At 73.8% G+C, this 55,379-nt stretch carries 54 protein-coding genes; 14 read left to right on the forward strand and 40 right to left on the reverse strand.

Translation table 11 applies throughout. The features are described 5' to 3' along the window. Window positions 1-152: 152 nt before the first annotated feature. The gene (gene dctP, locus Q7T67_RS04700; protein ID WP_304786507.1) at window positions 153-1,277 is read right to left on the reverse strand and encodes a TRAP transporter substrate-binding protein DctP; all 1,125 of its coding nucleotides are present in this window, start codon (window positions 1,275-1,277) and stop codon (window positions 153-155) included. Window positions 1,278-1,469: 192 nt separating this feature from the next. On the opposite strand from dctP (Q7T67_RS04700), the gene Q7T67_RS04705 reads away from it, so the two are divergent. Beyond that, entirely contained in the window at window positions 1,470-2,348 is an 879-nt protein-coding gene (locus Q7T67_RS04705) for an alpha/beta fold hydrolase (protein WP_304786509.1), read from the forward strand. Between the two features lie 6 nt (window positions 2,349-2,354). Here the strand turns inward: Q7T67_RS04705 and Q7T67_RS04710 are convergent, their stop codons facing one another. The 6 genes from Q7T67_RS04710 to dctP (Q7T67_RS04735) all read right to left on the reverse strand — a co-directional run bounded on the left by Q7T67_RS04710 (window position 2,355) and on the right by dctP (Q7T67_RS04735) (window position 8,520). Further along, a complete protein-coding gene (locus tag Q7T67_RS04710; protein ID WP_304786511.1) occupies window positions 2,355-3,143 on the reverse strand; it encodes an SDR family NAD(P)-dependent oxidoreductase in 789 nt (262 codons plus the stop codon). Further along, window positions 3,140-3,853, reverse strand: coding sequence for a class II aldolase/adducin family protein (locus Q7T67_RS04715; RefSeq protein ID WP_304786513.1), 714 nt, complete (start codon window positions 3,851-3,853; stop codon window positions 3,140-3,142). Before Q7T67_RS04715 ends, Q7T67_RS04710 begins: the two co-directional genes overlap by 4 nt. A 96-nt stretch (window positions 3,854-3,949) precedes the next feature. Next, a complete protein-coding gene (locus tag Q7T67_RS04720; protein WP_304786515.1) occupies window positions 3,950-5,413 on the reverse strand; it encodes a TRAP transporter large permease in 1,464 nt (487 codons plus the stop codon). Further along, window positions 5,410-5,967: a TRAP transporter small permease gene (locus tag Q7T67_RS04725; protein WP_304786517.1), complete on the reverse strand. Its 558-nt coding sequence runs from the start codon at window positions 5,965-5,967 to the stop codon at window positions 5,410-5,412. The genes Q7T67_RS04720 and Q7T67_RS04725 overlap by 4 nt, the downstream gene beginning before the upstream one ends. Before the next feature lie 152 nt (window positions 5,968-6,119). Further along, window positions 6,120-7,340 (reverse strand): alpha-hydroxy acid oxidase, encoded by a 1,221-nt coding sequence (locus Q7T67_RS04730; protein ID WP_304786519.1) that lies wholly within the window; start codon window positions 7,338-7,340, stop codon window positions 6,120-6,122. 40 nt (window positions 7,341-7,380) lie between these two features. Then, window positions 7,381-8,520 (reverse strand): TRAP transporter substrate-binding protein DctP, encoded by a 1,140-nt coding sequence (gene dctP, locus Q7T67_RS04735; RefSeq protein ID WP_304786521.1) that lies wholly within the window; start codon window positions 8,518-8,520, stop codon window positions 7,381-7,383. Between the two features lie 192 nt (window positions 8,521-8,712). Between dctP (Q7T67_RS04735) and Q7T67_RS04740 the strand changes: the two genes are divergently transcribed. After that, window positions 8,713-10,338, forward strand: coding sequence for a thiamine pyrophosphate-binding protein (locus tag Q7T67_RS04740; RefSeq protein WP_304786523.1), 1,626 nt, complete (start codon window positions 8,713-8,715; stop codon window positions 10,336-10,338). A gap of 116 nt (window positions 10,339-10,454) precedes the next feature. Here the strand turns inward: Q7T67_RS04740 and Q7T67_RS04745 are convergent, their stop codons facing one another. From Q7T67_RS04745 to Q7T67_RS04845, 21 genes are all read right to left on the reverse strand, one after another. After that, window positions 10,455-10,901, reverse strand: a complete 447-nt coding sequence (locus Q7T67_RS04745) for a Rieske (2Fe-2S) protein (protein WP_304786526.1) — start codon at window positions 10,899-10,901, stop codon at window positions 10,455-10,457. A gap of 8 nt (window positions 10,902-10,909) precedes the next feature. Then, the gene (locus Q7T67_RS04750; RefSeq protein ID WP_304786528.1) at window positions 10,910-12,052 is read right to left on the reverse strand and encodes an amidohydrolase family protein; all 1,143 of its coding nucleotides are present in this window, start codon (window positions 12,050-12,052) and stop codon (window positions 10,910-10,912) included. An 88-nt stretch (window positions 12,053-12,140) separates the two neighbouring features. Then, on the reverse strand, window positions 12,141-13,010 hold the full coding sequence (locus Q7T67_RS04755) for a 3-hydroxyacyl-CoA dehydrogenase family protein (protein ID WP_304786531.1): 870 nt from the start codon (window positions 13,008-13,010) through the stop codon (window positions 12,141-12,143). Next, window positions 13,007-14,212 (reverse strand): acyl-CoA dehydrogenase family protein, encoded by a 1,206-nt coding sequence (locus Q7T67_RS04760; RefSeq protein ID WP_304786533.1) that lies wholly within the window; start codon window positions 14,210-14,212, stop codon window positions 13,007-13,009. The genes Q7T67_RS04755 and Q7T67_RS04760 overlap by 4 nt, the downstream gene beginning before the upstream one ends. A gap of 208 nt (window positions 14,213-14,420) precedes the next feature. Continuing rightward, window positions 14,421-15,242 (reverse strand): SDR family NAD(P)-dependent oxidoreductase, encoded by an 822-nt coding sequence (locus tag Q7T67_RS04765; protein WP_304786535.1) that lies wholly within the window; start codon window positions 15,240-15,242, stop codon window positions 14,421-14,423. 5 nt (window positions 15,243-15,247) lie between these two features. Next, entirely contained in the window at window positions 15,248-16,003 is a 756-nt protein-coding gene (locus Q7T67_RS04770) for an EthD domain-containing protein (protein WP_304786537.1), read from the reverse strand. Next, complete coding sequence (locus Q7T67_RS04775) at window positions 16,000-16,500, reverse strand: nuclear transport factor 2 family protein (protein ID WP_304786539.1); 501 nt, start codon at window positions 16,498-16,500, stop codon at window positions 16,000-16,002. Before Q7T67_RS04775 ends, Q7T67_RS04770 begins: the two co-directional genes overlap by 4 nt. Next, window positions 16,497-17,603, reverse strand: a complete 1,107-nt coding sequence (locus Q7T67_RS04780) for an ABC transporter permease (RefSeq protein WP_304786541.1) — start codon at window positions 17,601-17,603, stop codon at window positions 16,497-16,499. Before Q7T67_RS04780 ends, Q7T67_RS04775 begins: the two co-directional genes overlap by 4 nt. Continuing rightward, complete coding sequence (locus Q7T67_RS04785) at window positions 17,603-19,138, reverse strand: sugar ABC transporter ATP-binding protein (RefSeq protein WP_304786542.1); 1,536 nt, start codon at window positions 19,136-19,138, stop codon at window positions 17,603-17,605. The genes Q7T67_RS04780 and Q7T67_RS04785 overlap by 1 nt, the downstream gene beginning before the upstream one ends. A gap of 82 nt (window positions 19,139-19,220) precedes the next feature. After that, window positions 19,221-20,426 carry a substrate-binding domain-containing protein gene (locus tag Q7T67_RS04790; protein ID WP_304786543.1) on the reverse strand — a complete coding sequence of 402 codons (1,206 nt, stop codon included), beginning with the start codon at window positions 20,424-20,426 and terminating at the stop codon, window positions 19,221-19,223. 339 nt (window positions 20,427-20,765) lie between these two features. Then, window positions 20,766-22,250: an aldehyde dehydrogenase gene (locus Q7T67_RS04795; protein WP_304786544.1), complete on the reverse strand. Its 1,485-nt coding sequence runs from the start codon at window positions 22,248-22,250 to the stop codon at window positions 20,766-20,768. A 259-nt stretch (window positions 22,251-22,509) separates the two neighbouring features. Continuing rightward, window positions 22,510-23,712 carry a substrate-binding domain-containing protein gene (locus tag Q7T67_RS04800; RefSeq protein ID WP_304786546.1) on the reverse strand — a complete coding sequence of 401 codons (1,203 nt, stop codon included), beginning with the start codon at window positions 23,710-23,712 and terminating at the stop codon, window positions 22,510-22,512. Between the two features lie 241 nt (window positions 23,713-23,953). After that, window positions 23,954-25,129 carry a thiolase family protein gene (locus Q7T67_RS04805; protein WP_304786548.1) on the reverse strand — a complete coding sequence of 392 codons (1,176 nt, stop codon included), beginning with the start codon at window positions 25,127-25,129 and terminating at the stop codon, window positions 23,954-23,956. Continuing rightward, on the reverse strand, window positions 25,126-26,670 hold the full coding sequence (locus Q7T67_RS04810) for a class I adenylate-forming enzyme family protein (RefSeq protein WP_304786550.1): 1,545 nt from the start codon (window positions 26,668-26,670) through the stop codon (window positions 25,126-25,128). Before Q7T67_RS04810 ends, Q7T67_RS04805 begins: the two co-directional genes overlap by 4 nt. Then, a complete protein-coding gene (locus tag Q7T67_RS04815; RefSeq protein WP_304786552.1) occupies window positions 26,667-27,095 on the reverse strand; it encodes a Zn-ribbon domain-containing OB-fold protein in 429 nt (142 codons plus the stop codon). Before Q7T67_RS04815 ends, Q7T67_RS04810 begins: the two co-directional genes overlap by 4 nt. Further along, complete coding sequence (locus tag Q7T67_RS04820; RefSeq protein ID WP_304786555.1) at window positions 27,092-27,961, reverse strand: hypothetical protein; 870 nt, start codon at window positions 27,959-27,961, stop codon at window positions 27,092-27,094. The genes Q7T67_RS04815 and Q7T67_RS04820 overlap by 4 nt, the downstream gene beginning before the upstream one ends. Next, entirely contained in the window at window positions 27,961-28,818 is an 858-nt protein-coding gene (locus Q7T67_RS04825; RefSeq protein ID WP_304786557.1) for a hypothetical protein, read from the reverse strand. Before Q7T67_RS04825 ends, Q7T67_RS04820 begins: the two co-directional genes overlap by 1 nt. Next, a complete protein-coding gene (locus Q7T67_RS04830) occupies window positions 28,815-29,585 on the reverse strand; it encodes a FadR/GntR family transcriptional regulator (RefSeq protein WP_304786559.1) in 771 nt (256 codons plus the stop codon). The genes Q7T67_RS04825 and Q7T67_RS04830 overlap by 4 nt, the downstream gene beginning before the upstream one ends. Then, window positions 29,582-31,222, reverse strand: a complete 1,641-nt coding sequence (locus Q7T67_RS04835; RefSeq protein ID WP_304786561.1) for an AMP-binding protein — start codon at window positions 31,220-31,222, stop codon at window positions 29,582-29,584. Before Q7T67_RS04835 ends, Q7T67_RS04830 begins: the two co-directional genes overlap by 4 nt. Continuing rightward, window positions 31,219-32,031 (reverse strand): enoyl-CoA hydratase/isomerase family protein, encoded by an 813-nt coding sequence (locus tag Q7T67_RS04840; RefSeq protein ID WP_304786563.1) that lies wholly within the window; start codon window positions 32,029-32,031, stop codon window positions 31,219-31,221. The genes Q7T67_RS04835 and Q7T67_RS04840 overlap by 4 nt, the downstream gene beginning before the upstream one ends. A 79-nt stretch (window positions 32,032-32,110) precedes the next feature. Beyond that, window positions 32,111-34,258: a hypothetical protein gene (locus tag Q7T67_RS04845; RefSeq protein WP_304786565.1), complete on the reverse strand. Its 2,148-nt coding sequence runs from the start codon at window positions 34,256-34,258 to the stop codon at window positions 32,111-32,113. A 110-nt stretch (window positions 34,259-34,368) separates the two neighbouring features. On the opposite strand from Q7T67_RS04845, the gene Q7T67_RS04850 reads away from it, so the two are divergent. Beyond that, entirely contained in the window at window positions 34,369-34,719 is a 351-nt protein-coding gene (locus Q7T67_RS04850) for a Na-translocating system protein MpsC family protein (protein WP_304786567.1), read from the forward strand. 246 nt (window positions 34,720-34,965) lie between these two features. On the opposite strand, the gene Q7T67_RS04855 is transcribed toward Q7T67_RS04850, so the two are convergent. From Q7T67_RS04855 to Q7T67_RS04875, 5 genes are all read right to left on the reverse strand, one after another. Beyond that, a complete protein-coding gene (locus tag Q7T67_RS04855) occupies window positions 34,966-35,937 on the reverse strand; it encodes a patatin family protein (RefSeq protein ID WP_304786569.1) in 972 nt (323 codons plus the stop codon). A 111-nt stretch (window positions 35,938-36,048) separates the two neighbouring features. After that, window positions 36,049-36,570: a PAS domain-containing protein gene (locus tag Q7T67_RS04860; RefSeq protein WP_304786570.1), complete on the reverse strand. Its 522-nt coding sequence runs from the start codon at window positions 36,568-36,570 to the stop codon at window positions 36,049-36,051. A 65-nt stretch (window positions 36,571-36,635) separates the two neighbouring features. Then, entirely contained in the window at window positions 36,636-37,199 is a 564-nt protein-coding gene (locus tag Q7T67_RS04865) for a CinA family protein (protein ID WP_304786572.1), read from the reverse strand. Between the two features lie 32 nt (window positions 37,200-37,231). Beyond that, on the reverse strand, window positions 37,232-38,806 hold the full coding sequence (locus Q7T67_RS04870; protein ID WP_304786575.1) for an MFS transporter: 1,575 nt from the start codon (window positions 38,804-38,806) through the stop codon (window positions 37,232-37,234). Between the two features lie 217 nt (window positions 38,807-39,023). Next, on the reverse strand, window positions 39,024-40,487 hold the full coding sequence (locus tag Q7T67_RS04875) for a glutamate decarboxylase (protein ID WP_304786577.1): 1,464 nt from the start codon (window positions 40,485-40,487) through the stop codon (window positions 39,024-39,026). A gap of 161 nt (window positions 40,488-40,648) precedes the next feature. On the opposite strand from Q7T67_RS04875, the gene crcB (Q7T67_RS04880) reads away from it, so the two are divergent. Both crcB (Q7T67_RS04880) and crcB (Q7T67_RS04885) read left to right on the forward strand, forming a co-directional pair. Continuing rightward, window positions 40,649-41,113 carry a fluoride efflux transporter CrcB gene (gene crcB / locus Q7T67_RS04880; protein WP_304786579.1) on the forward strand — a complete coding sequence of 155 codons (465 nt, stop codon included), beginning with the start codon at window positions 40,649-40,651 and terminating at the stop codon, window positions 41,111-41,113. Beyond that, entirely contained in the window at window positions 41,110-41,475 is a 366-nt protein-coding gene (gene crcB, locus Q7T67_RS04885) for a fluoride efflux transporter CrcB (protein WP_304786581.1), read from the forward strand. The genes crcB (Q7T67_RS04880) and crcB (Q7T67_RS04885) overlap by 4 nt, the downstream gene beginning before the upstream one ends. 151 nt (window positions 41,476-41,626) lie before the next feature. Here the strand turns inward: crcB (Q7T67_RS04885) and Q7T67_RS04890 are convergent, their stop codons facing one another. Next, complete coding sequence (locus tag Q7T67_RS04890) at window positions 41,627-42,136, reverse strand: MarR family winged helix-turn-helix transcriptional regulator (RefSeq protein ID WP_304786583.1); 510 nt, start codon at window positions 42,134-42,136, stop codon at window positions 41,627-41,629. Window positions 42,137-42,204: 68 nt separating this feature from the next. Here Q7T67_RS04890 and Q7T67_RS04895 point away from each other — a divergent pair, with 68 nt between their 5' ends. Continuing rightward, window positions 42,205-42,507, forward strand: coding sequence for a GNAT family N-acetyltransferase (locus Q7T67_RS04895; RefSeq protein WP_304786585.1), 303 nt, complete (start codon window positions 42,205-42,207; stop codon window positions 42,505-42,507). Continuing rightward, complete coding sequence (locus tag Q7T67_RS04900; RefSeq protein WP_304786587.1) at window positions 42,504-42,782, forward strand: (4Fe-4S)-binding protein; 279 nt, start codon at window positions 42,504-42,506, stop codon at window positions 42,780-42,782. Before Q7T67_RS04895 ends, Q7T67_RS04900 begins: the two co-directional genes overlap by 4 nt. Before the next feature lie 272 nt (window positions 42,783-43,054). On the opposite strand, the gene Q7T67_RS04905 is transcribed toward Q7T67_RS04900, so the two are convergent. Next, a complete protein-coding gene (locus tag Q7T67_RS04905; protein WP_304786589.1) occupies window positions 43,055-43,486 on the reverse strand; it encodes an SRPBCC family protein in 432 nt (143 codons plus the stop codon). A 169-nt stretch (window positions 43,487-43,655) separates the two neighbouring features. Here Q7T67_RS04905 and Q7T67_RS04910 point away from each other — a divergent pair, with 169 nt between their 5' ends. From Q7T67_RS04910 to Q7T67_RS04920, 3 genes are all read left to right on the forward strand, one after another. Beyond that, window positions 43,656-44,498 carry an alpha/beta fold hydrolase gene (locus Q7T67_RS04910; RefSeq protein ID WP_304786591.1) on the forward strand — a complete coding sequence of 281 codons (843 nt, stop codon included), beginning with the start codon at window positions 43,656-43,658 and terminating at the stop codon, window positions 44,496-44,498. Window positions 44,499-44,696: 198 nt separating this feature from the next. Continuing rightward, window positions 44,697-46,199, forward strand: coding sequence for an MFS transporter (locus tag Q7T67_RS04915; protein WP_304786593.1), 1,503 nt, complete (start codon window positions 44,697-44,699; stop codon window positions 46,197-46,199). 168 nt (window positions 46,200-46,367) lie between these two features. Then, window positions 46,368-47,072, forward strand: a complete 705-nt coding sequence (locus tag Q7T67_RS04920) for a TetR/AcrR family transcriptional regulator (protein ID WP_304786595.1) — start codon at window positions 46,368-46,370, stop codon at window positions 47,070-47,072. A 73-nt stretch (window positions 47,073-47,145) separates the two neighbouring features. On the opposite strand, the gene Q7T67_RS04925 is transcribed toward Q7T67_RS04920, so the two are convergent. Continuing rightward, window positions 47,146-47,988, reverse strand: a complete 843-nt coding sequence (locus Q7T67_RS04925) for a helix-turn-helix transcriptional regulator (protein ID WP_370695361.1) — start codon at window positions 47,986-47,988, stop codon at window positions 47,146-47,148. Window positions 47,989-48,091: 103 nt separating this feature from the next. Here Q7T67_RS04925 and Q7T67_RS04930 point away from each other — a divergent pair, with 103 nt between their 5' ends. Next, entirely contained in the window at window positions 48,092-48,850 is a 759-nt protein-coding gene (locus tag Q7T67_RS04930; RefSeq protein WP_304786597.1) for an SDR family NAD(P)-dependent oxidoreductase, read from the forward strand. Window positions 48,851-48,877: 27 nt separating this feature from the next. Here the strand turns inward: Q7T67_RS04930 and Q7T67_RS04935 are convergent, their stop codons facing one another. Beyond that, window positions 48,878-49,462 carry a TetR/AcrR family transcriptional regulator gene (locus Q7T67_RS04935; protein WP_304786598.1) on the reverse strand — a complete coding sequence of 195 codons (585 nt, stop codon included), beginning with the start codon at window positions 49,460-49,462 and terminating at the stop codon, window positions 48,878-48,880. A gap of 77 nt (window positions 49,463-49,539) precedes the next feature. On the opposite strand from Q7T67_RS04935, the gene Q7T67_RS04940 reads away from it, so the two are divergent. Beyond that, on the forward strand, window positions 49,540-50,307 hold the full coding sequence (locus Q7T67_RS04940; RefSeq protein ID WP_304786601.1) for an alpha/beta fold hydrolase: 768 nt from the start codon (window positions 49,540-49,542) through the stop codon (window positions 50,305-50,307). A 161-nt stretch (window positions 50,308-50,468) separates the two neighbouring features. Continuing rightward, window positions 50,469-51,473: a peptidoglycan DD-metalloendopeptidase family protein gene (locus Q7T67_RS04945; RefSeq protein ID WP_304786603.1), complete on the forward strand. Its 1,005-nt coding sequence runs from the start codon at window positions 50,469-50,471 to the stop codon at window positions 51,471-51,473. Window positions 51,474-51,627: 154 nt separating this feature from the next. Here the strand turns inward: Q7T67_RS04945 and Q7T67_RS04950 are convergent, their stop codons facing one another. Continuing rightward, a complete protein-coding gene (locus Q7T67_RS04950; RefSeq protein WP_304786605.1) occupies window positions 51,628-52,548 on the reverse strand; it encodes an NADP-dependent oxidoreductase in 921 nt (306 codons plus the stop codon). A 575-nt stretch (window positions 52,549-53,123) separates the two neighbouring features. Here Q7T67_RS04950 and Q7T67_RS04955 point away from each other — a divergent pair. After that, window positions 53,124-53,579, forward strand: a complete 456-nt coding sequence (locus tag Q7T67_RS04955; protein ID WP_304786607.1) for a RidA family protein — start codon at window positions 53,124-53,126, stop codon at window positions 53,577-53,579. A 4-nt stretch (window positions 53,580-53,583) separates the two neighbouring features. Here Q7T67_RS04955 and Q7T67_RS04960 read toward each other — a convergent pair whose 3' ends face one another. Together Q7T67_RS04960 and Q7T67_RS04965 are read right to left on the reverse strand one after the other, a co-directional pair. Further along, complete coding sequence (locus Q7T67_RS04960) at window positions 53,584-54,612, reverse strand: LLM class flavin-dependent oxidoreductase (protein ID WP_304786609.1); 1,029 nt, start codon at window positions 54,610-54,612, stop codon at window positions 53,584-53,586. Next, window positions 54,609-55,373, reverse strand: a complete 765-nt coding sequence (locus Q7T67_RS04965; protein WP_304786611.1) for an SDR family NAD(P)-dependent oxidoreductase — start codon at window positions 55,371-55,373, stop codon at window positions 54,609-54,611. Before Q7T67_RS04965 ends, Q7T67_RS04960 begins: the two co-directional genes overlap by 4 nt. Window positions 55,374-55,379: the final 6 nt, after the last annotated feature.

Consider the following 55,379-nt stretch of genomic DNA (forward strand, 5'->3'; position numbering starts at 1 on the left):
ACCGCGGGCGTCGACGTCGACCTGCGCCGCTGAGCGCCACGGCCGGGCGGTCCGTCGGCGCTGCGGCCGTCGGACCGCCGGAGCGGGTGGCCGCCGGGGCGGCCGGGGTCCGCGGACACCGGCCGCGGGCCGTGTTCGGCCCCGGTCGCTCCTCAGCGCGAGGAGGAGCCCGACGCCGCGCAGCGCTTCACGCCGGTCTGGTAGTCGGAGTACTTCTTCTCGGCGGCCGCGACCTTGGCCTTGTACTCGGTGTAGAACGCGTCGGCGTCGGTCCCCTTCACGTCCTTCTTCCACGCGGCGTCGACCCCGGCCTTGCCCGCGGCGGAGATCTTCTGGACCTCGGCGTCGGGGAGGACCGTCAGCTCGCCGCCGGCCGCCTTGACCGCCTTGCAGGAGACGTCGTCGAACTGCGCCTCGATCTCGGCGATCTTCTTCGGGGTCTCCGCGTTGACCTCCTGGATGACCTTCTGCTGCTCGGGCGTCAGGCCGTCCCAGCGCTTCTTGCTGATCGCCAGGGAGTTGACCGTCGAGACGCCGATGCCGAGGTCCGTGAAGTGCTTGGCGACCTCGGGGAACTTCAGCGGCCCCACGAAGCTGAACGGGATGCCGTAGACGCCGTTGACCAGCCCACGCTCGACGGAGCCGTAGATCTCGGCGAGCTCGATGTTGACGAGGTTGGCGCCGGCGGACTGCATGACGCGGCTGCCGCGGTCGTTGGCGCGGATGCGCTTGCCGCGCAGATCCGCGGCGGAGCGCACGGGGTCCTTCGTCGACAGCGCGGAGCTCGCGCCGATGCTGAACGAGAGCGGGACGAGGCCCTGCTGCTCCCACTCCTTGCGCACCGGGTGCGCCTCGTCGGCTCCGAAGGTCGCCAGGGCCTCGGAGACGGCCGGGGCGTTCGAGCTCTCGAACGGCAGCTCGCCGACGCTGGTCAGCGGGAACCGGCCGGCGTAGACGGTGGGCAGCACCTGGGAGACGTCGGCCCGGCCGTCCTTGAGGCCCTCGATGGTCTCCGTGGCCTTCAGCAGCGTCGCGTCCCAGTAGCGGTCGAACTTCAGCGAGCCGGCGGAGCGCTTCTCCACCTCGTCGAGCCACCAGGTCCAGAGCTGGCCGATCGAGGTCTGCTCGCCCGCCATGTAGGAGAACTTCAGCGTCGCCTGGCCGTCGCCACCCCCGGAGGAGCTGCTCGAGCCGCCGCAGCCGGCGACGGCGGCGCTCATGGCGAGGGCGGAGGCGACGGCGAGCCAGCGTCGGCGGAGGGGATGGGATCGGGGCACGGGGTGGTCCTTCGGTCGGGTCTGGGGGATGAGCGGCCTGGGCCTATTCCTGATAACTATTTCCTGCGGTAGGGCGCAGTTCACCGGTTCCGCCCGGCGAGACCTCCGGAGAGGCATCCTGCGCTGCTACTGTGATCATTGTTACACGAAACGTGGTGCCCGACGCAAGGGCGGATCGAGGAACGAGGAGCGATGTTCAAAGGCTTCACCCGGCGCAGGATCGACGTGGGCGATGTCGAGATCGAGTGCGTGGTCGGCGGTGCGGGACCGGCGGTGCTCCTCCTCCACGGCTACCCGCAGCGACTGGAGCAGTGGGCGGACCTCGCCCCGCTGCTGACCGGGAGCTTCACCGTGGTCTGCGCGGACCTGCGCGGCTACGGTGCGTCGTCGAAGCCCGCCGACACCGGGGGGACGTACAGCTTCCGCGCGATGGCGGCCGACCTGCTCGCCGTCATGACCGAGCTGGGCCTCGACCGCTTCGCCGTCGTCGGCCACGACCGCGGGGGCCGCGTCGCCCACCGGCTCGCGCTCGACGCCCCCGGACGGGTGACCGCCCTGGTGCCGTGCGACGTCGTCCCCACCCTGGCGATGTACACCGACGTCGACCGCGAGCGCGCCGCCCGCTACTGGCAGTGGTACTTCCTGCCCCTGCCCGCGCCGTTCCCGGAGCGCCTGATCGGCGCCGACCCGGACTACTACTTCGAGAACTGCCTCGTCAGCAACGGCGGAGTCGGGCTCGAAGAGGGGTACGGCGCGCCGCAGCTGGCGGCCTACCGCGAGGCCTGGCGCGACCCCGCGATGATCCACGCGTCCTGCGCCGACTACCGCGCCGGGGCCACCGTCGACCTCGAGCACGACCGCGCCGACCTGGACGCTCCGGTCGCCTGTCCGACCCTGGCGGTCTGGGGCGGCGAGGGCCTCCTGAAGGACCTCTTCGACGTCGAGGCGCAGTGGCGCGCGCGGTGCACCGACGTGCGCGGCGTCGCCGCACCGGGCGGGCACTTCTTCCCGGAGCAGGCGCCGGCGTTCCTCGCGGAGACCCTGACCGCGTTCCTCACGCCGGACGCCTGAGCGCGGTCAGTGCGGCGCGGTCGCGGTGATCCCGCCGTCGATCGCCTGCACCGTGCCGGTGATCCAGCGCGCCTCGTCCGAGGCCAGGAAGACCGCGTAGGCCGCGACGTCCCCGGGGTCGCCCATCCGGCCGAGCGGGATCGTCGCCTCGCGGCGGCGCAGCGCGTCCTGCGCCCCGTCGCCGTGCCGGGCGAGGAACGCCTGCTCGACCAGCGGCGTGCGGATCGGGCCCGGGGCGATCGCGTTGACGCGCACCCCCGCCGACGCGTACTCCACGGCGAGCTGGCGGGTCAGGGCCACGACGCCGCCCTTGGCCGCGGCGTAGGCCGGGATGTTGGGCAGGCCGACGAGCCCGGCGATGCTCGCCTGCAGCACGACGCGGCCGTCGCCCCGCTCGATCATGTGCGGGAGGACGGCGCGGGCCGAGAGGAAGACGCCCGTCAGGTTGACCGCGAGCACCCGGTCCCACGCCGCCGGGTCGAGCTCGTGCGCCGCCCCCTCCCCCGGGATCCCCGCGTTGGCGACCAGGACGTCGACGTGCCCGAAGGCGGAGATCGCGGTGGCCACGGCGTCGGCGAGCTGCCCCTCGTCGGTGACGTCGGCGGAGAGGCCCCGAGCCCGTCCGCCCGCCTCGGCGATGGCCACCGCGGCGGCGGCTGCCGCGACCCCGTCGCGGTCCAGGCACGTGACGGCCGCCCCGGCCGCTGCCAGGGCCTCGGCCGTCGCGCGCCCGAGCCCCGAGCCTGCGCCGGTGACGACCGCCGAGCGGCCGTGGAGCCGGGCCTCCGGGGTCACGCCGCCGGGGCCGGCACGACGACCTGGCCGTCGTAGCAGCGCTCGCCCTTGCGGACCATCAGGTCCCACGCCAGCTGCAGGTAGTTCGCCTTCGTCAGCAGCTTCTGCACCGCCTCGGCGTGGTCGTCGGGCATGGTCGGGACCTCCTTGTCGCCCGACAGGGACACGTCCAGCCGGCAGGCGTAGTCGAACGTGACGTGCAGCCCGGCGGCCTCGGCGATCGTCGCCCCGAGGGTGATCGCCCCGTGCCACGGGATGATGATCGCGACGTCGCCGTCCTTCATCGCCGGGGCGATCGCGTCGATCTCGTCGTCCGGGGCGATCGCCGTGCGCCCGTGGAAGTACGTCGACATGTTGTGGAGCATCCGCGGCTCGCGGCCGAACGCCGACTGCGCCGTGACCCAGTAGCCGTGGGTGTGGACGATCGCGCCGACGTCGGGCCGCAGGCCGTAGATGCCGTGGTGGAAGCCGATCCCGGGGCTGACGACCACGTCGGGGTCGACCGAGCGGCCCTCGAAGTCCAGCAGGACGATGTCGTCGAGCTGCATCTCCTCGAAGGTGCGGCTCAGCCTGTTGGTCCAGTACCGCTCCTCCCCGGGCACGCGGACGCTGACGTGCCCGCCGATCGACGGCCCGAGGCCGTTGGCGGCGAGCCCTCGGCACGCCTGGAGGACGAGCTGCTGTTCCTGGGACGGGGTGGTGACGGTCATGGATTCCTCTGCGGTGGGCACGACCACGGGGCCGCGCGTCGGGGGGGACGGTGCTGCGGGGGCGGGCCGGCGCCGGAGCGCGCGGCCCGCCGGGGGTCACTTCGTGTCGGACGCCAGCTCGGGGAGCCAGGTGACGAGCTCGGGGAAGACCACGATGAGCGCGACGACGCAGAGCTCCGCGACGATGAACGGGAAGACCCCGCGGAAGACGTCCTCGATCTTCGCTTCCTTGACGACCCCTGAGACGAGGTAGACGTTCAGCCCGAACGGCGGCGTCAGCAGGCCGACCTCGACCATCTTCACGGCGAGGATCCCGTACCAGAGGCCGCTGAACCCGAGGTCGGTGACCACGGGGTAGGTCAGCGGCATCGTCAGCAGCAGGATCGACATGCCGTCGAGCAGCGCGCCGAGGACGAGCAGCACCAGCAGGATGATCAGGATCACGACGTACTTGTTGACGTCGAGGCCGACGATCCACTCCGTCAGCTCGTTCGGCACCCGGGCCGTGACGAGGAACAGCGTGAAGATCGAGCCGCCGATCAGGAGCGCGAACAGCATGCTCGTGTTCGCCGAGGTCTCCCGCAGCGCCGAGGTCAGCGACCGGCGGAGCCCCAGCGGGGTGCGGCCGCTGCGCAGCAGCAGGACGATGAACGCCACGAGCGCGCCGACCGCACCGGCCTCGGTCTCCGTGAAGACGCCGCCGTAGATGCCGCCGAGGACGACGACGAAGATGATCGCGATGTAGCCGACGGACTCGAGCTCCTGCAGGCGCTGGGCGCGCGTGGGACGCAGGGCGGCGACGCCGCCACCGGGGCCCAGCTCGACCGCGGGCTCGTCGCGGGGGGCGACCGGGTCCGGGTCGGCCTCCATGGCCGCCACGGCCGCCCCCGCGGGGGTCGGCGTCGCCTCGGGCGGCGCCGTGGCGTGGTCCTTGTCGATGTGCTTCGCGCCGCCGCCGACGGTGGCCATGATCACGATCGTCACGATGTAGGCGATCGCGGTGATGATCCCCGGGATGATCGCGGCGAGCAGGAGCTGGCCCACGGACTCGTTGGTGATCACGCCGTAGATGACGAGCACGATGCTCGGCGGGATCAGGACGCCGAGGGTGCCCGACGCGGCGACGATCGACGCCGCGAACTTCAGGGCGTAGCCGTGCCGGCGCATCTCGCCGACGCAGAGCTTGCCGAGGGTCGCGACGGCCGCGGCGCTGGAACCCGTCACGGCGGAGAAGCCGGCGGCGGAGAGGACGGTGGCGATGCCCAGGCCGCCCGGCAGCTTCCGGGTGGCCCGGGCGGCGAGGTCGAAGACGTTCCCCAGCACCCCCGCGTTGGCGACGAGCACCCCCATCAGGATGAACATCGGGATCACGACCAGGGTGTAGGTCGAGGTCGCCTGGTAGGCGGCCGAGGAGAGCGTCGCGGCGGTCTGCTCGAGGCCGTTGTCGAGGAACAGGCCGGTCACGCCGCCGCCCGCGAGGGCGACGGCGACCGGCATCTCGGCGGCGAGGAGGAAGACGAACACCCCGAGCGCCATCAGGACCATCAGGGTGGTGTTCACGAGACGAGCACCTCCGGTGCGTCGGCGGGGTTGGCGTCGGGGTCGGTGTCCCGGGGATCCGGACCGCCCGCGCGCAGGGCCTTGAGGTCGTCCACGAGGCGGAAGGCGACGTGCAGGGCGAAGAGCAGGAAGCCGAGCGGCACGAGGATGCGCGCCGGCCACGTGTGGATGGCGACGAACCCGGGGGTCACGTCGTTCTCGTCGATCGCGACGAGCGCGCGGTCGGCCGACTCCCAGGTGATCCAGAGCAGCAGGGCCGTCACGACGACGCCGCCCAGCGCACGGACGGCGAGCCGGGGCCGCAGCGGCAGGCGGCTGGTGACCAGCGACGTGCGGACGTGCGTCAGGGTCTGCTCCGCGTAGCCGAGCCCGAGGACGACGGCGCCAAGGAGCAGCAGCGGCGCGACCTCGACCGCGCCCTCGATCGACTTGTCGGTGATCGCCCGGCGGACGACGTCCGCCACGGTGATGGCCATGAGGATGATCAGTGCGCAGGCCGCGAGAGCCGCGAGGGCCCCGGAGAGGCCGCGCACGAGCGTTCGTACTCGTTCCACGTGCTCGTTCCTTCGTTGGGGGACGCCGGCCGGGACCGTCGGGACGGTCGCCGCGGGCGCTTGCGCGCCCTTCCGGGTATTCATGATGATTAATAGCCGGGTGACGGCCGACGTGTCAAGTGATCGCCGTCACGCCACGCCTTGAGCGCCCCTCAGGGCGCGGCGACGACGTGCCCGGGGCCCAGCGCCTCGACGTCCGGGGCCCCGAGCAGCATCAGCGCCGTGCGGACCTCCGCCGCGAACAGCGTCATCGCCCGTGCCGCACCGGCCTCGCCGCCCGCGCCCAGTCCGTGCACGATCGGCCGGCCGACCAGGCACGCGCGGGCACCGAGCGCCAGCGCCTTGACGACGTCGCTCCCGCGGCGGACGCCGCCGTCGAGGTAGACCTCCAGCGCGTCACCGACCTCGTCGACGACCGCCGGGAGCCGACTGATCGAGGACGCGGCGTGGTCGAGCTGCCGACCGCCGTGGTTGGACACCACGACGGCGTCGGCCCCGAGCTGGACCGCGCGCCGGGCGTCGAGCGGGTGGAGGATGCCCTTGACCACGAGCGGCCCCGTCCAGGCCGCGCGCAGCTCTGCGAGGTCCTCCCACGTCGCCGACGGGTCGAACTGCGCGTCGACGTAGCCCGCGACGCTGACCGCGTCGCCGCCCGCGGGCCCCTCGGCGACGTTGGCGGCGGTGATCCGCGGGCGGCGCAGCAGGTCGGCGGTCCACCGCGGATGACGCACGCCCTCGAGGACCGTCCGCGGGGTCAGCCGGGGCGGCAGGCCGAAGCCGTTGCGACGGTCCCGGTGCCGCTCAGCCGAGCGGGGCACGTCGACGGTGACGACCAGGGCCTCGGCGCCGGCCGCCGCGGCGCGGTCCAGCAGCGCCCGCACCACCCCGCGGTCGCGCCAGAGGTAGGTCTGGAACCACAGGGGCCCCGGAGTGGCCGCGGCGACCTCCTCGATCGCGTACGAGGACATCGCCGCGAGGACGTAGACCGAGTCCGCGCCGTGCAGCGCGCGGGCCAGCGCGATCTCGCCGTCGTGGTGGACGAGCCCGCAGAGCCCGGTGGGCGCCCCCAGGACGGGAAGTCCGACGCGCCGCCCCAGCACGGTGGTCCCGTGATCGACGCCCGAGACGTCGACCAGCGTGCGCGGGAGGAGGGCCAGCGCGTCGAGGTCCTCGACGTTGCGTCGCACGGTGCGCTCGTCGTTGGCGCCGCCCTCGACGAACTCGTAGATCACCTTCGGCAGGGCCCGCCGCGACGCCTCGCGCAGCTCGTCGACGCTGCCCGCCCGGGCGACGCGGCGGCCGGCCGCGTCGCCCGACCGGGTGCGGAGGTCGCGTCCCGCCTGCCGGATCAGAGGACCCAGGACGCCGCTCACGCGGCACGCCCCGGGGCCGGCCCGCCGCGCCCGGTGCGACTCACCGCGCCGAGCCTCCGGAGCGCACGCAGCGCGCGACCCCGGGGACGTAGTCGGGGTAGGTCTTCGCGGCCGTCCCGACGGCGCGCTCGTAGCGGTCGGCGAACGCCGCGGCGGGGAGGCCCTTGCCACCGATCTCGCGCTCCCACTCGCCGTGGACGCGGTCGCGGATGGCGCCCTTCAGCCGCTGGACCTCGGCGGCGGGCAGCTCCCGGACGTCCGTGCCGCTCTCGCGCAGGGCCTTGCAGGAGGCGTCCTCGGCCTCGGCGTCGAAGGTCGCGAGCTTGGCCGGCGCCTCGGCGCTGACCTCCACCATCACGCGGCGCTGCTCCGGGGTGAGCTTGTTCCACCCCTGGTCGCTCATCGACAGCGCGCTGGCGGTGGAGATCCCCATGCCGAGGTCCGTCAGGTGGTCGCTGACCTCGTTGAGCTTCAACGGCCCGACGAAGCCGAGCGGGATGCCGAAGTACGCGTTGATGAGCGACCGCTCCATCGACCCGTACATCTCGGGCACGCCGACCGTGACGATGTTGGCGCCGACGGCGGCTAGGGCCTTCGCACTGCGGTCGATGCCGCGGACCTTCTTGCCGCGGAGGTCCGCGACGGACACGACCGGGTCCTTGGACCCGAAGGCGCTGCTCGGCGCCACGTTCCACACGACCGGCTTCAGGCCCTGCTTGCGCCACTCGTCCTGCAGCTCCCGGTCCTCGCCGGCCAGCGCGGTCATGGCGGCGGCGCCGGCCGGGACGTTCGCCGTGACGAACGGGAGCTCGGCCACCGACGTCAGCGGGAACTTGCCGAGGTAGTAGGACGGGGTGACCTGCGAGATGTCGACGCGGCCGTCCTTCAGCCCGTCGGCGACCTCCTCGGCCTTCAGCAGCGTGCCGTCCCAGAAGGGCTCGAACTCGACGGTGCCGCCCGAGCGCTTCTCCACCTCGGCCATCCACCACGTCCAGAGCTTCCCGAACGACGTGGTCTCCCCCGAGAAGTACGAGAAGCGCAGCTTGGCGGTCGCACCACCGCCGTCTGCGCCGCCCGGGCCGGAGCCCGAACCGCCGCAGCCGGCGAGGGCCAGGCCCATCGCGATCGTCACCACCAGGGCCAGCCGGCGGCGTGCCCTCCAGGATCCCGTGCTCGACATGCTGCTCCCCGCGGTCGGACCGGTGGGAGCGGCTGCGCCCACCATACCCTGATCATCATTATCCGACGTGAGGGTGGCGCGTCAACCCTCGTCGTCGCGGCGACGCGGCATCACGCGACGACGGCGCCGGGACGCCGGGAGGCCGCTCGAAGCTTTCCCTGGTGGCCTGGTCCATTTGTTATAAGCTTTGCGATGACCGTCTTCGAGGCCGTGGCCGCCCAGATCCGCACCGAGGGCGTCCGTGCGGTCTTCGGCCTGATGGGCGACGGCAACCTGAAGCTCATCCCCACGCTGACGGCGACGCACGGGATCCCGTTCCACGGCGCCCGCCACGAGGGCGGCGCGGTCGCGATGGCCGACGGCTACGCCCGGTCCACCGGCGAGGTCGGGGTCTGCACGTTCACGCAGGGCCCGGGTCTGACCAACGCGCTCACCGCCCTCGTCTCGGCACAGCGCGGCCGCGTGCCGATGGTCGTCGTCTGCGGGGACACGCCCCGGGCCGTCGTCGGGCTGCCGCAGGACATCGAGCAGGCCCCGTTCTTCGCGGCCTGCGGCATCGCGGTCCAGGAGGTCGCCCCCGCGACGGCCCACCGGGACGTCGCCGCGGCGTTCCGTCGCGCCCGCGTCGAGCGCCGGCCGATCGCGCTGAACCTTCCGACGGACGAGCAGGAGGAGGCCGCGCTCGACGAGCCCTGCGCCCCCGACCGCACGCCGGTCCCGGTCCGCCGGACGCTCCCGGACCTGGGGCCCGCCCTCCGCGCCATCGCCGCGGCCGAGCGGCCCGTCGTGATCGGGGGCCGCGGGGCGGTCGAGGCGGGGGCCCGCGAGGAGCTCGTCGCCCTCGCCGACCACGTCGGGGCGCTCCTGGCGACGTCGCTGCCCGCGAACGGCTGGTTCTCGGGCCACCCCTACGCCGTCGGGATCGCCGGCGGCTTCGCGTCCGACCTGGGCCTCGAGCTGATCGGCGACGCCGACTGCGTCGTCGCGTTCGGCGCGGGACTGAACCACTTCACCTCCCGCGGCGGCACGCTGTTCCCGGACGCCACGGTGGTGCAGGTCGACCTCGACGACGAGGCGTTCGGCCGGTTCGTGCCCACCGCGGTGGGGGTCGTCGGCGACGCCGGGGTCGTCGCCACCGCGCTGCGCGACGCGCTGCCCTCGTCGGCGGGGTACCGCACGCCGGGGATCGCGGAGCGGATCGCGGCCCACCGCGACGAGGCCCCGGACGAGAGCGGCGACGACGGCCTGGACCCGCGGGCGCTCTCCCGGGCGGTGGCGGGCCTGCTCCCGGCGGACCGCACGCTGGTGGTCGACGGCGGCCACTTCATGGGGTTCCCGTCGATGGGCATCCCCGTCGACGAGCCCTCGCGCTTCGTCTTCACGCTGGACTTCGGCTCGATCGGGCTGGGCATCGGCGCCGCCGTCGGGGCGGCGGTCGGGCACCCGGACCGGGTCACCGTCGCGGCCGTCGGGGACGGCGGCCTGATGATGAGCCTCGGCGAGCTCGACACCGCCGTGCGCTACCGCCTGCCGCTGCTGGTCGTCGTCTACAACGACGAGGCCTACGGGGCCGAGCTGCACTTCCTGCGGATGTCCGGCCTGCCGGAGGCCGAGTCGCGCCTGGCGACCCCGCCGCTGGACGCGGTGGCGCGCGCGATGGGCGCGGACGGGCTCGCGGTCCGGTCGCTCGCGGACCTCGACGGGCTGCGCGAGCGCCTCGCCGACGGCCTTGACGGCCCGCTGCTCCTGGACTGCCGGGTCACGGAGCGGGTCCGCGCGGCCTGGCTCGAGGAGGCCTTCGACCGCGGGACGCACTAGGTCCCGCGGCGCGGCGCCGCCGGGACGGAGGCTCCCGCGCGGCGGAGGCCGCCTCGGTCGCCCGGGCAGGGGCCCGGGTGCCGGGCGAACACGCCGGCCCCCGTGCCCTGCGCCGGTCAGACGTAGAGGACGACGTCCCCGTCCTCGACCTCGACGCGGTAGGTCCGCACCCGCGAGGTCTCGGGGTCGGCGAGCGAGCGCCCGTCGGACAGGCGGAACTTGTAGCCGTGCCAGGGGCAGAGGACGACCCGGTCGTCCTCGTCCTCGCCGGTGTAGTCGTAGACGTGCGGCGCGGAGGGGCGCATGAAGCCCTGGACCCGCCCGTCGCAGAGCGGCGCGCCGTGGTGCGGGCAGACGTTGCGCAGGGCGTGCAGACGGCCGGCGTCGTTGATGACGCCGATCGACCGGCCGCCGACGTCGACGATCCGCGTCTCCCCCGGCGGCAGCGCGTCGAGGCGATCGACGACGACGCGCGTGGCCGCCCGCGGCGCCCGGCCGCCGGTCGCCCCGGCCGGGCCCGCCGGCCCGGCGCCGGCCGCGGTGGTGCTCGTGCTCGTGCTCATGCGGTCCCCTAGAGCCGGCCGCCGTAGAGGGCGCGCGGGTTGTCGACGCAGATCTTCTGGAGCAGGTCCTTCGGGACGCCGCTCAGCGCGCGGCGCGGGTCGTCGAAGTCCCAGTGCGGGTAGTCGCTCGAGAAGATCAGGGTCTCCTCTGCGCAGACCATGTCGAGCAGCACCGGCAGGTGCTCCTTCTTCGCCGGCTCGATCATCGGCTGCGTCGTGAAGCGGATGTTCCGGCGGATGTACTCGCTCGGCGCCATCTTCAGCCACGGCACCTCGTCGCCCAGGCCCTTGCGGTCCCGGTCGAGCTTCCACATGATCTCCGCCGCCCACGCGAAGCCGCCCTCGGCGATCACGTACATGAGCTCCGGGAACCGCTCGAACACGCCGTGGCAGACGGTGCTGAGGACGTTGGACTGGTGGATCTGGCTCAGGGCCGTGTGCCACTCGATGTAGTACGTCGGCGTGCCGGCCATGCGCGGCGCGCGGGCGAAGACGTTCTCGGTGCCGCTGGGGTGCACCGTGATCGGCAGGCCGTGCTTCTGGGCGGCCTCGTAGATCGGGTAGTAGTGCCGCTCGCCGTGGAGGATGTCGTGGAGCGGCAGGAAGATCGAGACGATCCCGGGCCGGCCCTGCATCCGCTCGATCTCCTTGACCGCCAGGGCCGGGTCCTGCGGCGCGACGACCATGGCGCCGCGGAAGCGCGGGTCGACCTGCAGCCAGCGCTCGCACATCCACTCGTTGTAGGCGGAGGCCACGGTCGCGGCGACGTCCGGGTCGGGGAACGCGCCGATGCCGAAGAGGTGCCCGGCGATCAGGACGCCGATGTCGATGCCGTGCCCGTCGAAGAGCTGCTCGGCCGTGAAGCGGGCGTCCGTCGCCGGGGCCTGCCCGTCGACGACCGCGTCGTCGCGGTAGGCGCCGGCGGAGTTGATGTAGAGGTAGTCCAGCGGCAGGACGTACGACGAGGCGGCGAAGCGGCTGGACCAGCTGTTGCCGCCGCCGATCCCGAGCTTCTTCCGCCAGGCGGCGGGCATGTAGTCGTGGAGGTCCTGGAGCCCGTTCTGGAAGTTCGGGTGGACGTCGCTGTCGATGATGCCGGTGAGCCGGTTGTGTGCTGCGACCGGTGCCGGGGCGCTCTCGGTGGTGCTCATGGTGCTCCTCCTGGTGGGACGGCTCCGCGGGTCGCGCGTCGCCGCTGTCCGGTGCCGGGGCGCCCGCTCGGGCGGGCGCCCGCCCGACCTAGACGCGCTTGGCGCCCTCGTCGTCGTAGTCGTAGAAGCCGGCGCCGGTCTTGCGGCCCAGCCGGCCGGCGGCGACCATGTTGCGCAGCCCCACGGTGGGGCGGAAGCGGTCGCCGTGCGCGTGCTCGAGTCCCGAGATCGCGTGCACGTAGGTGTCGATGCCGTTCATGTCGCCGAGCTCGAGCGGCCCCATCGGGAAGTTGAACCCGAGCTTCAGCGCGGTGTCGATGTCCTCCGCGGTGGCGACGCCCTCCTCGAGCATCCGCACGCACTCCAGGCGCAGGATCGCGTAGGCCCGGCTCGTGATGAACCCGGGGCTGTCCTTGCGGCAGACGACGACCTGCTTGCCGACGTGCTCGCCGAACGCCTTGGCCCGGTCGACCTGCGCGGGGTCGGTCTGCAGCCCGGCGATGACCTCGACGAGGCGCATCATCACCGGCGGGTTGAAGAAGTGGACGCCGACGAGGCGGTGCGCCTCGTCGCCGAGCGCCGCCGCGATCGAGGTGATCGACAGCTGCGACGTGTTCGTGCCCAGCAGCGCCTCGGCCGGGGCGTGCTCGAGCACCTGCCGCCAGAGGTCCTGCTTGAGGTCGAGGATCTCCGGCGCGGCCTCGATAACGACGTCCGCACCCGTGACCGCCTCGGCCAGGTCGGTCGTGAAGGTCAGGCGCGCGCGGTCCGCGTCGGCCTGCTCCTGCGTGCGCCTGCCGGACTTCACGAAGCGCGCGAGGCTCTTCTCGACGGCGGCCCCGGCGCGGTCCAGCTGCGGTGCGGCGACGTCGTAGGCGACGGCCTCGTCGCCGGCCATGACGGCCAGCTGGGCGATGCCGTTCCCCATGATCCCCGCGCCGAGGACCGCGACCTTCATGCCTTGCGCTCCCCGTCGGCGCGCAGCCCGAGCTCGATCTCGCCGATCAGCGCGCGGTGCAGGTCGTTGCTGCCCTCGACGATCTGCAGGACCTTGGCGTCGCGGTACATGCGGCCGATGCGGTGGTCGGGCGAGACGCCCGCGGCACCGAAGACCTGGAACGCGTCCGTCGCGCTCTTCTGCGCCACGTCGGAGGCGTACATCTTCGCCATGCTCGTGAGCTGGCGGGCGCGCCGGCCCTCCTGCAGCGCCTCGGCGCACTCGCGGACGAGCAGGCGCGAGGTCGCCGCGCCGACGGCCATGTCGGTGACCTTGGACTGGACGATCTGGAACTCCGCGATCGGCCGGCCGAAGGCGGCGCGCTCCTTCGCGTAGGCGACGGTGTCCTCCAGGCAGGCCTGCGTGACGCCGACCGCGCGGGCGGCGACGCCCAGGCGGCCGCGCTCGACGGCCGTCATCGCCACCTTGAAGCCGCCGCCCTCCTCGCCCAGCAGCGCGTCGGCCGGCAGGCGCAGGTCGTCGAAGACCACGTCGCCGGTGCAGATCGGCCGAAAGCCGAGCTTGTCCTTGTACGGCGAGAGGGTCAGGCCCGGCGTGTCGCGGGGGATGATGAACGCGGTCACGCCGCCGTGGCGCGCCGAGCGATCGCGCGAGGCGAAGGTGACGAAGAACTCGGCGACGTCGAGGTTGGAGATCCAGGCCTTCGCGCCGTTGATGACGTAGTCGTCGCCGTCCTTGCGGTACGTCGTCGTCATGCCGGCGACGTCGCTGCCGGAGCCCGGCTCGGTGACGCCCGCGGCGCCGAAGATGCGGCCCTGCGCGAGCGGCTTGAGCCACCGCTCCTTCTGCTCGGCCGTGCCGAACGCCTCGATGCTCGCGCCGACCAGCCCGGAGGGCATCGAGACGAACGTGCCGAGGATCTGGCAGGTCTTCGAGACCTCCTCGATCAGCTCGGCGAAGGTGACGTAGTCCAGACCGAGGCCGCCGTCCTCCTCGCTGAGCACGCCGCCGAAGAAGCCGAGCGCGCCCATCTTGTCGAGGAGCTCGCGCGGGATCTGCTCGGCGCGGTCGTACTCCGCCACGAGCGGCGCGATCTCGGTCGCCGCGAACTCGGCGGCCATGCGGACGATCGCGCGGCGGTCGTCGGTGTCCTCGGCGTCGGGCCTGCTCGGGCCGCCGGGGTGCTGCTGCGTGGAGATCATGCGTGGCGTTCTGGGTCGGTGGGACGAGCGGGCGAGGGACGTTTCAGACGCACGGCACGTCGGGGATAACTATGATCATTAATCTAGACTGCGGTGAGGGGCGCTGTCAAGAGGCACCGGTGCACCGCCCCCGCGACGGCGCTCCGCCGCGGCTCCCGTCGTCCGTCGCCGCGCCCGGAGGTCACCGGGCGCGGCGACGGAGGCGGGTCTAGGAGGCGGTCCAGCCGGCGTCGATCGCGATCGTCTGACCGGTGATCGTCCGCGCGTCGTCGGTGGCGAGGAAGAGGACGACCTTCGAGATGTCCTCCACCTCGACACGGCCCTTGTCGCCGGGCTTGTTGCCCGCGAACAGGGTGTTGGCGTTGTAGTCCTCGAACGCCTCGTCGGGGTCCTGGCCGGCCTGGCCGGCGAGGCCGGTGATCATGCCCGAGAGGATCGTCCCCGGCGCGACCGCGTTGACGTTGATGTTCCACTCGGCGAGCTCGTTGGCCCAGCTCTTCGTGGCGAGGACGACGCCGCCCTTGGCGGCCGCGTAGTGCGACACGTACGGGAGCGCCTTGATGCCGCCGGCCGACGAGGTGTTGATGATCGAGCCGCTGCCGCGCTGCTTCATGTGCTGCGCGACGGCGCGGACGCCGTTGAAGACGCCCTTCAGGCAGATGTCGATCACGACGTCGAGCGAGTGGTCGCTCATCTCGTCGATCGCGTCGACGCGGATCATCCCGGCGTTGTTGCAGAGGACGTCGATGCGACCGAAGTGCTCGATGCCCTGGTCGACCGCGGCCTTGACCTGCGCGAAGTCGCGGACGTCGACCTTCAGGCCGATCGCGTCGGAGCCCAGGTCCTTGATCTCCTGGACGAGCCCGTCGAGCTCCTCCTGGGTCGCGGTGGCGTAGAAGTCCGGGATCGAGTCGAGGATGTCGACCGCGATGATCTTCGCGCCCTCGCGCGCCAGGAACCGGGCGTGCGAGGCGCCCTGGCCCCGGGCGGCCCCGGTGATGAATGCGACCTTGCCTTCGAGCTTGCCCATGGTGGCTAGTTCCCTTCGAGTCGTTCGTCGTGCGTGGAGAAGTTCGGTGCGGCCGGGGCGGCGACGGCGTCGCGCGCGGGGCCCGGCCAGATGACGCGGAGCTCGTGCACCGCGGCGGCGCGCAGGCGGTCGGCGTCGGCGACCGCGGTCAGCCGGGCGAGCACCTGCTCGCCGTGGAGCGCCCAGGCCTCGGCCCAGGCGGCCTCGTCGGCCCACCAGAGCTCGAGCACCCCGTCGTAGGCCGGCTCGCCCGAGGCGTAGGCGTCGGGGAGCACGGTGGCGACGGCGGCCCGTCGGACCCCGGTCGTCGCGACGACGTCCTCGGCGGCCGAGCGCCAGGCGGCGGCGAACGCGGCGGGGTCCTGCCCCGCGGGCCGGACCGCGAGGAGCAGCAGCTTGTGGACGGGCGTGTCCTGCTCCAGCGGCAGGTCGTCGCGCAGGAGCGTCTCGTCCGTCATGACCCAGGCGATGCCGGTCATGTCGACGAACGACGGCTCGTCCTTCTGGGCGCCCTCGGTGTAGTCGGGGTCGTCGTCCTGTCCGACGGCGGACTCGAGGCTGTCGTACCAGACCTCGGGGATCCCCTCGTAGGGCGCGGTGACCAGGCCCGGGACGTCCTGCTCGAGCCGGTGGGCCTGGACGTAGCGGCGCAAGCGCGTGATCCGCAGCGCGTGCTCCCGGTGCGTCGTGGCCCAGTGCTCGTGGAACGCCTCGGCCGTGATGTCCGGCCGCTTGGGCAGGAGCGCGTAGACCTTGATCACGGGGGGAACTCCTCCCCGCGCTCGCGCAGGCGCTGCAGGCCCTGCGCGAAGACCGCGGCGTTGCCGTCGGTCCAGGTGGTCGCGAGCGCCCGGTGCTCGATGCGCCACCCGTCGGGCGTGCGCACGATCCGGTCGCGGTAGGTGCCGCCGACCACGAACGTGTTCACCCCGCTCGGGCTGACCAGGTAGTGCTGGGCGTGCAGGTAGCAGGACGCCGTCGCCGCGTCGCCGTCGACCTCGACCTCGACGTTGCCGACGAGGTGCTGGCTGCTGTCGAGCCCGACCAGCGCGCGGTGGCAGGCCGCGATGATCTCCTCGACGCCCTCGTTGCGGCCCTCGAGCTCACCGTAGTCCGCGACCGCGTCGGGCAGGAACACCGTGCGCAGGAGCGGCCAGTCGTGGGAGTCCAGCGCACGGGCGTAGCGCAGCAGCAGCGCGCGGACCGCCTCGCGGTCCTCCAGCGCGGCCACGCGGCGGGCGAGGTCCTGGTCGCTCATCGGGTCGCCCCCGCCGTCGACGGGCCGACGGTGTCGTCGAGCGTCGCCGGCTCGCCGGCCTCCGGGGCGACCTCCGTGACCTTCGCGCGCCGCTGGATGCCGGACAGGCCGACGGCCAGGATCAGCGCGGCGCCGTTGAACAGGTCGGGGACCCACACGTCCGCGCCCATGAGCACGAGGCCCTTGACGCCGGTCGCGAGCAGGTAGACCGCCAGGACCGTGCCCCAGATGTTGAACCGGCCGGGCTTGAACTGGGTGGCGCCGAGGAAGCCGGCCGCGAACGCGGGCAGCAGGTACGACGCACCGACCTCGGTCGAGCCGGTGCCGATCGTCGCGACCACGAGGACGCCGGCGAGCGACGCGATCGTGGCGGAGCAGACGAACGCGCCGATGACGTAGCGGGTCGTCGGGACGCCGGCCAGGCGGGCGACCTCGCGACCGCCGCCCGTCGCGTAGAGCCTGCGGCCCAGCGGCGTGCAGGCCATGACGTACCAGAGCAGCAGCGACAGGCCGAGGACGTAGAAGACCGGCAGCGGGATGCCCGCGACCTGGTTGCCCGCGATCTTCTGGAAGCCGGCGGGGATGCCGAGGATGTTCTGGTTGTTCGAGACGACGAAGATCGCCGCGAGCAGGATCGAGTTCGTGCCCAGCGTGGCGATGAACGGGTCGATCCGCGCCTTCGTCACGAGCAGGCCGTTGATCACCCCGATCCCCGCGCCGACGAGCAGCGTCAGGAGGATCGCCAGGACCGGCGACATGCCGCCGTCGGCCATGAGCTTCGCCGCGACGATGTTCGCGAGGCCCATCGTGCCCGCGATCGAGAGGTCGAAGACGCCCGCGGCCAGCGCGATCGTCAGGCCCATCGCGACGATCGCGGTGATCGCCTGCTCCGTGGCGATGGTCCGCAGCGTGGTCGTGCTGAAGAACGTCGACGTCGCGAGCGAGTAGAAGACGATCAGCAGGATCAGCAGGTAGACGCCACTGATCTTCCGCGGCGAGAGGGACGGGCCGATCCGGGCCAGGAGACCCCCGAGGTCGGGGGCGCGGCGCGGGCTCCCCGCGGACACCGGGGCGGTCGCGGCTGCTTCGGTCTGCTGTGGCATCACAGGGCTCCTTCGAACTGGCACTCGAACACGAGGCGGTCCTCGCTGATGTCGTCGCCGCGCAGCTCGCAGGCGATCCGTCCCCGTCGGGTGACGAGGACGCGGTGGCAGAGCTCCTCGAGCTCCTCCGGGTCCGAGGAGGCCACGACGATCGCGTGCCCCCGCTCGGCCAGCTCGGTGATCAGGCGGCGGATCGACGCCGCGGCGCCGATGTCGACGGCCTGCGTCGGCTCGGCGAGCACGAGGACCTTGGGGTCCAGGCGCAGCGCCTTGGCGAGCATCACCTTCTGCTGGTTGCCGCCGCTGAGCTGGTCGATCCGCCGCTCGGGGTCGGGCGGCTGGACGTCGCAGACCTCGAGCCAGTGGCGGACCTCGGCCTCCTCGGCGCGGCGGTCGATGCGGCCGCGGCGGAAGTTGCGCCCGACGTCGGGCAGGACGAGGTTCTCCGCGACGGTGAAGGTCGGGATCAGACCGAGCCCGCGACGGTCGGCGGGCATCGCCGCCATCCCGGCCCCGACGGCGGTCGCCGGGTCCAGGCGGGTGAAGCGGACGCCCTGGACGACGACGGCGCCGCCGTCGAACGGGCGCGCGCCGGCGAGGCACTCGGCGATCTTCTCGTAGCCCGAGCCCATGAGCCCCGTCAGCCCGACGACCTCGCCGGCGGCGACGCCGAACGACACGTCGGTCAGGCCGGGACCGCGCAGGCCGTCGACCTGCAGCAGGACGTCCCGGTCGGCCCCGGGCGGCGTCGGCGGCGTGGCCTTCTCGACGTCGGAGCCGACGATGCGGGAGATCAGCTGCTGCTCGGTCGTGCCCTCGGCCTCCAGCACGCAGACGTTGCGGCCGTTGCGCAGCACGCTGATGCGGTCCGCGATCTGCAGGACCTCGCCGAGGAAGTGCGAGACGTAGAGGATCGACACGCCCAGGCCGTTGATGTGGCGCAGGGTCCGGAAGAGCTGCTCGGTCTCCGTCGCGCCGAGGGCGGCGGTCGGCTCGTCCAGGACGAGGAGCGCGATGTCGTCGGAGGCGCCGCCGAGGGCGCGGACGATCGCGACGGCGGCCTTCTCGAACGGCGAGAGCTCGCCGACGATCGCGTCGGGGTCGACCTCGAGGTCGAAGGTCTTCAGGAGCTCGCGGACCTCGGCGCGCTCCTTGCGGCGGTCGAACGGCGCGAAGAGGCCCCGGCCGCTGCTGGCGAGGTGGAGGTTCTCCTGCACCGACAGCGTCGGCACGAGCGCGAGGTCCTGGTGGATGAAGCGCATCGACGCGAGCTGCTGCTCGGAGAGGCCGCCCAGGTCGACGGGCTCCCCGGAGAGCCACGCGGAGGATCCGTCGTCGGGCTTGTGGAAGCCGGAGAGGACCTTGATCAGCGTCGACTTGCCGGAGCCGTTCTGGCCGACGAGGGCGTGGATCTCGCCGCGGCGGATCTCGAGCGACACGTCGTCGAGGGCGCGCTGGCCGGGGAAGGTCTTGGTCAGGTGCTCGAGGCGCACGGACGCCTCGGCCTGGGGGGACTGCACGGTGGTCTGGCTCATAGCGTCCGTCCCGGTCCGACGTCGCGGCTCCCGGCCGGCCGCCCGCCACGAGGGGCGGGCGACCGGTCGGGAGCGCGCGGTCTCAGCGGGCCGCCACCTTCCAGAGCGTCTTGTACTGCTCCTTGTAGTCCGGCACGGCACCGACCAGCGGCGACTTGGCGTCGGGGACGGCGTCGACGATCTGCAGCGGGGCCAGGCGCGTCTTCGCCGTGTCGTCGCCGTTGAAGATCCGCTGGGCCAGATCGATGATCTGCCAGCCGGTCTGGCCGATCGGCAGCGGGCTCGTGGCCCACTCGGTGCCGCTGGCGATGTTCTGCAGGTTCGTCGAGCCCGGGTCGCGGGTGAACACCTTGACGTCGGAGCGACCCGCGGTCTTCAGCGCCTGGCCGACGCCCTGGCAGAGGTCGCCGAAGCTGCAGACGATGTACTTCGTGTCCGGGTGCTGCTGGATGTAGCCCGAGACCTTCGGGCCGAGCTTGCCGATGTCGGTGGCGGCGGCCTCCTCGTACGAGGCCTTGCAGCCGTCGCACATCTTCGGGAGGTAGTCCGCGAGCGTCTTGGCGACGAGCGTGGACATCGTGTACTGCGGGACGTTGAAGACGGCCACGTCGGCCTTCATGTCGCCGTCGGCGGCGATGAACTCGGCGGCCTGGATGCCGGCGGCCTCGTAGAGCGGGTCGTCCGTCGAGACGTAGAGCTCGCCGTCGATCGGCTTGATGCCGGACGACCACTCGATGACCGGGATCTTCATCGACGCGAGCGTCTTCAGCTGCTTGTCGAAGAGCTCGCGGGAGAGTCCGGAGCCGACGACGAGGTCGGGCTTCAGCTCGATCGCGCGGTCGTACGCCTGGGCGAACTCCTCGGGGCTCGTGCCGAGATCGATGCGCTCGGTCTTCCAGCCGATGGCGTCGGCGGCCTCCTTGGCCGCGGAGTTGAACTCGGCGCAGACCGGGACGCCGCAGACCAGCAGCGCGATGGTCTTGCCGGGCTCGGCCTTCTTGCTGACGGGCTCGTCCTGCAGGAGCTTCGAAGGCACCTGCTTGTACTGGGCGATCCGCGACTCGAGCTCGGCCTTCGTCGCGACCTTGTCGAAGGCGTCCAGGCCGGTGACGTCCTTGAACGCCGTGGCGGCCTGCGTGCTGACGAACGGGCCGGAGCTCGCGGCGGGCGCGTCGCCGCCGGAGGCCGCGGACGTCGTGTCCGAGTCGTCGTCGGAGCCGCAGGCTCCGAGTGCGAGGGTGGCCGTCAGGCCGAGGAGGGCGAGTGCCGCCCGGGGTGTGCGCTTCATGAGTTCTCCGTCCACCTGCATGGATGTTCAACTGCGATAACCATTGTCATAGTTCTAACGCTTACGCCGATCACCGGGGAATTTCTTTCCGCCGGCGGACGGTCGTCGTACTGCGGGTCGGGGCACGGCTCCCGCGGGCCGACACGGCCCGCCCCTGCGGGGCAGGAGGAGGCGTCCGCGGCTGCGGGGAGGAGGACGGGACGGTGCCGCCGACCGGGTCGGGGTCAGGCGGCGAGGGCGCCGAGGGCGACCGGGGCGGGTCGCGCGGCGACGGGCCCGGGCCGGGGTCCGAGGACCCCGGCCCGGCGGTGGCGGGGCACGCCCCGCCGGGTCGTCGGCTCAGGCGTCGACGTAGCTGCCGCTGAGCAGGATCTGCTTGACGTCGGTGAACTCGAGGATGCCCTCGAGCCCGCACTCGCGACCCCAGCCGGACTGCTTGACGCCGCCGAAGGGCTCCGTCAGGCAGACGCCGGCGAGGTTGACCGCCACGCTGCCCGAGCGCAGGCGCCGCGCGACGTCGAGCGCCACGTCGGAGTCGGCCGTGTAGATCGACGCGGCGAGCCCGAAGTCCGAGTCGTTCGCGATCCGGATGGCGTCGTCGAGGTCCTCGTACGGGATCACGCAGGTGACCGGCCCGAAGATCTCCTCCTGGGCCACGCGCATCGAGTTGTCGACGTCGCGCAGGAGCGTCGGCTCGAAGTAGAAGCCCTTCTCGAGGTGCTCCGGGCGCTTGCCGCCGGCGGCGATCGTCGCGCCCTCCTCCAGGGCGATCTTCACGTACTCCTCGCAGCGCTCGACGGCGCGCTTGACGGCCAGCGGGCCGCGCTGCGTCTCGGGGTCGAACGGGTCGCCGACCTTGATCGCGCTGTAGGCCTTGGCCATCAGGTCGACGACCTCGTCGTAGCGCTCGCGCGAGACGAGGACGCGGGAGAGCGCGACGCAGACCTGGCCGTTGAAGCCGCAGGCGCCGTCGACGAGGGTCGCCATGACCGTCTCGAGGTCGGCGTCGTCGGCGATGATCGCGGCGGACTTGCCGCCGAGCTCGAGCGCCGTCCGCGCGAGGCGGTCGGCGGTGCGGTGCACGACGTCGGTGGCGATCTTCGTGCCGGCCGTGATGTGGACCATGTCGATGCCCTCGTGCGAGACGAGGTGCTGCGTGGTCTCCGTGCCGGCGGCGAGGACGCTGACGACGCCCTCGGGGAAGTTCGCGGCCTCGACGGCCTCGGCGACCAGGCGCGAGGTCAGCGGCGACTCCGGGGCGTGCTTGATGACCATCGTGCAGCCGGCCAGGAGGCCGGGGATGATCTTCATGCCCATCAGCACGACCGGGCCGTTGTAGGTCAGGACGCCGAGGACGGTGCCGATCGGGTCGCGGGCGATGATGACCTCGCCCGTCGGCGTGGTGCGGCGCTCCTCGAGCTGGATCTTCGCGGCCGCCTCCAGGGCGTAGCGCCAGACCATCGGGCCGGCGCCGCTGTTGATCATCTCGCCGTGGGCGATCGGCGCGCCGGCCTCCCAGAGCCAGGCGCGGTTCATGACCGGCAGGCGCGCCTCGAGCTCGTCGGCCAGGCGCGTGCAGACCTCGATGCGCTCGGCCATCGTCATGCGGGGCCAGGGGCCCTCGTCGAACGCCTTGCGGGCGGCGGCGACCGCGGCGTCGGCGTCGGCCGGCGACGGGTCGGCGACCCGGGCGACGACGTCCTCGGTCGACGGGCTGATGACGTCGACCATGCGATCGGTCGCCGGGGTCGTCCACGAGCCGCCGATGAAGAGGCGGTCGAGGCCGGGGACCGTGACGTCGATGGTGGGGGTTTCGGTGGGCACTTGGTGTTCCTCCAGGGGGGCGACGGATCGGTCCGCCGCGGTCTCGCCGTGCCCGGAGGCCCCAGGGGGAGCATCCGGCCTAACAATGATCATCATCTGCCTAGATAGGCCCCGGTGTCAAGTCCAATGTGTCCGCCGACACAATTGAGCCTCGTCGGCGTGGAACGTACAGTCCACCCCGCTGGACGAGTGTCACCACCCGTACACGCGGGACCGGGGCCGGCCCGCGGGCGGGCCCCGGTCCCCCGGTCCACGGCGGTCAGTCGTCGAGCTTCCAGAGCGCGCGGTACTGCTTCTGGTAGTCCGGCACGGAGCCGATCAGCGGGGACTTCGGGTCGGGCACGTCCGTCACGATCTGCTGCGGCATCAGCCGCGAGGTCGTCGTGTCGTCCCCGTTGAAGACCCGCTGCGCCAGGTCGATGACCTGCCAGCTGGTCTGCCCGATCGGCAGGGCGCCACCGGCCCACTCCTGGCCGTTGGCGATGTTCTGGTAGTTCGTGCTCGCCGGGTCGCGCGTGATGATCTTCACGTCGCTGCGACCGGCGGCCTTCAGCGCCGTCCCGACGCCCTGGCAGAGGTCGCCGAAGCCGCAGAGGACGTACTTCGTGTCGGGGTGCTGCTGCAGGTAGGCGGTGACCTTGGGGGCCAGCTTGCCGACGTCCGACGCCGCGACCTGCTGCAGGTCGAACGAGCACTCGGCGCACATCTTCTCCATGTACGCGTCGATCGACTTCGTGAAGACGTCGATCATCGCGTACTGCTTGACGCTGAAGCCGACCACGTCGGCCTTCATGTCGCCGTCGGCGGCGAGGAACTCCGACGTCTGGATGCCCGCGGCCATGTAGAGCGGATCGTCGACGGCCACGTAGAGCGCGCCGTCGACGGGCTTCACGCCGGAGGACCACTGGATGACCGGGATCTTCAGCCGCTCCAGCTCGGTGAGCTGCTTGTCGAGGTACTCGCGGGGGATGCCCGAGCCGATGACCATGTCGGGCTTCAGGCCGATCGCGCGGTCGTAGGCCTGGGCGAACTCCTCGGGGCTCGTGCCGACGTCGATGCCCGTGACCTTCCAGCCGAGCAGCTCGGCGGCCTGCTTCTGCGCCTCGAAGTACTCGATGGCGATCGGGACGCCGGTGTAGAGGATCGCGATCTCCTTGCCGGGCTCGGCCTTCTTCGAGACCGGCTCGGTGGCGAGGAGCTTCGTCGGGACCTCCTGGTACGCGGCGACGCGGGGCGCGAGCTCCTCCTTCGTGGCCGGCTTCTCCAGGGCGTCGAGACCGGTGACGGCCTTGAACGCCGCTGCGGCCTCCGGGCTCGCGAACGGGCCGGTCGAGGCGGCGGCGGACGAGCCGGCCGAGGTCGACGCCCCGTCGGATGATTCGTCCCCGCCGCACCCTGCGGCGAAGAGTCCGACGGTCAGTGCACAGGCCACCGTGACCAGACTGCGTGGTGCGTGGAGCATGTCCCTCCTCGGGATCGACTACGTGGGACGCCGGGCCGCTGTGTGATGGCGGACACGATCGTCGCACCAATGTAACTATCATCATGAATGGCGTCAAGCGTGCGTGAACGCCGTGTGCCGGCGACCGGCCGGACCCGTGCCGAACCCGCCGGATCCGGGCCGCCGGCGACCCTCTGCCGGCGACCCTCCGGTCCCTCGTCGATCCCGTCGGACGATGTCCGCCGGACGCCTGCGTGGACCGTCAGCGGTCCGGGCCGAGCAGCACCACGTTGTGGTACTGCGCGCCGGCCCCGGCGCCCGCGGCCAGCGCCACCTGGGCCCCGGCGACCTGGCGGTCCCCGGCCTCGCCACGGACCTGCCGGACGCCCTCGATGATCTTCAGCGTCGGCGCACCCCAGCCGATGTGGCTGAACGAGAGGACGCCGCCGTCGGTGCAGGTCGGCAGCCCGCCGTCGACGCCGATCCCGCGCTCGCGCACGAGGTCGCCGGCCTCCCCCTCGCCGCAGAGGCCGATCGCCTCGAACTGGCGGAGGACCTCGTAGGAGTTGACGTCGTAGAGCTGGAACGCGTCGACGTCCTCCGGCCCCAGGCCGCACATGGAGAACGCCCGCCGCGCCGCCTTCGCGCCCACGGTGCGGACCTCCTCGTACCGCGGCGGGTCGACGTACTGCTGGCGCATCCACTCCATGCCGCCGCCCAGCACCACGACCGGGGCCTTGCGACACGCGCGGGCGCGCTCGACCGTGGTCAGGACGAGGGCGGCCGCGCCCTCGTTGGCCAGGCACAGGTCCAGGCGGGTGAACGGGTCGACGACCTTCGGGGCGTCCAGGACGTCCTGCGCCGTGTACGGCCCGCGGCCGTGCATGACGGCCTCGGGGTTGGCCGAGCCCGTGTTGCGGATCGCCGCCGCCACCTCCGCCATCGCGCCCCGGGCCTCCGGGAACCGGTGGAGGTAGCGCTGGGCGACGAGCGCGAACTGGGTCGAGGTGAACGACCCGTAGGGCTCGACGAACTCGTTGGCCGGTCGCGTGTACTTCGCGACCTTCCCGGCCTCCGCCTCCATCACGCCGGCCTGGCCCCCGGTGATCAGCACGGTCTCGCACAGCCCGGCGCCGATCGCGGCGGCCGCGTCGAGCACGGCGGGGACGCCCTGGGGATACGAGTCGCCGATCCAGTCGACGTGGATGCCCAGCAGCCCGGCCCAGTCCGCCGAGCCGGGCTGGAAGACGGTGCCGCCCGGCCCCGGCCACCGCGCGGCGATGCCGTCGACGTCGTCCTTCGTCAGGCCGGCGTCGGCGAGCGCGGCCTTCGCGGCCTCGAGGCTCGCGTGCAGCGACGTCGTCCCCAGCCGCCGTGCCTGCGTCGTCGCGCCGACCCCGACGATCGCGACGTCGGAGAGCCGCCCCCGCCCGCTCACCCGACCTCCGCCGCCAGCAGCACGTCGCGCACCTCGCGCTTGGCGAGCTTGCCCACCGCGTTCTTGGGCAGCCCGTCGAAGAACGCGATGCGCTCCGGGACCTTGACGCTCGGCAGGCCCTGCTCGCGGCACCAGGCGCGCAGCCCGGCCTCGTCGACCGCCGCCCCGTCCTTCAGCGCGACGCCCGCCGCGAGCGCCTCGCCCCACTCGGCGTCGGGCACGCCGACGACGGCGGCCTCCAGCACGGCGGGATGCGCGTAGAGGACGTTCTCGATCTCGGACGGCACGATGTTGAAGCCGCCGCGGATGATCAGGTCCTTCATGCGGTCCACGACGTAGAGGTACCCGTCGGCGTCGCGCAGGCCGATGTCGCCGGAGTGCATCCAGCCGTCGATCAGCGCGGCGTCCGTACGCTCGGGATCGCGGTGGTAGCCCTTCATCGTGTGGGGGCTGCCGAAGACGATCTCGCCCCGCTCCCCGTCGGCGACGTCGCGCATCTCGCCGTCGACCACGCGGACGTCCATGACGCACGACGGACGACCGCACGAGGCGAAGATGCCGTCCTCGCCGGCGAACGCGCGGGCGTGGTCCTCCTTGCGCAGCATCGTCCCGATCGACGCGACCTCGGCCATCCCGTAGAGCTGGGTGAAGCGGGGCCCGAAGCGCCCGACGAGCTCGCGCACGCGGGACGGGGGGATCGGGGCGGCGCCGTAGCCGATCGTCGTGAGCGTGGGGATCTCGTCGCCCGACACGCCGGCCTCGAGCAGGCGGAAGAGCATCGTCGGCACGAGGTACGTGTGCGTCGCGCCGTGGCGTGCGACCGCGTCGGCGAACCGCCGCCCGTCGAAGCCCCGGGCCTCGTCGAAGATCACCGTCCCGCCGACGAGGAGGAGGGGCAGCAGCGTGATCTGCACGCTCGAGTTGTGGGGCAGCGCGACGAGCCACCGCGACCCGGCGTCGAGCTCGAACTCCATCACGGCGACGGTCGCGTGCTGCACGACGGCGCCGACGTCGAAGAGGACGCCCTTCGGCCGACCGGTCGTGCCGCTGGTGTAGACGAGGCAGAAGTCGTCGTCCGAGCGGATCTCGTGCAGCGCCTCGGGGGTCGTCGACGCCGCGCGGGCGAGGAGCGCCTCGAAGCCCTGCTCGCCGGCGTCGTCGAGGTCCACGAGGCGGCAGCCGTGGCGCTCGGCCAGGCGGGTCGCGAGCTCGCGGTGCTCCTCCCCCGCGATCAGCACCCGCGGGGCGGCGTTCTCGAGGATCGAGTCGTACTCCTCCTCGCCGAGGCGGAAGTTCAGGCCGCAGTAGATCGCGCCGGCCTTGGCGCAGCCCCCCAGGACCTCGACGACCCCGGTGCGGTTGGCCGCCAGGAGCGCGACGGCCTCGCCGCGGGCCACGCCGAGCTCGTCGCGCAGCGCGTTGGCCAGGCGGTCCGTGCGCTCGTCGAGCTCGCGGTAGGTCAGGCGCTCGTCCCCGTCGACGACGGCGACCGCGTCGGGCGCGCGACGCGCCGTGCTCCGCAGGGCGACCCCGACGTTCATCGTCCGGCCCCCGCGTCGACGGGCCGGAAGACCGGCAGCGTGAGCTCGTCGTCGAGCTCCAGCCAGTCGACCTCGACGGCGGTCCCGATCGCGACGGGCTCCGCCCCCGTCCCCACGAGGTTGCTCAGCATCGTCCAGTCCTCCTCCAGGTCGACCATGACCACGTGGTAGGGGCTCGTGAACCCCGGGTACGGCGCGCGGTGCACGACGGTCGCGCTGTAGACCGTGCCGCGGCCCGTGCTCGGCGTCCACGTCGACGCGGTCGACAGGCACGCCGGACAGGCGATCTGCGGCGTGAAGCGGCTGCGGCCGCAGTCGTCGCAGACCTGACGCACGAGGCGGTGCTCGCGGGCGGCGTCCCAGAACGGGCGGGTCAGGTCCGACGGCTCGGGCCGCGGGCGCTCGGCGACGTCGACGGCGCTCACCCCTCGCCCCCGACCAGCAGCCGGTGCGCGGCCTCGGCGACGGTCATGCCGACCGCGACGCCCCGCGCCTCCGCGGGGCCGTTGCAGGCGCTGATGCGCCCCTCGGCGTAGCCGCGGAACGCGTCGCCGATCGGGGCGGTCGTGCCGTCGATCGTCGCCCCGGCCAGCCCGGCGTCCTCGGTGGTCTTCAGCCCCGTGATGCCGGAGCGGTTCTTCGACATGCCGCCGTCGTGGCAGATGAAGCCCCACGGGTTGGCCTCGAGCAGGAACGACGCGCCGCTGCGGCCGGTGTGCCCGGCGGTCACCAGCACGCTGCGGCCCTCGTCCTCGGGCAGGGCCCAGACGATCGAGTCGGTGACGACGGTGCGCCGACCGCTCGGGTGCTCCTCGACGACCTCGCGGCGGATCTTGTTGCCCACCTCGACGTCGGTGGCGTCGGTGTCGCGCAGGAGGAACGCGGCCTCGCGGACCGCCATCCCGGGGCGGACGCCGATGATCTCGGCGGGGTAGTTGACGTACGAGATGACGCCGTGCTCCCACAGGTCGCGGCCGTTGCCCATCTCGGCGGTCATGCCGGCGGCCGTCGCCGACGGGATGCCGAGGGCCTCGAGGTACCAGAGGCCCGCGATGCCGGCCGCGTCCTTGCCGACGCACGCGTCGTGGCCGATGACCCCGCGCGGCCGGTGGATGGCCATCATCCGCGCGGGCAGCACGCCGACGTAGGACGCCGGGACGACGACGTCGGTGTCCGTGTTGCGGCCGTCGACCCAGCGCGCCGAGTCCAGCACGACGATGCGGCGGCCGTCGCGCTCGTCGACGACGTCCTGGGGGTGCTCGCCCTCGCGTTCCAGCAGGGTCTGGCTCATCACGGTGCCTCGGTCTTCGGGTCGTCGGACGCCAGCAGCCGGGCGGCCTCGCGGGCGGGCTGCCCGACGCGGACGCCCCGGCGGCGCGCCGGGAGGTTGGCGGCGCTGATCACGCCGTCGTCGTAGGTGCTGCGGCCGTCGCCCATGCGGGCGGTGCGGCCGTCGACGGTCGCACCGGCCAGGCCGTCGGCCTCGACCTCGCGCAGCCCGGCGGTGCCGGAGTCGTCGCGGCCGCCCCCGCCGTCGGAGCAGATGAACCCCCACGGGGCGACCCGACGCAGGTACGGGACGGCGCTGCGACCGGTGTGGCCGGCGGTCACGAGCACCGTACGCCCGCGGTCCTCCGGCAGGCCGAAGGCGATCGAGTCCGTGCAGACGACCTCGCGGCCGTGGGCCTCGTCGACGACGGTGCGCCGCGTGGCCTCGGACGGCGCGAGCTCGACGGGATCGCGCTCCAGCAGCAGCTCCGCGGCCTCGCGGACGCCCATGCCCGCCGCCACGCCGCAGCGCTCGGCGAGGGCGTTGACGCGGCTGACGGTGGCGCTGCGGTGCATCTCGACGCCGTCGCCGAGGACCACCGTGTCGATGTCGGCGGTCGCCGCGGGGATGCCGAGCGCCTCGAGGAACCACAGGCCCGCGATGCCGGCCCCGTCGGGACCGATCCCGCAGTCCACGCCGATCGCGCCGCGCGGGGCGTGCTCGGCGACGAACCGCGCCGGCAGGACGCCGCAGTACGAGGCGTTGACGACGACGTCCCGGCCGCGGTTCTCGGCGCGGGTGTCGTAGGCCGAGTCGACCGCCACCACGCGCCCGCGCGCGGACTCGTGGACCACCGCCTGCGGGGTGTCGGCGCTCACGTCAGGGAGTCCCAGCGGATCGGGGCGTCGATGGCCTGCGGGTAGAAGCGCTCGAGGTACGTGCCGTAGTCGTGCATGTGGACCGCCATCGCGGCGGCGGCGCGCTCCCCGTCCCCGGCGGCGATCGCCTGGTAGATGCGCCGGTGCTCGCGGGCGACCGAGGCGCGCTGCACGTCGGAGTACTCCACGCCGAGGACCGTGCCGTCGACGATCCAGTTCAGCGAGCCGAGGACCATCGAGAAGACCTCGTTGCCGGCGGCCTGGCCGACCTCGGTGTGGAAGGTCTCGTTCTCGGCGAGGAAGACCTCGGCGTCGTGCAGGTCCGCCTCCATCCGGCGGACCGACTCGTGGATCCGCTCGAGCTGCTCGGGCGTCCGGCGCGCGGCGGCGCGGCGGGCCATCCCCGGCTCGAGCGTGGCCCGGGCCTCGAGGACGGACCCGAACGGCGCCCCCTCGAGCTGCAGCATCATCGCGATGATGCTCGCCAGGTGGCTCGACCCCGGCGCGTTGACCACGGGCCCGCCGCCGGGGCCGGTGCGGATGGTGATGACGCCCTGCATCTCGAGGAACCGCAGCGCCTCGCGCAGCGTGCCGCGGGCCACGCCGTAGGCCTCGAGCATCTCGCGCTCGGGCAGCAGCGCCGCGCCGGGCTGGAGGCCGCCGTCGGCGATCTCGCCGACCAGCCGCTGGGCCAGCAGCGTCGCGGTCTTCTTCGGCTTGTGGCCGTTGGCGCGCCGGGCGGCGCGCCCCTGGGGCGTCGTGCTCATCGCGCCGCCCCGGCGGCGGCGGTCGCCAGCTCCAGCGCGAGCTCGCGCAGCTCGAGCTTGCGGACCTTGCCCGACGGGGTCATCGGCAGCCGGTCGAGGACCGCGACGTACTCCGGACGCGCAAAGGCGGGGAGCCGCGCGTCGCACCAGGCGCGGACGTCGTCGAGTGCGAGCTCGGCCCCCTCCAGCGGGACCACGAACACGGCGACCTCGTCCTCCCCCGCCTCGGTCGACGCGGGGGCCGCCACGGCCGCGCACTCGGCGACGTCGGCGTGGCCAAGCACCGCCTGCTCGACCTCGTAGGAGGAGATGTTCTCGCCGCGCCTGCGGATCGCGTCCTTGAAGCGGTCGACGAAGTAGAACCAGCCGTCCGCGTCGCGCCGCAGCGCGTCGCCGGTGTGGAACCACAGGTTGCGCTGGGCCTCCGCGGTCTTCTCCGGCATCCCGTAGTAGCCGGCGCACATCGTCCACGGTGCCTTCGTGCGCACCAGCAGCTCGCCGACCTGCCCGACCTCGACCTCGCGATCGGTGTCCGGGTCGACCAGGCGGACGTCGAACCACTCGTCGACGAGCAGCCCCGCCGCACCGGACGGGCGCTCCTCGCCGTAGGGGGAGAGGAACGGCATCGACGTCTCGGTCAGCCCGAAGGACTCGACGAACGCCTCGACGCCGAAGCGCTCGCGGAAGCCCTCGACGATCGAGCTGGCGGTCGGGGCGGCGAAGATGCAGCGCAGGGCGTTGTCGGCGTCGTCGGGCCGGGCGGGCTGCTTCCAGGTCCAGTCCATCATCACGCCGACGAAGTTCGTCACCGTCGCGCCGCAGTCCCGCAGCTGCGGCACCCAGCGGCTGGCGCTGAACTTCTCCTGCAGGACGAACCGGGCGCCCGCCAGGAGCGCCGGGTACGCCGCGAGGAACTGGGCGTTGCCGTGGAACAGCGGCCCGACGCACATGTAGACGTCGTCGTCGGTCAGGCGGGTCAGGGACGCGCCCTCCTGCGCGAAGAAGAGCATGTGCGCGTGGGGCATCATCACGCCCTTCGACAGGCCCGTCGTGCCGGAGGTGAAGAGCACGCAGGCCAGGTCGTGCGCCCGGACCTCGGGCAGCTCCGCCGGCGGGGCGGCGGACAGGGCGCTCCAGGGACGGGCGTCGAAGCCGGCCTCGGCGAGCACCGCGATCGCGTCGTCCCGCGCGGCGCCGTCGCCGAGGACGAAGAACGCGTCGATCGAGCCGTAGGCGTCGGAGCCGGTGGTGAAGCGCCCGGCGTACTCCGGGTCGACGACCGCGACCTTCGGGGCGGTCGTGCGCACCTGGTGCTCGAGGAAGCTGCCGGCGTAGGCCGTGTTGATCGGCACCTCGGCCATGCCCGCCAGGGCGGCGCCGAACCAGCTCAGCACGAGCTCGCCGGAGTTGGCCGCCATGATCAGGACGCGGTCGCCGGGCGAGGCGAGCCCGAGCAGGCCGGAGGCGATCGCCTCGGAGGCCTCCAGCGTCTCGGCGTAGGTCCAGCGACCGCCCTGCGACGGCACGTCGAGGTAGACGCGGTCGCCGTGCGTGCGGGCGCGCTCGCGCAGCACGTGGGGCAGCGTCCACTGCGTCTGGTCCTCGAAGATCGGGTGCAGGTCGCGGTAGGTCCTCACGAGGCCGTCCCCCCGTCGGTCGCGGTCGGCCGGAAGTCCGGGCGGCGCTTCTCCATGAACGCCTGCGCGCCCTCCATCATGTCGCGCGAGCCGACGGCCTGGCCGAGCATGCCCAGCCCGGACAGGTAGCTGTCGCGCATCTGGTTCCACCAAACGTTCGAGCTGATCTTCGCGATCTCCAGGTAGCGCGGGCTCAGCGCGAGGATCTCCTCGCCCCACCGCGCGACGGCGGCGTCGAGCCCGTCGTCGTCGACGACCTCGTTGATCCAGCCGAGCTCGAGCGCCTGCTCGGCGGTGTAGCGGCGGCAGAGCATCGAGATCTCCTTCGCGCGCTTCTCCCCGACCGACATGGCGAGCATGTTCGTCCCGCCGAGGATCGGCGCACTGCCCACCCGCGGGCCCGTCTGGCCGAACTGCGCGCTGCGCACCGCGATCGCGAAGTCGCACGCGACGACGAGCTCGTTGCCGCCGCCGAACGCCCCGCCGTTGACCGCGGCGACGACCGGGCGGGGGCTGCGGCGGATCTCGTCGAAGAGGCGGAACGACGCGTCGAACATCGCGCGGACCTCGCGGTCGTTCGCGTCGGCCAGGTTGGCCAGGTAGCCGCCGGCGCAGAACCCCTTGCCCGTCCCGGTGATGACGATCATCGCCGCGTCGACGCTCTCGCGGACCGCGCTGATCACCTGCTCGCCCATCGCCGCGTCGTAGGCGTTGCGGCGCTCGGGACGGTTCAGCGTGATCCACGCGACGTCCCCCCGCTGCTCGAGGAGGACGTCGGGTGCCGGGTCCTGGGGGTGACCACCGTTCATATATTCATTATACTTAGTTCCTCAGGGGGTGGGGACTTTCCGTGTCGGCGGTCACGGTGCGGCGGCCTTCCCGCGTCCCTCAGACGCCGTCCCGGTTGAGCTCCCGCACCACCTCGAAGAGGTCGCCGCGACCGTAGAAGTCCACCGCGATCGCGTTCGGGGTACGGCCCAGCCGGGCGCGACAGGCGCGGACCCGTCGGCGCAGGACCTCCGCCGTGTTGACCCGGGCCGCCCGGCCGGCCGGCGGCGGGAAGCGGTCGACCCAGTGGTTGGCGATCAGGAGCGGGGAGTCGGCCGTGCCGCGCGAGGGGTCGCACGATCCCGGGTCCTCCGTGAACCCGTCGATCGAGGTGTTCTGCGCGAAGAGGAACGCGGGCTGCAACCAGGACGCGTCGCCGCCGTCGCCCTCGTCGAGCACGATCAGCCGCCGCCCGCTCGTGACGAGGTCGCGCATCCGCGGCATCGGTCCTCGGCGCGGCAGCGTGACGACCGAGTCCTCGAGGTCCGCGTCGCGGAACGCGCCCTCGATCTCGTCCGGGGCGACGCTCGACTCGAGCATCAGGACGACGACCTCGGAGCGGTTGCGCTCCATCCACCCGCGGACGTCGCGCAGCACCGACCCGAACCCCTCGGCCCCCAGCTCGCAGAGCGTGTGGCACGCGTAGATCCGGCGCTCGCCGCCCGACGGCACGAGCCCCAGGCGGCCCGCCAGGCGCTCCGCGGCGCCGATCGCGTCGGAGCCCAGCTGGGCGGCGACCCGGTTGCGGGTGGTGCCTTCCGCCTGCAGGTCCGTCCGCACGCGGCCGTCGCGGTTGACGACCCCGTAGTGCGGGTCGACCATGAGCAGCCGGATCCCGTCGTCGAGCTGCCGCGGGATCGGGCGCCGCTGGTTGGCGAAGAGCCAGCCCGGGCGGTCCGCCGCGGACATCGAGTTGTGGGTCCCGGGGAAGACGACCTGGTCCAGGCGACGCCCGCAGATCGCGGCGGACCCGTTGCACGTGGCGACCTCCCGCGGCTCCAGCGGGTCGCTCCCCCGGTCCCGGGAGACCACGAGCGCCGTGCCGACGCCGACGAGGACGAGGACGAGCGCGGCGAGCGCCGCGGCCACCAGGGCGCGACGGCGGGGCGGGCGACGGCCCGCCGCCGACGGACGACCGTCGGCCGACCCGCCGTCCCCGTCCGGCCGGCCGTCCCGCGCCGTGCGCAGCGGCGTGACGACCTCGGCCAGCCCCGCCACCAGGAGCACGAGCCCGACCGCCGCCACGACGACGCGGGCCAGGAGCCCGAGGTCCAGCAGCACGACGACGCCGAGGACGGCCAGGGCCAGTCCGCGCAGCACGCGGGCGGGCACCGGGAGCGCGCCCCCGGCGAGGGCCGCTGCGCCGCGGCGCAGCACGGCCTCCCGGTCGACGCGCGAGGCCACGAGCACGACGCTCCCCGCCGCCACCGTCCCGAGCGCCGCGACCGCCAGGAGGATCCGCTGGAGGTCACCCGCCAGCGCGTCCCAGGTCGCCCGCGCCGCCGCGCGCACCTCGTCGTCGTCGACGACCCCCACGGCGCCCGCGTGGGAGACCACCTCGGCCTCCAGCGCGGTCGTGGCGAGCGCACCGAGGAGCCCGCCGGCGGCCACGGCCACGCCCGCGCCGAACAGGGCGCGCCGGCGGTCGACGGCGGTGGCGAGGAACGCGACGAGCGCGAGCAGCCCGAGCCCGAGCACCGGCCACGCGACCCCCGACACCCGGTCCGCCGCGCGGGTGGTCGACGACGCGACGTCGGACCGGCGGATGGTGGCGATCTGGGGTCGGAGGTCCTCGGGGAGCCCCCGGGCCAGCTCCGGCGACGCGGTGCGCAGCGCCGGCAGCAGTGCTCCTCGCAGCTCCGACAGCTCGACCGCGACGTCCGTGTCCCCGCGCAGGAGCACCCCGTGGGCGGTCACGGCCGCACGCCGGAACACCCGCTCGAACTGCGCGGTCTGCAGCACCGCCTCGACCGCCGTCAGCACGAGCGGCCGCGCCGACACGAGGTCCGGGGAGCGGCGCTCGAGCAGGTCGACGGCGACCTCCTCGGCGATCACGGACTGCACCGCGTCGGAGCGCAGCGCCCCGACGGCGCGGTCGGCGAACGCCTCGGGCTCGGCGAGCTCGACCCGCACGTACACCGCCGTGACGCCCGCGATCACGAGCGCCACGGCGAGGGCGAGGAGCGTGCCTCGTCGCAGCCGACGCATCCCGACGTGTTCTACCGGAGGCGGGCCGCGGCCCGCCGTCGGACGCCTCCCGGGACGGCCCCGGGAGGATCCGTTGCCCGTCCGAGGCCCCCGCCCGCCACACTCCGTGCATGAGCGAGAACGAGAGCGCGGCCGTCGACCGCGCGCTGACGGATGCCGTGGTGCGCGCGCTCCGCGCCCTGACGGGCCGCGGGGCCACCTCGGCCCGGGGATTCATCAACGGGGACACCGCCGTCGTCGTCATGTACGACGCCCTGACCGAGGGGGAGCGCAACCTCGTCGCCAAGGGCCACGCGGACCAGGTCAAGGAGCTGCGCTACACCTACCAGCGGGCGATGGCCGACGAGGTCGTGCCCGCCGTCGAGCAGGCCGTCGGGCGCAAGGTCGAGGCGTTCATGAGCGCCAACCACGTCGATCCCGACCACGCGGTCGAGGTCTTCATCCTCGGCGACGCGCTCTGAACCGCGGGCGCGCGGGCCGGGCGGCCGCGGCCCGCATCCGCCGCGCCACGCGTCGATCCAGCCCGACGGGGCCGGCACCGCGGGCCCCTCGGACCCCGTCTGCCACCCGCCCTGCGTGTCGCTTCGCACCGGGGCCCCAGGTGTGGCGCCCCGCGGGACGGGCAGACGGTGGGCACGGCGGTTCGCATCGTGACCCGGTGCGGACCGTCGCCACCCCTTCGCGCCGTCGCCGGTGCCGGGTCCGCGCTACGCCGGGCCCGGCCCGTCGGAGCCCAGCAGCTCGTGCACGGTCCGCCGCCCGGCCTCCAGGCCCGCCACGACCCGCAGGTGGTCGCGCTCAAGCCGGCCGATGTCCGCCGTCCCCTCGGGCGGACGGACGGAGAGCACGGCCGGCGACCCGTCGCGCCGACCCTGCAGCGCGTCGAGCTCCTCGTCGTCCCGGAGCAGGCGCGCCGCCCGGTCGACGAACGCCGCCGCGACCTCGGCGCTGTGGCGCCGCAGGTAGCGGGCCGCGATCGCCGTGCTGCGGCCGCCGTCGGAGATCTCCTGCTCGTCGGCGCGGCGCGACCGCAGCACCAGGACGTGGGTGGCCCCGTGCTCCAGCGCCATCCGGAACGGGACGGCGGCGGAGAGGCCGGCGTCGAAGAAGCGCCGCCCGCCGAGCGCGACCGGCGGGCCGGAGAGGAGCGGCAGCGCGGTGCTCGCGCGCAGGGCGAGCTTGAGGGTCGGCGCGTCGTGCACGTACGGCGCCAGGTCGGTGGCCCGGCCGGTCGCCGCGTCCGTGCCGACGGCGTGCAGCCGGACCGGACTGGCGACGATCCGGTCGAAGGGCATCGGCGTCAGCCGCTCGTAGACCACCTCGGTCAGGTACCGGCCGTCGACGAGCGGCCGGCCGCGGAGCAGGTTGCGGCGCCGGACCGTCGCGGTCCGGAGCACCGGGTCCGTCCACGCCGGCAGGCCGGCGGCGGTCGCGCCGCCCGAGAACCACGCGGCGTTCAGCGCGCCCGCCGAGGCGCCGTAGACGTCGTCGAACGCCTCGCGCGCGCCGAGCTCCTCGAGCGCCATCGCCATGCCGCCGCTGATCGCGCCGCGCATGCCGCCGCCCTCGATCACGAGCGCGAGCCGGTGCCCGTCGCCGCGCTGCCCGGGCCGGCTCCCGGCCGCGATGCGTGCCGCGATCAGCCGGGTGACGGGGTGCGACGAGAGGGCCTCCGGCATCGGGGCGATGCTAGAGCGGCCCCGCGGCGCGTGCCGGGTCGAGCGGCGGCGGTAGGCCCGACGCGGTCCGCACCGACGCGGACGGGCCGGCTCCGGCTCTGCCGTCCCGCGTCAGCCGGCGACGTGGTTCATCAGGAGGACGGCCTGACCGTCGGCGTCGAGCCGCCGCGTGTGCAGCCGCATCGTGATCGGCACGCCGTCGCCGCGGACCACGTCGAAGACGTCCTCGTGGAGCCCGTCGGCGTAGGCGGCGGCGAGGTGCCGGCGCATCTGCTGGCGGTCGGTCCAGGTCCGCTCCCCGAACGGCGTCTCGGCGACGTCGCGGTGGTCCCGGCCGACCACGCGGGTGACGGCGGCGTTCATGTAGAGCACCTGGCCGTCGGGGTGCACGATCGCGAAGGCGTCCGACGCGCGGTCGAACAGCCCGCCGCCGTCGTGCGCGGCGGGGCCGAAGGCCCGGAGCACGGCGAGCAGGACCCGCAGGGTGCCCGTGACGGTCTCCAGCGTGGTCACCGCGCCCCGCAGGACACCCCGATCGGCGCTGGTGCCGGTCAGCTCCGACAGGTCCTGCCGGGCGGTGAAGACCGACTGCAGCGCGAACTCCAGCTCGACCTCGATGACGTGCCGCAGCACCTGGGGCGCGCCGGGCTCAGGCGGTGGGCCTCCGTCGGATGGCGATCGATCGACTTCCTCGTGCGTCACTCGGGCAGATCGTAGTGCCGACGGTCGTGCACCGACGCGGTTCCAGCCTTGTCCGCGGGGCCCCGGACGCTCGCCGGGCCGCCGCGCCCCACCAGCTCGAGCGCCCGCACCGCGAACGCCTCCATGTTGCGCACGCGGTCGCCCGAGCCCGTCAGCACGTTCTCCGTGGTGGTCCCCGACGGCCCCGAGGCGGCGACCCAGGAGTGCCCGACCGGGTCGCCGTAGGGATTCGGGCGAGGCCCCGAGGCGCCGGTCTCGCCGATCCCCCAGTCCGCACCCATCCGGCGGCGCGCGGCGTCGGCGAGCCAGCGGGCCAGCGGCTCCGTCGCGCCACGACCGCGGGCCAGGGGCGAGGCGTCGGCGCCGAGCTGGAGGTCCGCACCCTCGAGCGTGTAGATCACGAAGCCGCCGCGGAAGTACGCCGAGGCCCCGTCCTGGGCGAGCAGCGCCGCGGCGATCAGCCCGCCGGCGGAGACCTCGGCGACCGCCACGGACTCGCCGCGTGCGCGAAGCCGGTCGGCGGCATCGGCGGCGGCGGAGAGGACGGCGTCGGGCAGCACCGCGCCAGGCTATCCCGGCGCCGGGCGCGTCCTCAGGCGGCCGCCGCGATCGCCCGCGTGTCGGCGGCGTCGTCCTCCGCGACGCCCGGATGGGCGGGCAGCCACAGCAGCACGAGGATCGCGCCCACGAGCGAGACGCCCGCCGCGACGAGGCAGCCGGCCTGCAGACCGTCGAGGAACCCCGACTGGGCGGTGCTCGCCAGGGTCGCGGCCGCGCCCGCATCGCCGTCCCGGGCGATCCCCCCGGCGGTCAGCATCGCGGCGCCGATCGACTCGCGGGCGGTCTCGAGGACCGGTCCGGGCAGCGACGATCCCGAGAAGGCGTCGCGGTAGAGCGACAGCGCGACGCTGCCGACGACGGCGACGCCGAGGGTGCCGCCGAGCTCGCGCGTGGCGTCGTTGACGGCCGACCCGACGCCGGCCTTCGCCGTGGGGACGACGCCCATGATCGCCTCGGTGGCCGGCGCGCTCGTCAGGCCCAGGCCCGAGCCCATGAGGACCATCTGCAGCGCCATCGTCAGGTACGCCGTGTCCGCGTCGACGGTCGACGTCCACGCGAACCCGACCGCGAACATCAGCAGCCCGCCGGCGACGACGAGCTTCGTGCCGAAGAGGACGGCGATCCGCGACCCGGCGATCGACAGGATCGCGGTGCAGGTGGCGAACGGCAGCAGGCGGACCCCGGCGCTGAAGGGCTCGTAGCCCTTGACGAACTGGAAGTACTGGGTGATCAGGAAGATGAACCCGAACAGCGCGAAGAACGCGAACGTGATCGAGAGCGCGGCCGCCGTGAAGCGCAGGTTCTTGAAGATCCCGACGTCGAGCATCGGGTGCTCGACGCGGCGCTCCAGGACGACGAAGACGAGGAGCACGAGGAGCGCCCCGGCGAGCAGGCCCAGCGTCGTCACCGAGCCCCAGCCGTGCTCGGGCGCCTCGATGATCGCGTAGACCAGCAGGCCGAGGCCCGCGATGGAGAGGGCGATCCCGCCGAAGTCCAGCGGCGGGGTGGCGGGGTCGCGCGACTCCGGTATCCGCAGGATCGCCCCGACCAGGGCGAGGACCGCGACGGCGCCGGGGAAGATCAGCGTGCTGTTCCACGAGACGTGCTGCACGAGGAAGCCGCCGACGACCGGGCCCAGCGCGATCGCCAGACCGGCCGCTGCGCCCCAGAGCCCGATCGCCTTGGCCCGGCGGACGCGGTCGGAGAACACGTCGGAGATGATCGACAGCGTCACCGGGAAGATGACCGCCGCGCCGACACCGGCGACGGCCCGCCAGGCGATCAGCTGCCCCGGCGACCCGGCGGTGGCCCCGCCGAACGACGCGAACGCGAAGAGCGTCAGGCCGAGCACCAGCAGGCGCCGCCGGCCGAAGCGGTCCGCGAGGGTGCCCGCCGCCAGCACGAGCGCGGCGAACGCCAGGTTGAACGCGTCGACGATCCAGAGGAGGTCCGTCGTGGTCGCCCCGAGGTCCTCGGTCAGCCGCGGCAGCGTGATGTTGACGATCGTCGTCGAGAGGTTGATCACCAGGACCGCCGCGCAGACGACCAGCAGGATCACGCGCTCCCTGCCGGTGAACGCGGACGACGGTGGTGCGGCGGAACTCATCCGCGGGCACGCTAGTCCGCCGATGTGACAATGTCAAGACAGCCGGTGCTCCGCCAGCGCTGATCGTCGCCTCAAGCGACCGACGGCCGCCAGGGCCGTGGCCCGGCGCGACCGATCCCCCGGGACACCGGCCCGACCGCCTCCCGGGCACGGGCCCCCGGAGCCGGGCTGCCGAGGCCTCGGGCAGCCACCGCCGGGGCCCGGGTCCGCCCGCGCCTCAGCCCTTCGAGCCCTCGCGCCGGTGGGCGCCGTGCGAGAAGTCGGCGTGCTCCGCGCCGCGCTGCGGGCCGCCCTGCTTCGCCAGCCGGTCCAGCGCCCGGCCGACGTCCGCGAGCAGCAGGTCGCCCAGGTCGTCGCTGAAGCCGTTGCGGACCACGACGCGCAGGACGTGGAGGTCGTCGCGGGCCTCGACGAACGGGTACGCCGGGACCAGCCACCCGCGTTCGCGCAGCGTCGCCGACACGTCGTAGACGGAGAACGCGTCGACGTCGTCGGCCAGCGTCACCGCGAAGACCGGCAGCTCGTCGCCGCGGGTCAGCGCCCGGAACGCGCCGGTGTCCTCGAGCCCCGAGGCGAGCCGCATCGCGGTGTCGCGCGAGCCCCGCTGGACGCGCCGGTAGCCGTCCATGCCCAGGCGCAGGAACTGGAAGTACTGCGCGACGACCTGCGCGCCGGGCCGCGAGAAGTTCAGCGCGAACGTCGGCATGTCGCCGCCGAGGTAGCTGACGTGGAAGACGAGCTCCTCCGGCAGCAGCGCCTCCTCGCGCCACAGGGCCCAGCCGACCCCGGGGTAGACGAGGCCGTACTTGTGGCCCGACGCGTTGATCGACGCGACGCGCGGCAGCCGGAAGTCCCAGACGAGGTCCTCGTCGAGGAACGGCGCGATGAAGCCGCCCGACGCCGCGTCGACGTGCAGCGGCACGTCGAGTCCCGTGCGCTCCTGCAGGTCGTCGAGCGCGGCGGCGATGTCGGCGATGGGCTCGTAGGAGCCGTCGAAGGTGGAGCCGAGGATGCCCACGACGCCGATCGTGTGCTCGTCGCACTGCGCCACGGCGGTCGGCGCGTCGAGGTGGAAGCGCTCGCCCTCCATCGGCACCAGGCGCGGCTCGACGTCCCAGTAGCGGGCGAACTTCTCCCAGCAGACCTGGACGTTGGCGCCCATCACGATGTTCGGGCGGTCCGTGGACTCCCCCGCCCCCCTCCGTCGGGCCTCCCAGCGACGCTTCAGCGCCAGGCCGGCGAGCATCGCCGCCTCGCTGGAGCCGGTCGTCGAGCAGCCGACGGCCGTGGTCGCCCCCGCGGTGCCCTCGGCGTCGCCGGGCTCCCCGCCGTCCCGGTCCGGCGCGTTCCACAGGCGGCCGAGCATCGCCACGCAGCGGGCCTCGAGCTCCGCGGTCTGCGGGTACTCGTCCTTGTCGATCATGTTCTTGTCGAAGACGGAGGCCATCAGCTCGCGGGCCTCGGGCTCCATCCACGTCGTCACGAACGTCGCGAGGTTCAGGCGCGCGTTGCCGTCGAGGAGCAGCTCGTCCTGGACGATCCGCTGGGCCGCGCGCGGGTCCATGCTCGACGCCGGCAGCGCGTCGCGCGGCACCGGGTCCACGACCGACCCGTGCAGCGGGTTGACCGCCAGCGACGAGCGGCGGGGACGCCTGGACGGATCGGACCGGTGCAGCGGCATGGGCCGAGCGTACGCCGCGCGGGGTGCCGGGCATCGCGGGTGGCGCGCCGGGCATCGGGGGCGGCGCGCCGGGCATCAGGGGGTGGCGCGCCGGGGGCGGTCCGGCGGGTCGGAGCGGCCGTCGCGCCTCGGACGGCCCGGCGGAGGATCATGCCGGGTCGATGGCGCGGGACGGACGACTGATCGCGGCGCTCGCCGCCGGCGGCTTCGCCGGCACCGTGCTGCGCGCGTCGCTCTCGGAGCACTGGGCGCACGACCCGGCGAGCTGGCCGTGGGCGACGTTCGTCGTCAACCTGGCGGGCGCCTTCGTGCTCGGCCTCGTCGTGGCGGGCCTCGCCCGGCGCGCCGAGCCCTCGCCCCGGCTGCGGGCGCTGCTGGGAACCGGCTTCTGCGGCGGCCTGACCACCTTCTCGACGCTGCAGCTCGAGGTCCTGCGGATGCTCGACCACGACGCGGTCGGGCTCGCGGTCGGCTACCTGGCCGCGAGCGTCGTCGCCGGGCTGGTCGCCGTGTCCTGCGGGGTGCGCCTCGCCCGAGCGCGTGGCGGCGGCGGCCGGGACGGGGACGGCGGCCGCGACGACGCCGGCCGCGACCACGACGCGCGGGCGACGGGGGGCGCGTCGTGAGCACCGGCACCCTCCTGCTCGTGGGGCTCGGCGGCGCCCTCGGCACGGTCCTGCGGTACCTCGTCGACACGACCGTCGCCCGGCGGTGGCCGGGCGCGTTCCCGACCGGCACCCTGGTCGTCAACCTCACCGCCGCGCTCCTGCTGGGCCTCCTCGTGGGGCTGACCTCGTCGACGACCACGACCCTGGTCGTCGGTGTCGGCCTGCTCGGCGGCTACTCGACGTTCTCGACCTGGATGCTCGAGACCCACCGCCTGGCGCAGGACGGCGCGCTGCGGCTGGCCGCGCTGAACGTCGCCCTCCCCGCGACCGCGGGTCTCCTGGCGGTCCTGGTCGGCCGGGCGCTCGGCCGGCTGCTCTGACCCCCGGGGGCGACCGTGGGCCGCGGCGACCTCGGGCCTCGGGCGGCCGGCTGCTCCGACCCCCGGGGTCGACCGTGGGCCGCGGCGACCTCGGGCCCCGGGCGGCCGGCTGCTCCGACCCCGAGGTGTCGACCACCGGACCGCCCCGACCTCAGGCCCCGGCGTCCGCCGCCCCGTCCCCCGCGTCGAGCCGTTCGAGGTGCGCCGCGAGGGTCCGCATCGCGGCCGCCACCTCCGCCTGCCGGTCGGCGTCGAGGGCGTCGACGAAGACCTCCTTCACCGTCCGGAGGTGGGGCCCCGAGGCCGCCCGGAGCGCGGCCAGCCCCTCCGGGGTCAGGTGCACCTCGGTGCCGCGCTGGTCGCGGACGGAGGGCTCCCGGCGGACGAGACCGCGGGCGCACATGCGGGTGATCTGGTGCGACAGCCGGCTGCGCTCCCAGAAGACCGTCGTCGCCAGCTCGGTCGTCCGGAGCCACCGGTCGTCGGCCTCCGCGAGCGCGAGCAGCACCGCGTAGTCGCCCGCCGACAGGCCCGAGTCCGTCTGGATCGCCCGATCGATCCGCGCCTTGACGGCGATCGACGTCTCGATGAACAGCCGCCAGGCCTCGAGCTCCGTCGCCGTCGGCCGTCCGGCCCGTCCCCGTGGAGCCGGGTCAGCCATCGTGTAGCTTCCGTGACACGTCACCAAACGTAGCGCGCAGCCCGGCGCCACCACCGATCGAGAGCTCCATGTCCGAGACCCGAAACGACGAGCAGGCCAACCGGTACGAGATCGTCGAGGACGGCGTCGTCGCCGGCTTCGCCGAGTACGCGCTGGTCCGCGGCGAGCGGATCGTCTTCACGCACACGGAGATCGACCCGGCGTTCGAGGGCCGCGGACTGGGCTCGACGCTGATCGGCTTCGCCCTGGAGGACGCACGCGCGAAGGAGCAGGTCATCGTCCCCATCTGCCCGTTCGTGGCGAAGTACGTGCACCGGCACCCCGAGTACGTGCCGTTCCTCGACGAGCGGATCCGGAAGGCCTTCGAGTGAGCACGCAGGAGCCCGTCGCCGGCGGACCGCCCGCCGGCGTCCGGAGCTACGCGCTCCCGGACGGCCGCACCGCCGTGACGTTCGAGGCGGCCCTGTGCCGCCATGCGGCCGAGTGCGTGCGCGGCCTGCCCGCGGTCTTCGACACCAGCAAGCGCCCGTGGATCCAGCCCGACCGTGCCCCGGCGGACGCCGTCGTGGAGGTCGTGGGCCGGTGCCCGACCCGCGCGCTGAAGATCGTCCGGGAGGGCGACGCGGGCGCGGACTCCGGCGGCTGACGGGCCTCGATCGACCGCGCAGGCGACACCGATCCAGGTCTCACCCGGCGCCCCGCACCGAGACGCGCATCAGAGACCGCAGGCGACACCAATCCACGTCTCACCCGGCGCCCCGCACCGAGACCCGGATCAGAGGCCGCGGGCGGTACTGATCCGGGTCTCAGTCCCCGGGCCGCATCGAGACCTGGATCGTGGACGACCCGCACCCGCCCCCGCTCCCGAGGGACGGGCCCCACGACGGGCCGACCCCGCCCGGCCAGATGCCCCGCGGCTCAGCTCAGCTGCTTCTCCAGCCCCTCGCGCGCCTCGTTGCCGATGCGCTTGAGGAACAGGGCCATCACGGGCTCGGCGACCTTGCGCGCGCCCTTGAGCGAGATCTCGACCTCGTAGGTGACGGTCGAGCCGGCGCCCTCGGGGGCGACGGTGATCGTGTCGATCGAGACCAGGCTGTCGGTCTCGGCGCGCAGGACGACCTTCTGGCCGTCGACGAGCTCGATCGTCTCGTAGTCGAGCTCGACCTTCGTCATGCCGCTGCCCTGCACGACGTGGAACGTCGCGCCGACGCGGACCGGGTCACCGGTGCTGGTGACCGAGGTCTCGGTGATGTTCGGGTCCCAGTCCTTCGTGTTGGAGAAGTCCGCCATGTACGGGAAGACCTCGCCGACGGGCTTGGGGCTGTTCACGGTTCCGGTGTAGGTGGGCATGTCCGGGGTCTACCCTCAGCGACGCGAGAGACTCGCGATCGGGCCGGCGATCGTCCCCGGCGTCGCGGCCGATCCGCTGCCCCGCCCCCTCCGTCACCGCGACACGCCCCCGCCCGCCGGCGTGTCCGACGCCACGGGCGACCCGGCCCACCGCCCGTAGGATCGCGCCATGCCCGACCCGGTCCGCACCCACGTCGTCACCGTCGCGGGGGTCCGGACGCCCGTCGCCGAGCGGGGGCCGGCCGACGCGACCGAGGCCGTGGTGTTCGTCCACGGCAACCCGGGCGCCGGGGAGGACTGGGCCGGGTTGCAGGGTCGGCTGCCCGACGGGATCCGGGCGATCGCGCCCGACATGCCGGGCTTCGGGTCCGCCGACGCGCCGGAGGACTTCGACTACACCGTGGACGGCTACGCGACGCACCTGGCGGGCCTCCTCGACGCGCTCGGGATCACGCGGGCGCACCTCGTGCTCCACGACTTCGGGGGCCCCTGGGGGCTCGCCTGGGCCGCCCGCCGTCCCGCGCAGGTGGGGAGCCTCGTGCTGCTGAACACCGGGGCGCTCGTCGACTACTCCTGGCACCGCCTCGCGCGGATCTGGCGGACGCCGGTGGTCGGCGAGATCCTGATGGCCCTGTCGTTCCGCCCCGTCCTCGAGCGGGCCCTCGCGCTCGAGAACCCGCGCCTCCCGAAGGCGGACCTCGTCCGCGTCGCGGGGCAGCTCACCTCCCCCGGGACCAAGCGCGCCGTGCTGCGGCTCTACCGCGCGACGGACCCCGCCGGCATGGCCGCGGACATCGAGGCGCTGCGGGCCGTCGAGGCGCCGGTGCTGGTCGTCTGGGGCACGGACGACCGCTACATCCCGGCGGTGCAGGCGGTCCGGCAGCGCCGGACGTTCCCGCAGGCGCACGTCGAGACCCTCGACGGCCTGGGCCACTGGGCGTTCCTCGAGGAGCCCGAGCAGGTGGCGTCCTTCGTCGTGCCGTTCCTGCAGGAGCACGCGACCGCGGGGTAGGCGGGGCGGAACCCGTGCCCCACCGGGGTCCCGGCGAAAGCGGAGCGATCGATCCGTCTTCACACCCCAGAAACGGAGTGCGCGATCCGGTCGTGCTACGGTCTCAACCGGATCGCATGCTCCGCTTCATCGCGGAGCCTGCGCAGACACCCGCGGGAGCCTCGCCCGCGCGCCCCAAGACCTCGCAGGAGACGCCGTATGAGTACCGCCCCAACCACCAACAGGCGCGACATGATCGCCCTCTACGTCCTGTGCCTCGGGATGCTGATGATCGTCCTCGACGGGACGATCGTGAACACCGCGCTGCCCGTCCTGAAGGACAGCCTGAACTTCTCGGACGGCAACCTGACCTGGGTGCTGAACGCCTACCTGATCCCGTTCGGCGGCCTGCTGATGCTGTCGGGCCGCATCGGTGACCTGATCGGCCAGCGCCGCATGTTCCTCTGGGGCATGTCGCTCTTCACCTTCGCGTCGCTGCTCTGCGGCCTCGCGGAGAGCCAGGAGGTGCTGATCGGTGCTCGCTTCCTGCAGGGCGTCGGCGGCGCGCTGGGCTCGTCGGTGATCCTCGGGATGATCATCACGATGTTCCAGGAGCCCCGCGCACAGGGCGAGGCGATCGGCATCTACTCGTTCGTCGCCTCGGCCGGCGGGTCCGTCGGGCTGCTGCTCGGCGGCGTCCTGACCGACCTCCTCTCCTGGCACTGGATCTTCTTCGTCAACCTGCCCATCGGTGTCGCGACCGTCGTCCTGGCCTACCGCCTCGTGCCGCACCGCCCCGGCCTCGGCCTGAAGGAGAACAAGGTCGACGTGCCCGGTGCGCTCATGCTCACCGGCGGCCTCATGATCGCCGTCTACGCCATCGTCGGCGTGGAGAAGGAGGGCTGGGGCTCGACGCAGACCCTCGGCCTCGCCGCGATCGCCCTGGTCCTGCTGGTCGGCTTCGTCGTCCGCCAGGCCCGGATCGCGCACCCGCTGCTGCCGCTGCGGATCTTCCGCTCGCGCAACGTGACGGGCGCCAACCTGGTGCTGCTCGGCGTCCTCGCCGGCATGTTCTCGGTCTTCTTCTTCGGCGCCCGGTACGCCGGTGAGGTCCTGGGCTACAGCCCGGTGGAGATCGGCTTCGCGTTCCTGCCGCTGACCCTGCTGATCGGCCTCGTCTCGACGAAGCTCGCCCAGCCGGTGTCCGAGCGCTTCGGGCCGCGGCGCGTCCTGATCGGCGGGCTGACCTCGATCGTCGCCGCGGTCCTGCTGTTCACGCAGACCCCGGTCGACGGGAACTACTTCGTCAACGTCCTGCCGTCGATGCTGCTCCTCGGCCTCGGTGCCGGCCTGAGCTTCACGTCGATCATGGGCCTGGCGATGTCGGGTGCGACCCCGGAGGACTCCGGCATCGCGTCGGGTCTGGTGAACACGTCGATGCAGGTCGGCGGCGCCATCGCGCTGTCGGTCCTGGCGACGTTCGCCGCCGAGCGCACCACCTCGAAGCTCGCCGACGGTGCCAACCAGCTGGAGGCCCTGAACTCGGGCTTCCACGTCGCCTACCTCATCGCGGCGGGCATCGTGGGTCTCGCGATCGTCGCGGCGGTGCTGATCCTCGAGGACGAGAAGGCGCCTTCCGGTGACGCGGCCGCCGTCGCGCCGTCGGAGTTCGGCCACCACGAGGACCAGGCCGACGCCCGCGTCCTCTCCGAGGTCGGCTGAGGTGCCGGGGCGGGACCGACCGGCGGCGCGCGTCGCCGGCCCGCCCGCCCCGGCGGCGGGGTCCACCGCGGTGGACGCCCGCGCGCGGACGCCCCACGCCCCGACGGGCGGCGCGCCGGATCGCCCGGACCGCACCGCCCGGCGGGCCCCGTCGGTTAGCCTCACCTCATGAGCACGGTGATCGTGGAGAGCGCTCCCGAGCAGGAGGGCACCGAGGACGTCGCCCGGCCGCTCCGCGCCGACGCCCGGCGCAACCGCGAGCGGGTGCTCGCCGCGGCCACCGAGGTCTTCGCCGAGCAGGGCGCCGAGGCCAGCGTGGCCGAGATCGCGCGCCGCGCCGGCGTCGGTGCCGGGACGCTCTTCCGGCACTTCCCGACGAAGCACGACCTGCTCCTCGCCACCCTGGAGGTCGGCTTCGACGACGTCCAGGCCGCCATCGAGCACGCCGAGACCTTCGACGACGGCTGGCAGGGCCTCGTCCACGTCCTGACGGTCTGCGCCGAGATCCAGGCGCGCGACCGCGGCTTCCTCGAGTCCGTCGGCCCCGAGCTCTTCCAGGAGCCGACCCTGCAGCGCCGCAACGCCCAGCGCATGGCGTCGCTCAGCGCGGTCCTGCAGCGCGCCCAGGCCGACGGCCTCGTGCGCGACGACCTGCGGGCCGAGGACGTGCCGTTCCTGATCAGCGCGGTCGGCGGCGCGACGGGCAAGTGCGCCCGCGGCGGCGCGATCGACCCCGAGCTGTGGCGCCGCTACCTCGGCATCGTCCTCGACGGCATGCGCCCGGCCGGCGCGTCCCCGCTCCCGGTCGACGCCCCGACGTTCGAGCAGCTGACGTCGTCGTGCCAGGCGACCGCGGTGTCCGGGACGGACTGAGCCCGGGCCCTCGGGCCGGCTCCCGGGTCGGGCGCGGGCCCCCACCGGGCGCGGCCTCGGTGTGCCGGTCGCGTCAGCCGGCGGGCGCGAAGCGCTGGTCGCCGACGACCCGCAGCAGGTCGAGCTTCTCCCGGTCCTCGCTGCCCGGGACGGCGGTGTAGACGAGCAGGAACTGGCCCTCCCCCTCGCAGGCGAGGCGTTGACAGTTCAGCGTGATCGCGCCGACGGCGGGGTGGATCTTGCGCTTCGCGGCGTCCATGCGGACGGAGACGTCGTGCTCGTCCCAGAGCGCGGCGAACGCGGGGCTGCGCCGGCGGAGTTCGGCGACGAGGTCGCGGACCTCGGGGTCGTCGGGCGTCCGGGCCGCGGCGGCGCGCAGCCCGCCGACGAAGACGCGGGCGTGGTGGTCGTGGTCCTCCGCGGGGTAGCCCGCCCGCTCCTCCGGTCCCGCGAACCAGCGGAAGCAGATGCTCCGGGCGTGCCCCGTGAAGGTGGCGTGGTCGCCGTTGAGCGCGACGGCCATCGGGTTCTGGGCGAGGGTCCGACCGAGGTCGTCGACGACCTGCGCCGGCGTGTCGAGCCGGTCGAGCACGTGCAGAAGCGCCGGGCTCACGTGGCCGGAGCGCCCGTCCCGCGCCGGGGCGGTGTGGCCCGCGAGACGGAAGAGGTGGTCGCGCTCGTCCTGCGACAGGCGGAGGCCCCGGGCGATCGCCGCGAGCATGCTCTCCGACGGCTGCGGCCCGCGGCCCTGCTCCAGGCGCGCGTAGTAGTCCGTGGACATGCCCGCGAGCGACGCGACGTCCTCGCGGCGCAGGCCCGGCGTCCGACGACGCGGTCCGGGGTGCAGGCCGACGTCCCGGGGCTGCAGCACCGCGCGGCGGCGGCGCAGGAAGTCGGCGAGCTCCGGGCGGTCCACGCTCCCCATGATGCACCGGGGCCCGTACCGCAGCCAGGGATCGCCGGTCCCTGGTTCCACGCTCCTCTTCCGCCCGGCGCGGCGGCGGAGCACCGTGGAGTCCATGACCACTGCACCCATCGCCCTGATCACCGGCGGCAACCGCGGCATCGGCCGCAGCACCGCGATCGAGCTCGCCCGGGACGGCGTCGACGTCGTCCTGACCTACCGGACCAACGAGGAGGAGGCCCGCGCCGTCGTCGGCGAGATCCAGGCGCTCGGCGCCACCGGTCGTGCGCTGCGGCTCGACACGAGCGTCGTCCCGAGCTTCGGCGCCTTCGCCGACGAGCTGCGCGGGACGCTGGACGACCTCGGGCGCGACGGCGTCGACCTGCTCGTCAACAACGCGGGCACCGGCCTCGCGCGGCCCTTCGCCGAGACCACGCCGGAGCAGTTCGACGAGATGGTCGACGTGCACCTCAAGGGCGTCTACTTCCTCACGCAGCGGCTGCTCGGGGTGCTCTCCGACGGGGCCATGATCGTCAACGTCTCGAGCGGCCTGACGCGGTTCTCCCACGCCGGCTCGTCCGCCTACGCCGTCGTCAAGGGCGGCGTCGAGGTGCTGAGCCGCTACCTCGCGCTCGAGCTGGGCGGGCGCGGGATCACGGTCAACACCGTCGCGCCCGGGGCTGTCGCCACGGACTTCCGTGGTGGCGCGATCCGCGACTCGGCGCAGGTGCGCGAGATGATCGCGGCTGCCTCGCCCTTCGGCCGGGTGGCGGAGGCCGACGACGTCGGCACGGCGATCGCCGGTCTGTTCGCGAGCCGCAGCCGCTGGATCACGGGGCAGCGGATCGAGGTCTCGGGCGGGATGGCGCTCTGAGGCCTCCGGACGGGCGGGAGACGCCGATCAGGACGGGCCCGCCGCACCCGGCCTCGGCGTGCCGGCGTCCCGCTCGATCGTCCGGACGAACGCCTCGAAGGCCCGGCCCGTGCGCTCCACGTCCCCGGTCGCATCGAGGTCCATCAGCAGGCCGCGCAGGACGGCCAGGACCACCGTCGCGAGCTCGGGACGGCCGATCGTGCGCAGGCCGTCCTCCAGCGGGGCGAGCCAGTCCGTCGTCGCCCCCCGGCGGAACCCCGGCCAGAGCGGACCGCCGCCCGCCTCGTGCAGCGGGGTGAAGATCCGCAGGTAGCGCTGCCCCTCCGGCCCCGACATCCCGGGCCAGGCGCGACGGAGCGTCGCGGGGTAGGGCTCGTCGGCGCGGACGCGCAGCAGCGCACCGAAGGCCTCCAGCTGCCGTTCGCGCGCCCGCCGAAGGACCTCGCGGAGCAGGCCGTCGCGGGTGCCGAAGTGGTAGATCAGCATCCGGTTCGACACCCCCGTCGCGGCCGAGAACGGGGCGAGTCGATCGGGCAGCCCGTGCTCGAGCGCGTGGTCGACGCACGCGTCGATCAGCCGCTCGCGGATCTCGGGCTGCGGGCGCCGTCCCATCGATGGACCTTTTCACGTAACTGACGGTACGTCTACCGTTGGTCGGGACGGATCGAGCGAGGGACGGGGAGCGTCGGATGAGGGTCGTGTTCGTGCACGGGGCGTGCGTGAGGGACGGGGAGTGGTGGTGGCACCGGACCGCCGCGGCGCTGGCGGGCGAGGGCGTGCGGAGCGTCGCGCCGGGGCTGCCGAGCTGCGGGGAGGGCGGGGGCACGGTCGAGGGGACCGGGACGACCGTCGGCGGGGCCGGCCGTCGGTCGACGGAGGACGTCGTCCCGTCGTCACCCGACGCGACGGGTCCCGGGCTCGCCGAGGACGTGGCCGCGGTCCGTGCCGTCCTCACCGCCGACGACGAGCCGGCCGTGGTGGTCGGTCACAGCTACGGGGGCATCGTGGTCGCCGAGGCCGCGGCCGGGCTGGACGTCGTCCGTCACCTGCTGCTCGTGTCGAGCTACCTGCCGGAGCCGGGCGAGAGCCTGTCGACGTTCGGCCCCGACGAGCCGGCGCCGTTCCTCGAGGTCGATCCGGAGGGCGGCACCTTCACCGTCCGGCCCGATGCGCTGGCCGGCGTCTTCCTGCAGGACTGCGACGCCGGGACCCAGCGCGCGGCGACGGAGCGGATCGCCCGGCAGAGCGTGTCCGTCCTCGGGGCGCCCGTGGGCGCCGCGGCCTGGCACGACGTCCCGTCGACCTACGTCGTCTGCACGGACGACCTGGGCACCCCGGCCGCGGCGCAGCGCCGGTTCGCCGAGCGGGCGGGCCGCGTCGTCGAGCTCGACGCCGGCCATCACCCGTTCCTCTCGCAGCCGACCGCCGTCCGCGACCTGGTGCTCGGGCTGGGGTGAGGGGCGGGAGCGCGGGGCCGGAGTCCCGCAGGTCGCCGATGCGTCACGGGCCCGGCGACGAACCCGGAGGCGACCCGCGACGCCCCCACCGGCGAGCCCCGATGCCCACCCTCACGGTTTCCTCATCCACGGAGGGGTGGGCGGCGCGTAGACATCCGGGCATGGCCACCCCCCTGCAGCCCGCCGTCCCGCAGCGCCGCCGCACCCTCGTCGCGAGCCTCGTCGTCGCCCTGATCGGCACCGCCGCCGTCGGCGCTCCGTCAGCCACAGCGGCTCCCCGCGACGGGCGGTGCGACCCCGGCGAGTTCTGCTACTCGTTCAACTCGGGCTTCCAGGGCGCGGTCTCGGACTTCGCCGGCTCGGTGGCCGACTACGGCACGCGGCAGCCCGGGTGCTACGAGTTCCGCGGCGGGGGCGCCGGGTCGGGCCGCTGCATCAAGAACCAGGCCGCCGCGGCACGCAACCGCACCGGCGGCCCGGTCACCGTGTACTTCAACACCGGGTACGCCGGCCGGCAGCAGGTCGTCCCCGCCGGGGCCACGGTGGACCTCGTCCCGGGCCTGAAGAACGAGAACGCCAGCCACCGGTTCGGCGCCGCCGGTCCCGCGACCCCCACGCCGACGACGCCGTCCACCCCGGTCACGACGCCGACACCGACACCGACGCCGACGACCCCCGCTGCGATGCGGGGCGCGCTGTCCTCGGCGCTCTACGGCGGCCGCTCGGGTGGCCGCATCACGTGCGGGTACGACGGGTACACCACGACGCCGGGGGCGCACGAGGGCATCGACATCAAGCGCTCCGAGGGCTCCCCCGTGCTCAGCCTCAGCTCCGGGACCGTCACCTCCGTCGCGGCCGGGCGCCCGGGCCGGCGGCTGCGGACGGACCTCTCGACGATCGCGATCTACGACGGTGCGAGGAAGAGGACCGTCGTGTACCTGCACACCGCCCCGCTCGGATCGCTCCGGACCGGGCAGCGGATCAGGCGCGGACAGCGGATCGGCTCGGAGAGCTGGCGCGGGGTGACCACGCGCGGGGCCGGCCACACGCACGTCGAGGTGCGGACGGGTCGACAGACGAACGCGACGACCAGCGTGGGTGATCCCGACCTGCTGAACCCGAACCCCGCGCCCTACTGGATCTCGCTCGGGTACCAGGTCCGCTGAGGCCCCGGCCCTGACGGCCCGCCGGGCCGGGAGCGACCGCGCACCCGGGCGATCGCCCGCCGCTGTGGTGGACCGACGCCCGGGACCACGCCCGCATCGGGTGACGCCGGGCCGCCGCCTCGGTCCACGAGCACCGTCTTGCCGGGCCGCCGCCTCAGTCCACCAGCACCGTCTTGCCGCGCCGCCCGCGCATCCCCGAGCGGCGGTGCGCCTCGGCGGCCTCGGCGAGCGGGAGGGTCTCCGCGACCCGGGTCCGCAGGGTGCCGGCGGCGAGGCCGCCGAGCAGCTCCGCCAGGGCGTCGCGGTCGACCGCGACGAGGACCATCCGCTGCGTGAGGGCCGAGCCGTCCGGCAGCGCCGGGGAGCCGCCCGTCTCGACGATCGCGCCGCCCGGGGCGACGGCCGCGCGGACCGGCTCGCCCAGCGGCACCGCGTCGAGGACGTGGCGGAACGGGCCGACGGTGCCGAGGTCGACGTCCGGAGGCAGGACGACGTCGGCCCCCAGCCCGCGGACCCACTCCTCGTCGTCGGCGCCCGCGACCGCGGTGACGCGGACGCCCGCGGCGTGGGCGAGCTGCACCGCGAAGCCCCCCACCCCGCCGGACGCGCCCGTCACGAGGAGCTCCTCGCCCGCGGGGACGGCGAGCATCGCCAGGCACTGGTGCGCGGTGAGCCCGTTGAGGGGGACGGTCGCCGCCGCGACCGGGTCGAGGCCGGCGGGGCGGGTGACGAGCCACTCCGCCTCGACGAGGACGAGCTCGGCGTAGGCGCCGTACCGGCCGCCCGCGGCGTGCCACGGGATCATCGCGACCACCGGATCGCCCGGCGCGACGGCCTCGACGCCCTCCCCCACGGCGACCACCTCGCCTGCGAGGTCCCAGCCCGGCACGTACGGCGGGTCCTGGATCTCGAACACCGGCGGGTGCCACCCCGTGCGCGCCGCGAGGTCGATCGGGTTGACGGATGCGGCCTGCATCCGGACGACGGCCTGCCCGGCGACCGGCGCGGGGTCGGGCCGCTCGACGGTCTGCAGGACCTCGGGATCTCCGGGCTCGGTGACGACGACGACTCTCATCGGGAACTCCCTGCGGGGTGGGACGGCGGATGGTGACGGTGCGGCGACGAGTGTCGGCACGGTGAACGGCGACGGGGCGACGACCCGGGATGGGGCGACGAACCCAGGCGGGCCGACGGAGGCCGGCACGGCGACGACCGGGGATCGGGCGACGAACCCAGGCGGGCCGACGGAGGCCGGCACGGCGACGGGCCAGGGCGGGGCGACGGGCCAGGACCGAGCGACGGGCACGCCCCCGGCGGTCGGCGACGCGGGTGCCTCGGGACGGACGCGCGCAACGGGCGCTCCGGCGATACACACACCCCGGGGGAGGTATGCGCCGGACGACTCACGGTATGCGTCGGGCGACTCACGCGGCAGGAGGACATGTAGGGCTGCTGGGCCGTGCCGAACCTGCGTCGGCCTGTGCCGATGTCGCGACGAGGTGCGTCGACCCCGGGATGCGGTGCGTCGAACCCGGGGTGAGCTGCGTCGGACGTGGGGCCGGGGGCGTCCGACCCGTGGAGGAACGCCCGATGCTCCGCCGAACGACGGACCATGGAGATCCACCCGATCACCGGTCCGCGAGTCCCGGCGTGAGCACCCGCGACCGCGAAGGATGCGACCGCGACGGATCCGACGGCGACGGTCCCGTCGCCCACCGGATCAGGCTCGATCCCGATCCGACCGCCGCGGCGCACTACTCGCCGGGGTTCCGGATCGGCGACCTCGTGATCGTGTCGGGCCAGGCGGCGCTGGACCCGAACGGGAACACGGTCGGCGCGGGCGACTTCGACGCGCAGGCCGAGCAGGTGTTCGCGAACCTGCGTCGGGTGCTGGAGGCCGCCGGGTCGAGCCTCGACCGCGTGGTCAAGGTGACGATCTACCTGACCGACATGGCGAACTTCCCGAAGATCGTGCAGCTGCGAGCCCGGCACTTCAGCGAGCCTTGGCCCGCCGACACGATCGTCGAGGTGCGGGCGCTCGCCCGTCCCGAGCTGCAGCTCGAGATCGAGGCGATCGCCCTGGCCGGGGGCAGGCTCGTCGCCTGACCCCTCAGGCCGCGGCATCGCGCAGCCGCGGCAGGACGCCCTCACCGATCGCGCGGAGCGTCGGCCAGGGGTCCGGCATCGTCAGCGGCGCGATGACCTCGGTGATGCCGTGCTCGCCCAGGGCGGCGATGCGGGTCGCGACGTCCTCGGCGGTGCCGGCGATCGCGAACGAGTCGACGATGACGTCCGGGATGAGCTTCGCGTACTCCGGGCTGTGCAGCCACTGCACGTAGCTCTGCCGGGCACGGGCCTCCGACGAGACGCGCTCGAGCTCGGCGATCGTCTCCTGCAGCTCCTCCGGCAGGTCCTCGGCGGGGATCGCCCGGACCGCCGCGCGGGCGATCGCGGCGGCGAAGCCCCGGACCTCGTCGCGCGCCTTCGCGGCGTCCTCGTCCACGGCGACGGGCAGCATCGCCTGGACGTGGAAGCCCTCCAGGTCCTTGCCCGACTCGGCGCGGCCGGCGGCCACGCAGCCCAGCGCGTAGCGCAGGACCTGGGGATGGATGCCGAGCTTCAGGTACACGCCGTCCGCCGAGCGGCCCGCGGCGGTCAGCGACTTCGGCCCGCTGGACGCGAAGACGATCGGCACGTGCGGCGACGGCCAGTCGAGCTTGAGCTGCGCCTCCTCGTACTCGACGGTCTCGCCGCGGTGCAGCCCGTGGATGACGCGCGCGGTCTCCTCCATCCGCTTGATCGTCGCCCGCTTGCGGCCGATCGACTCGACGGCGGTCTCGCCCGTGCCGATGCCCAGGCGCACCTCGCGACCCCGGGCGTGCTCGGCGACGGAGCCGATCGCGCCGGCGATCACGGCGGGGTGGCGGGTGACCGGGTTGGTCACGCCGGTGCCCAGGCGGATGGTCGACGTGCGGTCGGCGACGAGGGCCAACGCGGTGTAGACGTCGCGGAAGAGGCTCTGGGAGTCCGCGACCCAGACGCCGGGGAAGCCGAGGCGCTCGGCCTCGGCGGCCAGGTCGGCGACCTCGCCGATCGGCCGGTCGGGGTGGAAGCCGATGCAGAAGTCCGGGACGCTCATGACAGCGGCACCTGGGCCAGGACGCCGCCGTCGACGAGCAGCGACGCGCCCGTGACGAACGACGCGTCGTCGGAGGCCAGGAAGGCGATCGTCGAGGCGATCTCCTCCGGCGTGCCCATCCGGCCCAGCGGGCTGGCGGAGCCCGCGGACGCCGCCGCACCCGCCGGGTCGTCCTGCTCGTCGAAGTAGCCCTGCAGGTTGGGCGTGAGGATGTACCCGGGGCTGACCGCGTTGACGCGGATGCCGTGCCCGGCGCCGTCGAGCGCCATCGCCCGGGTCAGCGCGAGGACCGCGCCCTTCGACGCGACGTACGCCGCGTCCTGCGGGAACGCCGCGTGCGAGGCGGTCGACGCGACCGTCACGATCGCGCCGCCCTTGGCCGTCATCGCGGTCCAGGTCGCCCGCGTGAGCAGGTGGATGCTGCGGACGTTGACGTCCATCTGACGGTCCCACTGGTCGTCGGTCAGGTCGTGCAGGGCACCGACGATCGTCTGGCCGGCCGCGTGGACGACGACGTCCGGGATGCCGTGCTCCTCCAGCGCGGCCGGGAACGCGTCGGCCACCGCGGCGGAGGACGAGAGGTCGATCGGCAGGACCGCGGACGGGCCGTCGATGCCGGCGGCGGTCTCCCGCAGCGCGTCCTCGCGGCGACCGAGCAGCACGACCGTCGCACCGTCTGCCGCCAGGCGCTCGGCGGCGGCCCGGCCGATGCCCGACCCGGCCCCCGTGACGTACGCGATCTGTCCTTCGAACCGACTCATCCTGCT

This window comes from Patulibacter sp. (genome assembly GCF_030655195.1).
Classification (GTDB): Bacteria; Actinomycetota; Thermoleophilia; order Solirubrobacterales; family Solirubrobacteraceae; genus Patulibacter.

Coding starts and splice junctions, on each gene's coding strand:
- Q7T67_RS04840 (WP_304786563.1), bottom strand. CDS start 32,031: ATGAACGGTGGTCACCCCCAGGACCCGGCACCCGACGTCCTCCTCGAG.
- Q7T67_RS04905 (WP_304786589.1), bottom strand. CDS start 43,486: ATGCCCACCTACACCGGAACCGTGAACAGCCCCAAGCCCGTCGGCGAG.
- Q7T67_RS04940 (WP_304786601.1), top strand. CDS start 49,540: ATGAGGGTCGTGTTCGTGCACGGGGCGTGCGTGAGGGACGGGGAGTGG.
- Q7T67_RS04745 (WP_304786526.1), bottom strand. CDS start 10,901: ATGAGCACGAGCACGAGCACCACCGCGGCCGGCGCCGGGCCGGCGGGC.
- Q7T67_RS04895 (WP_304786585.1), top strand. CDS start 42,205: ATGTCCGAGACCCGAAACGACGAGCAGGCCAACCGGTACGAGATCGTC.
- Q7T67_RS04855 (WP_304786569.1), bottom strand. CDS start 35,937: ATGCCGGAGGCCCTCTCGTCGCACCCCGTCACCCGGCTGATCGCGGCA.
- Q7T67_RS04715 (WP_304786513.1), bottom strand. CDS start 3,853: ATGACCGTCACCACCCCGTCCCAGGAACAGCAGCTCGTCCTCCAGGCG.
- Q7T67_RS04960 (WP_304786609.1), bottom strand. CDS start 54,612: ATGAGCGTCCCGGACTTCTGCATCGGCTTCCACCCCGACCGGCCGATC.
- Q7T67_RS04930 (WP_304786597.1), top strand. CDS start 48,092: ATGACCACTGCACCCATCGCCCTGATCACCGGCGGCAACCGCGGCATC.
- Q7T67_RS04920 (WP_304786595.1), top strand. CDS start 46,368: ATGAGCACGGTGATCGTGGAGAGCGCTCCCGAGCAGGAGGGCACCGAG.
- Q7T67_RS04790 (WP_304786543.1), bottom strand. CDS start 20,426: ATGAAGCGCACACCCCGGGCGGCACTCGCCCTCCTCGGCCTGACGGCC.
- Q7T67_RS04935 (WP_304786598.1), bottom strand. CDS start 49,462: ATGGGACGGCGCCCGCAGCCCGAGATCCGCGAGCGGCTGATCGACGCG.
- Q7T67_RS04965 (WP_304786611.1), bottom strand. CDS start 55,373: ATGAGTCGGTTCGAAGGACAGATCGCGTACGTCACGGGGGCCGGGTCG.
- Q7T67_RS04950 (WP_304786605.1), bottom strand. CDS start 52,548: ATGAGAGTCGTCGTCGTCACCGAGCCCGGAGATCCCGAGGTCCTGCAG.
- crcB (WP_304786579.1), top strand. CDS start 40,649: ATGGCGCGGGACGGACGACTGATCGCGGCGCTCGCCGCCGGCGGCTTC.
- Q7T67_RS04765 (WP_304786535.1), bottom strand. CDS start 15,242: ATGGGCAAGCTCGAAGGCAAGGTCGCATTCATCACCGGGGCCGCCCGG.
- Q7T67_RS04830 (WP_304786559.1), bottom strand. CDS start 29,585: ATGAGCACGACGCCCCAGGGGCGCGCCGCCCGGCGCGCCAACGGCCAC.
- Q7T67_RS04915 (WP_304786593.1), top strand. CDS start 44,697: ATGAGTACCGCCCCAACCACCAACAGGCGCGACATGATCGCCCTCTAC.
- Q7T67_RS04775 (WP_304786539.1), bottom strand. CDS start 16,500: ATGAGCGACCAGGACCTCGCCCGCCGCGTGGCCGCGCTGGAGGACCGC.
- Q7T67_RS04820 (WP_304786555.1), bottom strand. CDS start 27,961: ATGAGCCAGACCCTGCTGGAACGCGAGGGCGAGCACCCCCAGGACGTC.
- Q7T67_RS04780 (WP_304786541.1), bottom strand. CDS start 17,603: ATGCCACAGCAGACCGAAGCAGCCGCGACCGCCCCGGTGTCCGCGGGG.
- dctP (WP_304786521.1), bottom strand. CDS start 8,520: ATGTCGAGCACGGGATCCTGGAGGGCACGCCGCCGGCTGGCCCTGGTG.
- Q7T67_RS04845 (WP_304786565.1), bottom strand. CDS start 34,258: ATGCGTCGGCTGCGACGAGGCACGCTCCTCGCCCTCGCCGTGGCGCTC.
- Q7T67_RS04810 (WP_304786550.1), bottom strand. CDS start 26,670: ATGAACGTCGGGGTCGCCCTGCGGAGCACGGCGCGTCGCGCGCCCGAC.
- Q7T67_RS04755 (WP_304786531.1), bottom strand. CDS start 13,010: ATGAAGGTCGCGGTCCTCGGCGCGGGGATCATGGGGAACGGCATCGCC.
- Q7T67_RS04850 (WP_304786567.1), top strand. CDS start 34,369: ATGAGCGAGAACGAGAGCGCGGCCGTCGACCGCGCGCTGACGGATGCC.
- Q7T67_RS04705 (WP_304786509.1), top strand. CDS start 1,470: ATGTTCAAAGGCTTCACCCGGCGCAGGATCGACGTGGGCGATGTCGAG.
- Q7T67_RS04945 (WP_304786603.1), top strand. CDS start 50,469: ATGGCCACCCCCCTGCAGCCCGCCGTCCCGCAGCGCCGCCGCACCCTC.
- Q7T67_RS04890 (WP_304786583.1), bottom strand. CDS start 42,136: ATGGCTGACCCGGCTCCACGGGGACGGGCCGGACGGCCGACGGCGACG.
- Q7T67_RS04740 (WP_304786523.1), top strand. CDS start 8,713: ATGACCGTCTTCGAGGCCGTGGCCGCCCAGATCCGCACCGAGGGCGTC.
- Q7T67_RS04875 (WP_304786577.1), bottom strand. CDS start 40,487: ATGCCGCTGCACCGGTCCGATCCGTCCAGGCGTCCCCGCCGCTCGTCG.
- Q7T67_RS04750 (WP_304786528.1), bottom strand. CDS start 12,052: ATGAGCACCACCGAGAGCGCCCCGGCACCGGTCGCAGCACACAACCGG.
- Q7T67_RS04785 (WP_304786542.1), bottom strand. CDS start 19,138: ATGAGCCAGACCACCGTGCAGTCCCCCCAGGCCGAGGCGTCCGTGCGC.
- Q7T67_RS04800 (WP_304786546.1), bottom strand. CDS start 23,712: ATGCTCCACGCACCACGCAGTCTGGTCACGGTGGCCTGTGCACTGACC.
- Q7T67_RS04760 (WP_304786533.1), bottom strand. CDS start 14,212: ATGATCTCCACGCAGCAGCACCCCGGCGGCCCGAGCAGGCCCGACGCC.
- Q7T67_RS04870 (WP_304786575.1), bottom strand. CDS start 38,806: ATGAGTTCCGCCGCACCACCGTCGTCCGCGTTCACCGGCAGGGAGCGC.
- Q7T67_RS04910 (WP_304786591.1), top strand. CDS start 43,656: ATGCCCGACCCGGTCCGCACCCACGTCGTCACCGTCGCGGGGGTCCGG.